This window comes from Pontibacterium granulatum, assembly GCF_029961155.1.
In the GTDB taxonomy this organism is placed as follows: domain Bacteria; phylum Pseudomonadota; class Gammaproteobacteria; order Pseudomonadales; family Balneatricaceae; genus Pontibacterium; species Pontibacterium granulatum.
In genome coordinates this window covers 173,015-228,969 of sequence record NZ_JASBRH010000008.1, presented here as the reverse complement: position 1 = coordinate 228,969, position 55,955 = coordinate 173,015, and the positions used below count along the sequence as shown (strand labels likewise).

The window sequence follows — 55,955 nt, the reverse complement described above, 5'->3', positions numbered from 1 at the left end:
CGGCATGCAAACCGGGAGTGCGTCAACCAGCTGACAGGTGTCAGTTGGCAGACCTATACACGGGATAGGGTGAGCTACCCCGTGCCCCAAGCCGTTCGCCCCTGTAACGGAAACGGCTTTGTGGGAACCTTTATTCATCGTCTGTTTCCTCACTTGAGATGTACTTAAGTGGGTTAACTGTGAAGTCGAGAATCACAATTGCGATAAACAGAGCGACGGCGTTCACGAAGTAAGGAAGCGATTCGGATTCGAGATCGAAGACAAGACCCGTTGCACCGAATGCGATTAGTGCGAAGACCAGGATGCGGTTGATCATCGCGCACCCCCTGCCAACTGCTGTTGCACCCATTCCTGACCCTGTTGAGAGAGCCATTCCTGAAGTGCCATGCAATTGATGAAGGTGCGCTTAGACGCCGTAGAGCCGTTGGAAAGCTTTACTACTGGGAGATAACCCTCTTTGACGTAGTGCCTTACCTGATCGGTGGTAACGCCTACACGGTCAGCAAATTCTTTCTGATCCATGAAAGGCGGGAGATTTGAGAGGTTGCCGTTTAATTCCATGCCGTTTTGCCTTTTGAGATATACTGATTGTGTCTGCAATCAACTAGTAAAATATTATCTAGCAACTATTTGCCTAGTCAATAATTTACTAGTAAATATTTGGCTAGTATATTTTTATGATCAACGAGCGTTTTATAGCTTTGGTCAATAGCTGCACTACTGAGCGAAGCAAACATAAGGACTTTGAAGAGCTGACCGGCATAAAGCGGTCAACGGTCAAAGCTGTAATGGAAGGAAGGCAGAGGATGAACTCCGAGCACCTCGACCTGATAGGCCAAAGGTTCCCGGAATACATTTATTGGCTAGTAACAGGGAAGACAATCCCTGAGGCTGGTCAAGTAAGTCCTGATTTGTCTGGTACTAGGACTAGCCTTAGAGATGCTGTTGTTAGTATCTTGGAGTCGGCAGAAGCAACAGGAACGCTTCTAACCCCAGAGCAAACAGCAGATTTGATTCTGGAACAACTGAACGCTCGACAGGACGATCGGTTAGAAAGCGAAGAAGCTATTTAGAAAGGAGTACAAGGATGTTAGTGCTAACGATTAAGGAAGGTCAGAAAATCCATGTCGGAGACGAGATCACCGTCTCCTTTTACCACCGCTATAACTACGAAAAGCGCGAATCCAAAGCAGTGAAGCTCAAGGTCAATGCACCCTCAGATGTAACGATCCTTCGGGAAGAATTCAATAACAAGACGTGAACAAAACAGCTTGTTTGAGCCACAACGAAAGCTACTGACGAAGATCGTGTGGCTCAAAGTTAATCGTAAAACGACGGAAGTACTTGTTAAAGTCCTCCACAGGCAGCCCAAGCAGAACAGGAAATGGTGCTGAGTTTCTTACCGCGTTTATCGCGCTTACGTCAAATTCATAACTACCGCTAGACTCCACTATGTATACATCTTCAAGTTGAGCCTCGGTTGTCAACCGGATCGCTAACTTGACCTTCATTCCATTCACAGCGCTTTGAGGCCTAACCCAGTTATGACTAATCGTTTGTTGCACCGAAGATGAACAGGACCAAAGCTCTGTACACCTTTGGTATTTCTTCTCATTCAAGGACGATGCGCCACTGAAGCCAGCAGTAACTAGAAGCAAAACACAGGTTAGTGAAAGTAGATAATTACGCTTAACTCCCTCTTGCATATAATTCCTGTAGCTTTGACTCAAAAATGGATACGATCGTGATTTTATACCGAGAACCTATAGATGGCCCTATACTTAGTCATACTTTTCCTTCATTTGCTTTTCAAACTCACCAAGAAATCCTTCAGTGTAAGAATTATTGAGTGCAATAAACTTCTTCAGACCAAAAAACAAAAAGCAATTAACATAAGCAATAGTAATCAGAATAATAACAACAACACTGTCGAATACAACTCCTTCATGCTGAAAATCAATATATCTAAACCCATCACTATCACGAAGATAGGTCAACACAAATAATATATGCTATAAAAGAAATAACATGCAAAAAAACATTTACAATTCTGTAAGCCAGCTCTTGATGTCGAGCGTAGCTTATTGTCGAGTTAGCGAACATATAAATCTCCATTCTCCTCTGATGATTTGTAGCCTTGCTCGCTAGAAAATTCACCTCTTCTTTTAAGTTTTCGCAAAGACGCTTATGCTCTTCCTGTTTGTCTATAATCTTATTACGCCACCCTCTAATCAATTGAAAAGCCATTACCACCAGAGCAATTAGAGAAGCAATACTACCAAGTAAACCTAAGGTATCCGCCTGTAAAACCATCAATAAAAATCCCACTCAATATTTCAAACAAATAGATTTAAAAACATACAGATAGCAATCTTCATCTCACCGCATAAAATTTAAGCGACAGAAGACACCGCAGCCTTTAGCATCTTAGCTTAAATCCTATTTATTTATGTATTTATTAATTTATCTGCTTTGGTATAAAAGTATCCACCTATAGCTATACCAATCACAAAGGCTATAGGTGCCAAAAACGATACTTTAGCCAGCATAAAAAGATAGCCAACAATCCCTGCGGCAACACCAAAACAAAAGGCATACGAAAAATATGCATGAACCTTTCCGGGAGCCTCTTCCCTTCCAATTAGGTCGTAAGCAATGATAATAGAAGTTATTAACAGGGGCACTGACAACGCGGTCAAAGCCAAGATAAAGGCGCTCCCCCCTGTTGTTGGCAGTTTTTCATCTGCTGCTAGTATCAATATCGTAGTTGAGATTGCCGCCATACCCCCTGCCATATTTTTCAACATTCCTATAAAAGGACGATTCACCCGAACAAGATCCACTTCCATCACACCACTTCCTTATGCTTAAGCTCAGCTATGGGGCAAAGCGTGCTGAGCCTTGTCCCGCTTGTACGCCTTGTTATGTGCTTTCTCTAACAGCACTCAACAACCCCCTCTATAAGGTACTCCCAAATAACACCAGAGCTATATTGTTTGCGCGTAAAATCATGCGATGGTAATTCAAGGATGATTTCATCAAACCCCGACCAGTAACCACCCCATAGCCTATCGATATCTTGCATCATTGATACTTTATAGGCATGACGAGCCAAGGACACATGCTCCATATTGACTTTAGCTATCCGGGTTAGAGGCCAGTCTTTTAATCGAAATTTGTGAACAGAATCCAGTTGCCAGCCATACCTTTGAGAAACAAGCTGACACATTTCCATGCTGCCGAATGCATATAGAGCAGAGAGCCTAGAGGGATAAAGTGGGTGGTGTTTCTCACGATATACCTCTGCATCATACTCTATACGATAGTCGTTTATAGCCGTTAGACAATATGGTGACACCGCCAAATTATCAAACTCACAGGGTTCATATGGTAGGTATCTTGCAGTACCGTCTACAAACTTTCTCGCAAAGTCCTCATTCATACATGAAGCGACGGCTCCAGATGAGAATGTTTTAGTGTGCTTGAAATTGTGCTCAGTTATAGGATTAAGCTGATTCACAAAAATGTAGAAGGTATCAGGGGCGTCTTCATCGATATTAATTAACTTCACACAATCTCCAGCGTATCGATAACACATAACATATTTATATTCCGTCCTAGCAAGGTTAATAGCCTTGCAAGGTACGTATTGGACGTGCCGGGAGGCTGTGGAGGGGGGGGTAACCAATAAACCATTCCATGGCCTAGCGAGAATCATCCATTAGCAACAAAATGCCGCCAAAGCACAACTTATCAGCAATGCTATGAACAGACAATAACCAGTGATAGCAGTGGCACAGTTGCACCGAAAGCACACTATTTCATCTGCTTTCTGCACTTAGTACCCATAGGTTTGGGCGAATTCGAACAAACCTTTTCTCAACTCTGTGAACTGGCGTACTCGTTCTACAGGATCAGGCAGATTCTGGATTGCACACCACCGCCTTACAATCTTGTCTGCTTCGCGCATACGGGCGATGTCGGAAGGGATTGAAACTACCATGTTCATATCAAAGTCCTTTTCTTGTGTGGTACAACAGGGCGAACTTTGTAGAGACGATTCGATCAAATTTCCAGCAAGTACCCAGCAAAAGGGTACTCTACACAGAGTCACTACCCATTTGCTGGGTAGTTTGCTGAATTCCTGTGACATTTCCATATAGTGGCTCAGTGACACCCAAACAATGCCAGCGACTTAAGCAGGGACGTTTAGCCGCTCGATACAGCCAAAGGGACGCTGCTGATGCGTTGGCGGTCTCACTTCGTACGTATCAGAAGTGGGAGCAAGGCCTAAGCAACCCAGAGCATATTGAAACCCTCATTAGAATCGCTACCCTGTTTAATATCAGTTTGGATTGGTGGCTTATGGGCACACACCCACCCGGCCACGAAGACAAACGGATTCTCAACGGCATAAAAAATCTGTGTCCCGAAGATCGGGAAACCATGAAACGTGTTCTCCAGGCGCTGAACCGCTAACGGTGTGTCTGGTACAGGGATGGTGACTTTATGCCGCGCAAAACTACAGACGGTCGTTGGTTAGTAGATATTCGCCCTTACGGTGCTAACGGCCCCCGCATCCGCAGAAAATTCGACAGGAAAGCCGAGGCAACCCGCTTCGAAGCTTACGAGATCAACAAAGCAAAGGATTCTCCCTGGGAACCCCAATCCAAAGATACCCGCAAACTGTCCGAGCTGATCGAGCTATGGAGAACTCACCACGGTAAACACATTGCCAGTGGCCGGCAGCGGGTGTACGTAATGAAAGAGTTCGCAGCCTTCACCAGAGATAAGCAGGGTCGCTTAGTCCAGGGCACTGACTTTCTTAATTTCCGAGCACTCCTGTTAGATCAAGAGAAGGCAATCAGTACCGTAAACGCTTATCTACGCATCACAAAGGGGCTATTTAACCGTTTGGCCAAGCTGGACCTGATTCGTTACGAAAACCCGTTACGAAACGTTGAGCCACTCAAGGACCATGACAACGAGCGGGACTTCCTGGACAAGACAGAGATTGAGATCCTGTTAGCAAAGCTAAAGGCGGATAACTACGATCTGTATATGAATGCGAAAATCTGCCTCTCGGTCGGCGCCCGATGGTCAGAGGCCAGAAACCTGAAGCCTAATGACATCAACCACAGCCGTATCCGTTTCATCAACACCAAGAGTAGGAAAAGTCGCTCTATTCCGATCACCCAGGAACTCGAAGCCGAAATTATGAAATGGCTGCCGAATCGCCAGTTAACCGACTGGAGCCGCGTTACGTTTTCTGAGTTGCTAGAGGAGTACGGATTTAAGAAAGCGTTCTACCAGAGCACACACATTCTCAGGCATACGTTCGCTTCTCATTTCATAATGAACGGTGGCGGCCTGGTCACTCTGCAAAAGACACTTGGTCACTCCAACATAAAAACTACAATGATCTATGCCCATCTATCACCGGAGCATCTTTCGGACGTTGTAGAGCTAAATCCAGTCAATATGGACACATAATGGACACTTTGCATCAACCTTGACCTAAAGCACCTTAAAAATCAGTCCTTTACAGAAATTCACCAATTACGTAAAAGAAACATAGTTTCCTCCTGCTTTCCTTGCATCCTGCAGCTCTATATAATCGCGCGCTATGGCAAAGAAGAAGAAAGCAAAAAGCAGCAGCAACGTAATCTGTCAGAACAAAAAAGCCCGCCACGAATACACGATCAGTGACAAATTCGAAGCAGGCCTTTCGCTGGCAGGGTGGGAAGTTAAGAGTCTACGCGAAGGGCGCGCTCAACTGGTCGACTCCTACATCATTTTTAAGAATGGTGAAGCCTGGTTGGTTGGGGCACACTTTACGCCGCTCAAAACGGCCTGCACCCATGTGGTAGCAGACCCAACCCGTGACCGTAAGTTACTGCTACACAAACGCGAGATTGCAAACCTGATTGGCGCAGTGCAGGCCAAGGGTTACACCTGCGTGGCGCTTTCCCTTTACTGGAAAAATGAACGCGTAAAATGCGAGATCGCTCTGGTGAAAGGTAAGAAACAGCACGACAAGCGCGCTGACGAGAAGGAAAAAGACTGGAACCGCCAGAAACAACGCCTCATGGTTGCGAAGTAATTCTTACAATTCTGTTGTCATAGGCTATAATGGCCGCACATAAGGGGCTGACTTGGCTTCGACGGGGATTACGAACCCTTTAATGCATGTCGTGAGTGTAGTGAATCACGTAAATCCATTACTACACAGTTATAGTTGCTAACGACGATAACTACGCACTAGCAGCATAAGTCTGCTACGCCACACTCTTAGGTGTCTGTAACTAGGAGGTTTGTGGTGTCATCCGAGACAGAATCGCCCGGAAGCCTTGTCTCAGGCTGAACGGTTAAAACTTAAAGAGGCTCGCCCATAGCACCCTGGCTCTCGGGTCGCGACGGGTTAACTCAATAGAGAAGCCTAAACATGTAGATTTAGAGGCAGAGGATTCGCGGACGCGGGTTCGAAACCCGCCAGCTCCACCAAATACCCGCAAAAAAGGCTGCCCTGAGGCAGCCTTTTTTCTTTCCACTTTCGCTCAACCTTACAGCTTCGAATGCGCCGTCGGCGTTGCGACGTGGAACTTCGGATTGTCGAATTCGTTTCGCTTCATCGCATAGTAGTCCTGGTAGTAATTACCATCCACCGCCGCGTTGAAGGTGAAGAACATTGCTCGACGGGTCTTGTCTGAATTGTTCTTCTCGGAGTAGTGTGGCACGTAGGAATCAAACAAAACCACGTCACCGCGCTTGGCAGGCACCAGGTTCCAGCGGATCTTATCGCAGATCTCCCGACGGATATTGCCGTTGTCCGGACCGCCATCGTAGCTCGCCAACACAGGCAGTTTACCCACCGGGGTATCGGTCAGCGGAGAATCCAGCTCTGCCACATCTTCCAGGTAGTTTTCCGGGAAGTGCAGACAACCGTTTTCAACCGTAGCATCGTCCAGGAAGATTGCTGCGGTCACATGGTACGCCGGTTTGAACTGGTCATACGCAATCACGTCCTGGTGGGGGTCAAACGCACCACCACCCGGATTCTTCGCGTTGCATTTATCCTTGAACAACAGAAATTCGCTGCCGGTCAGCTCTTCGATGTACTGCTTCAGCTTAGGCACGATCTGGGTGTTGATCGTTTCACTGTAACCGTCGATGTATTCGTAACGGCACACTTTCAGCGGATCATCGATCTCCGGCACCACGATCAGCTCATCATCGTGGCGCTTGTAGAAGTCACTGAGGCTTTCACCGCTTTCAGCCAATTCTGCCAGTAGTTCCCCTGCACGCTGAGACAGCGCCTGACTGCTGGATTCCAGTGTTACCATATCATCCCGATTCAGGCCCTGAGATAGGACGATGTAGCCCTGTTTTTTGAAGATTTCGCTATTATTCGCCATCGTTTTCTCCGAATCTGAGAGGTTATGCCGTTGCTTCTGCAGTAATCGCAGCGTTCATGCTATCCAGGTAGTGAGCCACGGTTTTGTTGCTCAGCTCTTCTACCTTGCCTTCGTCATCCCAACGACGCAGCTTGATTGCATCTGCCGCATATTCTTCCTGCAGGAACGCCTGCTGCTCTTCCTCGTTCATCAGCCCCCCCTGATGGTGGAGAGAGTCCAGGGACGCTGCTGACAAGCCTTCCAGATAGCCCTTTTCTACGGCACAGAGGTACCGCTTGGCTTCAGCGTGCAGACGAATTGGTTCGGTTACCGAAGGCGGGAAGTATGGTGCCAGATATTCTGCGCCGATTGAGTCGTGCTTGTAGTTGCCAAAGGCGATATCGGTGGTAGCCATCAGGTGGCCCACGTCGTGCAGCAAGGCAGCAGTTACCAGTTCAGCAGATTCACCTGCGCGCAGCGCTAACTCCGCACACTGAACGCCGTGCTCCGTCTGGTTAATGCCTTCACCGTAGGTGTGGTGACCTTCAGCTTCGTACAGATCAATGATCTGCTGGATAAATGGATGCATGTTCGCTCTCGTCAAACTGTCGTTGATCAAACCAATCTGGTGTATACCAGTTTATACGCACACGATAAGAGATAATTGTTACAAAACAAAGTCGAAACTAGACGTTAGAGTGAGTTTTTATCCGCAAGTGCTTTGAAAACCGTGGACACGACGCTGCCGCGAAGAGATCAGACGAGAGAGGGGAAAGGAAAGCAGGGCACGACAAGATAAGGCCTGCCGCGCCTTGTAAGAAAGATCATTACATCTCGTCGATTTGCCGACGGATATCCTCAATCTTTCGGGCCACCACTTTTTCCAAGTGCTCCAGCTCATCAAGTAACTGTTCTTTCTTGTTCTGAGTGGACACTTCCTCTTGCACAAGGGCATCCAGCTCAGCCACTGCACGAAGAAAGAAAGGTGAAGGCTCTGTTGTAGAGCGATAAGGCACCAAGCCATCGTTCACCAACACGTTTTTATACACGCGCTTAAATTTGAACTTTTTGCTTTTGGCAAACCATTCACCCTGGTGGCGACGGAAGTAGATTTTGAGGATATCCATGTCACCTTCGATACGCGAGGTGTACTTCTCGATATCATGTACATCGTCTATCCCCATTTCCTTCAGGGTTTCGAACTGCTCAATTGCCATGTCCGACAAGTCTCCGAACTTCAGAATTAATAAAGTTGTTCAGTTCGGAGTATAGACCCAGTAAGGGCAGGATGATGCGACCTAAGTCTTAAAAGTGTAAAAACGGGTCTCTTTTTTAATAGATCTATCGCCCATCAATCAAGCGCGTGAGTTGCAGGCCTGAGTGAGGGCTCGATTTTCACTCGAGAAAGGCCCGCGACAACATTAGACATGTGTGAACCTTGGAGCGACCACAATGAGCAACACTACGCCTTCCATCCTCTATACTCGTTACACCGCATCCTCCAGCCGCTTAATCCACTCATCCAGTGAACGCCCGCCCTGCAGCCGGCGGGGTATTTAGTTGAGCCTGCAACAAAAGAAAGCTCTTGCGACTAAATCCCCATGCGTCCACTCACCCTACTCACCACAGAGCCGCATCACCTGCGGTTTGCGCCGAACTAAACAGCATGATTGTCGAAATTTAACCGACCACCAAAAGCCGACTAATGTCTAAAAAACAGGCACAAAGAGATAGATCACCTATAATTTTCAAGGTTAAGTCCCTATAAATCCTATTGAGGAAGCACCCATGAAACCTCAAGTTATTCCTTTGATACTCGCAGCATTACTGGCAGGCTGTGCCAGCACCAATTCAGCGGATATGGAATCTATGCGAGAGATGGCCCAACAAGCACTTGATCGCGCCCAAGCTGCAGAGTCTATGGCTCAGCAAGCGTCCAGAAAAGCTGATGCTGCTTCCAACGATGCAGCTGCTGCAATGGAAGCGGCACGGGATGCGCAGGCATGTTGTCAGGCCAATACGCGTCGTATCAATCGCGCATTTGAGCAATCCATGCAAAAGTAAGCTTTACCTTCAGGTTCGTCAGCCCACGCTTCAGGGCTGACGTGCCAGGCGTGTACCAATATGAACCGGCACACCACTCGCCTCATCCAGAGCCTCTTGGATAGCGAAGCTATTTAGCCCTACTGACTCCATGTTGCGCAACGCGGCCAGCAACTGAGCGAGACTGCTTTTCCCCGCGTCACTGGACGTATACGCCGCAGGATGCACCTCCAAATAAAGTTGGTCGTTCAACCAGCCCAATTTAAACGGCTCATCGATTATTCGCAGCTTTGTGCCTACCTCCACCTGTGCAAACAAAGCCACTATATCTTCCGGATACAAGCGTATGCAGCCATGACTCACCCGCATCCCGACACCTGCGGGTCGATTGGTACCATGCAACAGGTAACCACTTAATCCCAACCGAAGGGCGTGACTACCCAAAGGGTTTTCCGGGCCTGCCGGCACCAAGTCCGGCAGAGCCGTACCAGTCGCCAACGCTTCCTCGCGGATGGATTGAGGTGGATACCAGTTGGGATCAGTGACTTTACTGACAATCCGGGTGGTAGTGACCGGCGTCTGCCAACCCTCGCGGCCAATACCCACTGGGTAGCTGTACACCCTGACGGGCTCCTCGCGTGGATAGTAGTAAAGACGCATTTCAGCCAGGTTGAGTACTAACCCCTGACGGGACCCTGAGGGCAGGATAAACTGCAATGGTAGTTGCAGATCCCGCTGTGCTTCGGGCAACCAGATATCCAACATAGGATTGGCACGTATAATCTCGTCATAGCCCACACCGAAACGCCGCGCGATAGAGACCAGCGTATCGGCCTCGGATACACGGTGCCATTCCACACCGCCCACAACGTCTTGCCCTTCCTGCAGTATCCAGCTCGCTGCCACGGCTACTCTACCGGGCCAGAATGCACTCCCCACGACCGACATCAACAACGCCAATCTGGCCAATCCAATCGTAAACGTTCGCGTTTCTAACATGGCATCAATACGTTGCTTTAACGTATCCAGTATAGTCAGTCGCATAAAAGGTCACATTGCCCTCCTCCCTGTATCTGGCTACCCTGAAGGCTTCAGTAGTACAGGATGTTCATAGCGATGCAGAAGCCAAGCAAGATCGTAATCGAAAACAAACCACCTCATCTGTCCGACGTGGATCTGGACAACAGCTACATCTCCGACCGTGACAGTTACGAAAGCAAGCTGAAAAAGCAGCAGAAACGCATTCTTGCGATCCAACAGGCCTACCATCACCAAAATCGGCGCGCGATCATTGTATTTGAGGGCTGGGATGCCAGCGGTAAGGGCGGTGCAATCCGCCGTCTCACCGAACGATTGGATCCGCGAGGTTTCAAGGTCCACCCAATTGGTGCTCCCACTGACAACGAGCAGGGAAGACACTACCTCTATCGCTTCCAAACCCGCCTGCCCAAACCTCAAAGCTGGGCCATCTTCGACCGCTCCTGGTATGGCCGTGTATTGGTCGAACGGATTGAGGACCTCTGCCCGGAACCCGCTTGGCAGCGCGCCTATCATGAGATCAACGAATTCGAGCGTATGCTCTGCGACGATGATGTAAGGATCGTAAAGCTGTTCCTGCATATCGACCAGGATGAACAGCTGCACCGCTTTGATGAGCGCCTCAACAATCCCTACAAGCGCTGGAAACTCACGGAAGAAGACATCCGCAATCGGGAAAAGTGGGACCAGTATGCAGACGCCATCAACGATATGCTGACATATACCTCCACCCAAGCTTCGCCCTGGCATCTGATTGCCGGCAACCACAAGTGGTTTGCCCGCATTCAGGTTTTGAAGACAATTGCGGATCAGCTGTCGGAAGGGGTCGATATTACACCACCCGAACTCGATCCGAAGATGATCAAGGCTGCAGAGAAGAGGCTAGGGCTGACGATAAAGGAGTAAAATCACCAAGCGCGCACTGCAACAAAAGATACGCCGATCTGCAACACCTCTGAAATATTCATCTACCAATATTAAAGGGTGAATTAAAGAGGATAAGATAATGGATAAAATGCATATTCAGGCTCAGCTGAAACAGCTTCTGAGCCGCGGCTACACCATCAATGATGTGCGTCAAATGCTGACTGCACCGAAAAACCTGCTGGAACAGGTGATTGCTGAGTATCAGCAGGAACGCAACTTCAACCAGCAGAACATGAACATTCAGCGCCAGCAGGCCGAATACGCGATGCACCTGGGTAGCGGACGTTAAGTCTCGTTACCCTCCCTCACTGCTCAACCTTTCTATTTACTCCCTAAGACCAGATTCCCACCATACGATTGTTCAGCGTCAGTTAACGTACAATTGTGTATTTACAGTACTAAGGTGATATGACTACACTGCGCCCTTAACATTTTTTGGGTCAGTAGAAGATTTACTACTAAATCCACTCTGTGAGCACTGAGGAATAAAGATAATGAAAAAGGCGATTGTTTTTGCAGCTGCGGCTGTACTGATGTCCACTAACGCGATGGCCGAGCGTAGCGGCGAAGAAGTTTACAACACCAAGTGTTCAGTATGCCACGCAAGCGGTGCAGCTAACGCGCCTAAGCTGGGTGATGCAGCTGCTTGGGGCCCACGTGCCGCTCAGGGCGTAGACGCGCTGCTGGCAACAGCCAAGTCCGGCAAAGGTGCTATGCCTCCTAAAGGCCTGTGCATGGACTGCAGCGACGCTGAGCTGAAAGGAGCTATCCAGTACATGGTAGACAACTCCAAGTAACGGGTTAACAGCGCATAAAAAACCCGGCATACGCCGGGTTTTTTTGTATAACGTAACGAAAACTCAGAACACCTCGCCCGGAGCCTCATTCTCTCGTCGGATATCATCCGGGTCACCCGCCTGCAGGCGCTTAAGCAGTTCCTTATCGTCACCTTTTTGCACCACAATCTCAACACGACGGTTGCGGGAGCGCTGGGCACGGGTTTCGTTTGGTGTCAGCGGTTTGGTATCAGCGTACCCCAGGATACGGAAACGTTTCTGCTCAATGCGAGGATCGCCAAACAGCTCGTGCGCAACTGCCAATGCCCGGGCGGTGGACAGATCCCAGTTGGATTCAAAACGCTGCCCATTGTATGGAATATTGTCCGTGTGACCTTCAATTGCCACCTTACCCTTGACGGTCAGCAGCATGTCACGAATCTTCGCCAGTACCGGGATTGCTTCAAACTTCAGCTCAGCCTGACCGGAATCGAACGAACCCTGCTCTTTCAGACGAATAATGATCTTACGCCCTTCAGATTCGACCTCGATACTGCCCTGCCCGATCTCCTTCGCCAGTGCAGCAGCAAACTCCACAGCTTCCTCTTCAGCCTGCTGCTCCATCTCCTTCTGCATCTCTTCGAAGGCATCGCTCGCCTGCTGATCCTGAATCTCCTGCTCACCCTCTTTCGAGCGTATATCCAGGGTATTCATGTCATTGTTCACCGTCATCTGGCGAACTTCGTTCAGAGGCGTCGGCTCTGGTCGACCCGGACTAAATTCCTGCGCAATGATGGACGTGCCCTTAGGTACATCCTCAACCTTGATCTGGTTCTGCACACCAAAGGCCTCGCGCATGGAACCCGCCAGTTGCTTAAACTTCAGTACATCCATCTCGGAGAACGAGAGCAGAAGTACGAAGAAGCACATTAGCAGGGACATCAGATCAGCAAAGGTCGCCAACCAACCCGGTAACCCCGCGGGGCAGGGGGGGCATTCGTGTTCTTCGTCACTCATGACATATCCACCCTGTGTTAGCCGTCAGTCGCACGCTTGCCTTCTGGCAGGTAGTTCTTCAACATCTGCTCGATAACACGCGGGTTCTGTCCCGCCTGAATTGCCAGCAGACCGTCGGTAATCAGCGCCTGGTTCAGTGCTTCTTCATCCTTGCGCTGGCCCAGCTTATCGGCCACCGGCAACGCAAACATGGTAGCCAGCATCGCACCATAAAGTGTGGTCAACAGGGCGACTGCCATCGCCGGTCCGATCGATTTCGGGTCGGACATATTGGACAGCATCTGTACCAGCCCCACCAACGTACCGATCATCCCCATCGCCGGCCCCACATCACCCATCGCACCAAGAATGGAGATACTGTTATCATGACGGTCAGTTGTCAGCTTGGCTTCTTTATTGAGGAGTGTCTTAACAACTTCCGGATCGTGACCATCCACCAGCAGCTGAATGCCACGCTGCATGAAGTCACTGCTAACCGTTTTGTCCTCCAGCGACAGCAGACCACCTTTACGGGCCGCGTCAGCCAGCTCTACCGTTTCCGCGATGATCACATCCGGGCTGATAGATTTGAACATAAATGCTTTGCCGATGACTTTTCCGACCCCCAGGAATGTCCCCAGGGTGTACTTCATCATCACTACGAAGAGGGTACCGACAATTACGATCAGCAGGGACGGCACATTGACGAATACGCCAACATCCCCACCCATGACCATCGCAGCGACAACCAGGCCAAAGGAGCCGATTAACCCGACGAGCGTTGCTATATCCACTCTATAGTCTCCAGATCACAACCACAGCATTCTCAAGGTTTTATGAGCGACCCATCATAGCAAAAAAAGTCGCCCATTCCCCCCCTAAACGAACGTATGAATTTGATTAATCTATGCTAATTGATAAATACCTGCGGCTTCGGTAACGTGTACGCCTTCTATACACACAGGTAAGCCCCATGCCCCGCGCCAAGAAAACCACCGATTTCGAGACATCCCTGAACGAACTGGAAACTCTGGTTAACCAGATCGAGCAAGGTGATCTATCGCTGGAAGACGCGCTGGGTGCGTTCGAGCAGGGCGTCAAACTGACCCGTGAATGCCAGTCAATTCTGGATCAGGCAGAACAGAAGGTTCAGGTACTGATCGAGAAGAACGGCGAGTTGCAGAGTCAGCCTTTTAATAGCGGCGAGGATAGCTGAATCTTGACCATCAAAAACACACTCAAACAGTATCAGCAGCGTGTTGATGCCTATCTCGACCAGACTGTCCTAAAGGACAGTATCGAGCCGCGCCTGCAGGAAACAATGCGTTACGCCCTCTTCAACGGCGGTAAGCGTGTCCGTCCGATACTGGTGTATATGGTCAACCAGATGCTGGGCGGCAAACTTGAAGACGCCGATGCTCCTGCTGCTGCCATTGAGTGTGTTCACAGCTACTCCCTGGTCCACGATGACCTGCCCGCGATGGACGACGATGATCTGCGTCGCGGCAAGCCCACCTGCCACATCGCCTTTGATGAAGCCACAGCCATTCTCGCCGGCGATGCCCTGCAGTGTTTCGGCTTTGAACTGCTGACCCAGGATGAAAGTCAGCCCGCCCGCAACCTGAAGATGGTGAAAGTACTGGCACACGCTTCGGGCGATAGCGGTATGGTGGTCGGCCAGGCCTTTGACCTCGCAAATGTGGGCAAAAGCCTGACATTGGAACAGCTGCAAGCGATGCACGCCCACAAAACCGGTGCTCTGCTGAACGCGGCAGTCGATCTGGGTGCACTTTCCAGCGGCTGTAACGACAGCGACACCTTTTCCCAACTGCGTCGCTACGGGGATGCTATTGGACTCGCCTTCCAGGTCAAAGATGACATCCTGGATATCGAGGGCGATACTGAAACCATCGGCAAGCCACAAGGATCTGACGTCGAACAGGATAAACCGACCTATCCTGCCCTGCTCGGCATGGACGGCGCTAAAGAAAAGCTGCGCCAACTGCACCAGGAAGCCGTCGCTGCCGTACAACCCTTTGGTGATACAGCCCAACCGCTGGTTGAGCTGGCCGATTTTATCGTCAACCGCGACCACTGATGTTCCAGACCATTCCCGAACAGCGTCCGGCAACCCCTTTGCTGGACCGCATAGACAGTCCGTCCGCCCTGCGCGGCATTTCCGCTGACCGCCTCGAACAGCTGGCAGAGGAGCTGCGCGCGTATCTGTTGTATAGCGTAGGCCAAACCGGCGGTCACTTTGGTGCCGGCCTGGGCGTCGTGGAACTGACCATCGCCCTGCACTACCTGCTGCAAACCCCGGACGACCACTTGGTCTGGGATGTAGGTCACCAGTGTTATCCACACAAGATTCTGACCGAACGCCGTGACGCAATGCAGACCATTCGTAAAAAGGATGGTCTGGCACCGTTCCCGAAGCGCGCTGAGAGCCGTTACGACGACTTCGGCGTGGGTCACTCCAGCACCTCTATCAGTGCCGCACTCGGTATGGCGGTAGCCGATCAACTGCAGGGGCTGGACCACAAAACCGTCGCGGTGATCGGCGACGGTGCGATGACCGCCGGTATGGCCTTCGAAGCACTCAACCATGCGGCACATACCAACGCCAATCTGCTGGTGATACTGAACGACAACGAGATGTCGATCTCCCACAACATCGGTGGCCTGGCGACCTATCTGGCTAAAAACCTCACCAAGCGTACGGATGGCGAGACAACCGCAGCGCTGTTTGAGGCATTGGACTTTGAATATGCAGGCCCCGTTGATGGGCACAACTTTCACGCCCTGCTACCGGAACTGACCGCCGCCCTGAACCGGCCAGGACCTCAGTTCCTGCATGTGGTTACCCGCAAGGGCAAAGATTTTGCGCCAGCAGAAGCGGACCCGGTGGGGTATCACGCTCTGACCAAAATAGAACCGCAGGGGCAAAAAGCACCGGCGGTGAAAAAGCCCAAGTACTGCAACATCTTTGGGCGTTGGTTGTGCGATACCGCTGAAGAAGACAGCAAACTGATCGGCATCACCCCGGCCATGCGCGAAGGCTCCGACCTGATCGAGTTTTCCGAGCGTTTTTCCGAGCGTTACTTTGATGTCGCCATCGCCGAACAGCATGCCGTTACCCTCGCAGCGGGTATGGCGTGCCGCAATATGAAACCGGTGGTGGCAATCTACTCCACCTTCCTGCAGCGGGCTTACGATCAGTTGGTGCATGACGTGGCGATTCAGGATCTGGATATCTTGCTGGCGATCGATCGCGCCGGCCTCGTGGGTGAAGACGGATCTACCCATGCAGGCATCTTTGACATCAGCTACCTGCGTTGTGTACCCGGCATGCTGATGATGACCCCGTCTGACGAGCAGGAGCTATACGACATGCTGTCACTCGGTTATCACTACCGGGGGCCTGCTGCTGTGCGTTACCCCCGTGGCAGCGGCAGTGGTATCACAATCAGCCGTGATACTGCGCCACTGGAGCTGGGCAAGAGCAACACCCTGCGCAGCGGACAGCGCGTGGCCCTACTGAACTTCGGCCCTCTTATGCCCGCCGCTCAGGAAGCCGCTGAGGCGCTAGACCTGACGCTGGTCGATATGCGCTTTGTGAAACCACTGGATCAGAACGCTATCAACCAGCTAGCTACTGAACACGAGCTCCTTGTAACCCTTGAGGACCATGCTTTGCAGGGCGGTGCCGGTTCGGCAGTGGGTGAGTATCTGCACCAACAGGGCATTACCACACCGTTGCTGCAGCTGGGAATCCCTGACCAGTGGATTGAGCATGCCAAACGTAACGAGCAGTTGAGCGAATGTGGACTGGATGCCAACGGGATTATCAATGCGATTCGGCAACGACTTGGCGAGTAAACCTGCCTGCAAGATATAAAACAACCAAGACACAAAAAAGCCGCTGACTCAGCGGCTTTTTCTTATCTATGCAGACAAATACGCAAATGACTTATTCGTCATCCTTGAAATGGTGCTCGGTCATCATGTGACCCAGCTTGCCCATCTTAGTCGCCAGGTACTCTTCGTTGTGGCGGTTTTTACCAACCTGCAGTGGTACACGCTCTGCCACCGTTACACCGTATTTTTCCAAGGCTTTCACTTTACGCGGGTTGTTGGTCATCAAACGCACCTGTTTGATACCAATATGATCCAGCATCGGTTGACACATGGTGTAATCACGCATATCCGCCTCAAAGCCCAACTGCTCGTTGGCTTCAACTGTGTCCGCACCACCGTCCTGAAGGTGGTAGGCCTTGATCTTGTTCAGCAAGCCGATACCACGCCCTTCCTGGCGCAGGTAAAGCAACACACCTTCGCCGGCTTCAGAAATGCGCTTCAACGCTTCCTGCAACTGGAATCCGCAGTCACAGCGAAGACTGAACAGAGAATCGCCTGTCAGACATTCCGAATGCACACGAGCGAGAACCGGCGCATCTCCGCTAGGTTCTCCGTATACCAGAGCCACATGCTCTTTACCGGTTTCCAGGTCCTCAAAGCCCACCATCTGGAACACCCCCCAAGGGGTCGGCAGCTTGGAGGAAGCCACATACTCAACAGTCACTCAACTTACCTCAAGAATCGAAGCCCGATATTCTACAGACTTGTGCAATCAGGCGCATCCTGCATTAATGGTGGCACAAATGGGAAATACAACCACCTGCGGTGCGATAAGAAGGGTATTTTGGCAAAAAGAACCGTAACCAGGTCGATTACAGGCCTTTTTCCGCGGGAATCAGGCCACTTCTTCCGATTGTTGCGAAATCGGAAACTCTGCTTTCGTATGAAGCGGCAGCATGATGGTGACACGTAAGCCCTGCAAACGCTCAGATCGATCCAGGGCCAATTGCCCGCCGTACTGACGCACAATATCGGTCACGATACTCATTCCCAAGCCGTGACCATCGGTAGACTCGTCCAACCGCTCACCACGGGTCAACAAGCGTTCAATCTGATCTTCCGCGATCCCCGGCCCATCATCTTCGATGACCATGGTAATGCAGTTTTCATCTGCATCAGCTGCTACAGACACCCTGGAATGCGCCCACTTGCTGGCGTTATCCATCAGATTGCCCAACAGCTCCATCAGGTCATCACGCTCACCGGGAAAGTAAATTTTGTCACTGACGCGCTGTCGATAACTCAGGCCTTTGTCCCGGTAGATCGCTTTCAGCGTGCGCAGCAATTTATCCATTTCCGGCAGCAGATAGATACGTTGCCCAGGCAGTGCTGCTCCGGCAATACGGGCACGGGTCAACTCTCGCTGCATCAGATCACGTAAACGTACTGACTGCTCACGCATATCCTCAGCCAAACCTGGCTCTCTCGGTTTCAGCGCCTCAATCTGACGGTCCAGCACGGTAAGCGGGGTTTTTGCCGCGTGGGCCAGGTTGCCGACGGCATTGCGCGAACGCTGCAAACGCAATTCCATCGCCTGCACCAGGTAATTGATCTCGGTAATCAGCGGATCCACTTCCCTAGTATTCACATGGGACAGTTGTCGCACCTCCCCCTGCTTCAGACGGGCAATATCACTGCGCACCCCCATCAGAGAACGCAGACCACTGCGAATGATCATCGCCTGTACGACCAGCAGTACAACAAGGAAAATCATACCGGTGCCGGCAACCGCCCATCCCTGCTTCTGCAACGATTGATCGATACGCTCAACGTCCTCTGCCAGCACCAGTTGCACTTTCAACCCTGCCTTCATGAACGCCTGATTAAGGACCAGCCAGGGGTGTCCCGCTTTTATCACGCGGCGCACATACTCCTGCCCGATATCCTCTCCTTCAACGGTCGGGATCATCTCGTCCCAGAGCGAACGCGAATAGAGCCATTGATCGTTCACCTTCACTTGGAAGTAGTGCCCGGACATCGGCTGCAGATACACCGGGTCGATCAACTCACTGTTTACCCGCCAGCCGCCTTTACCATCCATCTCAACAGCACGCAGGATCGTATAGGCATCACTGGACAGACGCGCACTGATGAAGTCATAGGCGGTTTGGCGCAGGTACCAGCTGTTGGCCAACCAGAGCACCACGATCGCCACGATCGATACCAGTAAGAATCCACTGTTGAGGCGCGTCTGGATGGAGTTCAGCATAAACAGACTCAGAGATTCGGCACGAATACATACCCCTGACCACGCTTGGTCTGGATACGCTCTTTGCCAATCTTCTTGCGCAGCATCTTGATGTACGCCTCGATGACATTGCTGTCATTTTCAGCACCGTCATCGTAGAGGTGTTCAACCAGCTGCAGCTTTGAAAGTACACGGGAAGGGTTGTGCATAAAGTAACGCAACAGACGGTACTCGGTCCCCGTCAACGCAACCTCTTCGACCCCATTAAGGGTTACCGATTGGGTTTTCTCGTTCAGCGCCAACCCTTCGACTTCAAGGGTACTGCTGATCTGCTGATTGGCACGACGCAACAGTGCGGTCATCCGCACCAGAAGCTCTTCGGTATGGAAAGGTTTGCCCAGGTAATCGTCGGCACCGGCTTCAAAGCCATCCACACGTTCTTGCCAGGCAGACCGTGCAGTCAGAATTAACACAGGGATATTGTTACGACGCTTACGCCAGTTGCGCAGCACCTCAAGACCAGAGCGCAGGGGGAGACCCAGATCGAGCACAACGAGATCGTAGATATCTTCGTATCCCATCGCTTCTCCGTCGATGCCGTTGTCGGCAAGATCAACAGCGTAACCTGAGCGCAACAGCTCTTCCCGCAAATCAGGCCCCAACTGGGGATCATCCTCTACCAGTAGTACCCTCATAGCGAGTTACTTCTCCTTGATCATGTCTCCTGTACGGGCGTCTACCAACAGCATGCGCACCACACCGTCTTTACCCGCAACTTCCATTTCATAGATGTACATATCACCCTGCTTGATCAGGGCTGTATCCAGCATATGTCCATCTGTGAGCATTTTCACCCGGTCCATCAACTCCATCATGGACAGAATGACACCAGATTCTGCCAACACGCGACACTGTTCAGCGTCCAGGCGCTCCATACTTGTAATCGGCATTGAGGAATCGACACCGGTGCCGGGTATACTGCTCACCCCCTGGGCCGACAACGCAGAGAATCCACCCAATGTGATCAGGGCTGCCAGCATCATGCGTCTAAAGTGGCTCATAAATAAACCTCCCCAATTTGACTAGGTGGGTCCTTGAAATACATCAGCTATAAATGCAGTAGGCCCTTACAACAGGGCCCACCAGTATACTACTGTAGCAGTTTTCTCACGGAGTTTAGTTGGAGTGGATATCCACACCCCATGGATCTTCAACATTACCGCCGCCGGCACTGTTAAGCGAATCCAACTTGATATCAGAATCGGCAGCCATGTGACCTTCCTGACCATGTTCCCATGCATCCAGACCATACAGTGAGCCTGATGCTGCAAATGCCTGAGAGGTCAACAGAACAGCACCCACAAAGGCGGCTGACACAATTTTCAAAGCAGTTTTCATGATCGCTCTCCAATCTCAGTTAACTTACTGACCTTTATCCATGTCGTCCATGGTTTCGTCGAAATCAGCAGACATATGACCTTCCTGTGAGTGATCCCAACCATCCAGTGGATACAAAGAACCAGCAGCAAATACCTGAGAGGTCAGCATTACAACACTAACAAATGCAGCAGCGAACAGTTTAGCGATAGTTTTCATGACGGCTCTCCAAGATTGTTTAGAAGTCTCGAAGATAAAGTTAGAGGAGCAACCTGAAACCAACCTGAAAGGTCAGGTACTACTTAGAACTATTTCACCTAACGCTATACCGGAACCCCAAAACGTGGCCTGCAGCGCAATCCATGCGTAGATCCCCGCCAGAATATCGTCCAGCATAATGCCCAAGCCGCCTGACACTTGTTTGTCCGCCCAGCGTATGGGCCAAGGCTTGAGGATATCGAACAAACGAAACCAGAGAAAACCCACCAGGATCCAGATCAGCCCGGAGGGTGCTGCAAACATAGTGATCCAGAAACCCACAAACTCATCCCAGACGATGCCACCATGGTCGTGAACGCCAATATCAGAGGAGGTGCGCTCACACAGCCAGATTCCCACCAAGGTGGTCACCAGCAGCATCAGGGCATAGGCAGGCAGGGAGAGGGTCTGAAACCAGAAATAGGGGATGATGGCGGCCAGCGTACCAAAGGTACCCGGCGCGAAGGGGGCTGCACCACTACCAAGACCAAAGGCGAGAAAGTGGACAGGATTACGCCAGACCGACGGTGGTACTACATTCATGATTAATCCTTGGCAAAATGGTCATATCCGCCGCTACCGCTCGCCATCTGGCCATCGATACGAATACCCGGTTCGGCACTGATCTGACCGATGATCGTCACCGGTTCGGGCAGATCCCGGATTACATCCCGTTCAGTGGCGGGCAGCGTAAAGCACAACTCGAAATCCTCACCGCCGCTTAAGGCCCAATGACGCGCCTGCTCTATCCCTGCGTACGCTTCCAGTTGCTCGGAAACAGGCAGAGCACTCAGCTCTATATCCGCGCCAAAAGAAGAATTTTCCAGCAGGTGCCCCAGATCAGCCTGCACACCGTCTGAGATATCCACACAGCTGGTTGCCAGCCCCCGCAGTGCCATCCCGGTTTTCAGTCGCGGGGTTGGCGCATAGAAACGTTTCTGGAGGTGGCGGACCAAATTACTCTCAGCATCATGCTTGAGCAGCGTTTCCAGACCACCACGACTGTCGCCTAATGTACCGGTTACACAGATCAGATCACCAACCTGGGCCCCCTGTCGCTTTAAGGCCTTATCCACAGGCACAAAACCGTGCACCTGGGCAGAGAGGCTCAGGGGTCCACGGGTGGTGTCACCACCCACCAGACGAATATTCAGCAGCCTCGCAGTATTAATCAGGCTTTCCGCGAACGGCTCCAGCCATTCTTCCGTGGCATCAGGCAATGTCAGCGCCAGGGTAAACCAGGCGGGACGTGCGCCCATTGCGGCCAAGTCGCTTACAGACGCACCCAGCAATCGAGTGGCAAGATGCGCGGGCGGTGTGCCCGGCAAAAAGTGGGTACCCTCGACCAGGGTATCGATCGATACGGCCATTGCCTCGCCGGATTCCGGAATCAGCAATGCACAGTCGTCGCCGATCCCAAGCGCAACAGAGGCATCGGTAGATGCCTCTGCAAAGTAGCGCCGAATCAGCTCGAACTCGCCGAGGGAGGAGTTGCTCATCGCGAACCCTTACTTATCGGGAAGACCGGGCTTTCACCTCAGCCATACGTACACGCTGTGCCAGCTTGTCCAGCACACCGTTGACGTATCGGTGACTTTCGGTTGCGCCAAAGATCTTCGCCAGCTCAACACTCTCGTTGATTGCTACGCGGTAAGGCACTTCCAATCGATGGATCAGCTCGTACGCACCGATGCGCAGCACAGCCAGCTCAACCGGATCCAGGTCGTCCAGTTCACGGTCCAGGAACGGCTTGAACTGCTCGTCCAGCTCGCTCTTGCGGCTGGCAACACCGGTCAGCAGTTCAGAGAACAGGCGCTTGTCGGTGTTGCGCATCTCCGCTTCGTTGTCCACGCGGAACTGAGCATCGATCTCGTTAACCGGCTGTCCGGCGATCTGCCACTGGTACAGTGCCTGCAGGGCAAAACTGCGTGCCGCGCGACGCTGTTCGGTCAGGGATACTTTTTTCTTTGGTTTCGGCGCAGTGTTGTCGCTCATCTGCACTCAGACCTCAAGTTTACGCAGCAGGCTAACCATCTCCAGCGCAGACAGGGCAGCTTCTTCGCCTTTGTTGCCCATCTTGGTACCGGAACGCTCAACCGCCTGTTCGATGCTGTTTACAGTCAGGATGCCATTTGCAACCGGCAGGCTGTATTCGAGAGATACCTGCGCTACACCTTTTGATGCTTCACCAGACACATATTCAAAGTGAGGTGTGCCACCACGGATAACCGCACCCAGCGCGATGATCGCGTCTGCATCGCCCTGCTCAGCAACTTTCTTCACTGCCAGAGGGATCTCAAATGCACCCGGTACACGGATTACACGGATGTTATCTTCGTCGACTCCGTGACGCTTCAGAGTGTCCATCGCGCCTTCCAGCAGGCTCTCAACTACGAATGCGTTGAAACGGCCAACTACGATCGCGTATTTGCCGTTGCCGCTGATAAAATCGCCTTCAAACGTTTTCACTGCCATGATTCTTATCCAGCTTACTCTTCACAAGGAATATATTCTTCAATCTCCAGATCAAAACCGGAGATCGCATTAAACTTCATCGGGGAGCTGAGCAGGCGCATCTTGCGCACACCCAGATCACGCAGGATCTGAGAACCCGTACCCACTGTCAGGTAGGCACCGGAAGAGCTCACATCCACTTTCGATTTCTTCTTACCGACCAACACGCCTTCCAGCGCTTCGCCCAGGTCGATACGGTTACCGGTATCCAGCAGCAGAACAACGCCGTTACCTTCTTCGGCAACACGTTGCAGCGCCTTACGCACAGTCCATTTGCGCTCGTCACCCTGCGCAGCACCCACCACATCACGCATCACTTCGTTGCGGATATGAACACGGACCATGGTTGGATTCTCCGGTTCCACCTCACCCAGTGTCAGCGCCAGATGCGTGCAATTCTGAATCTCATCACGGTAAGTGATGTAGTTGAAATTGCCAAATTCCGTTGGCAATACACCTTCACTTTCACGCGTAACGGTGTGTTCGTTAGTGGTGCGGTAGTGAATCAGGTCCGCGATGGTACCAATCTTCAGGTTGTGCTTTTCAGCAAACTTCTCCAGGTCCGGACGGCGCGCCATGGTGCCGTCTTCATTCATGATCTCAACGATCACAGACGCTGGGGTCAGGCCTGCCAGACGGGACAGGTCACAGCCTGCTTCTGTGTGACCGGCACGGCTCAGCACACCACCTGGCTGTGCCATCAGCGGGAAGATGTGACCCGGCTGAACTATGTCTTCCGGCTGCACACTTTCTTTCACCGCCACACGCACGGTGTGCGCACGGTCAGCCGCGGAGATACCCGTAGTCACACCCGTTGCCGCTTCGATAGACAGGGTGAAATTAGTAGAGAACTGTGCGCCGTTGCTCTGCACCATCAAAGGCAGCTTCAGCTTTTCACAGTGCTCACGGGTCAGAGTCAGACAGATCAGACCACGCGCGTGGGTTGCCATGAAGTTGATATCATCCGGGCGCACCATCTCGGCCGCGATCACCAGATCACCTTCATTCTCACGATCTTCGTCGTCCATCAGGATAACCATTTTGCCCTGACGGATATCGTCGATAATTTCCTGAGTTGTATTCAGTTTCATTGCTCTAGTCTCATCCGCTTCTGCGGTTTGTAAATCCGAATTCTGCCAACTTATCCAGTGTCAGGCCGCCACTGCTTTCCTGAGACTCTTCCTCAGGTTCTGCGCTACGGTAGCCCAGCATTCGCTCTAGGTAGCGAGCGATAATATCCACTTCCAGATGTACCTGTCGGCCCGGCACGTAATGATCGATAATCGTTTCCTGCACCGTGTGCGGTACTATATTCAGCTCGAACAGGTCGCCATTCACCGCGTTCACGGTCAGGCTGGTACCGTCCACGGTGATCGATCCCTTACCTGCGATGTAACGCCCCAATGATGACGGCGCCTTGATGGTAAAGCGCACCGAACGGGCATCGTCGCGGCGATCAACCACCTCACCCAGACCGTCCACGTGGCCGGTCACAATGTGTCCACCCAGTCGACTGGTTGGCATCAGCGCCTTTTCCAGGTTCACTTTCTCGCCCACTGCCAGCGATGGAAAACGGGTATGCGTCAGGGTTTCACGGGATACATCCGCCCAGAAACCATCGCCCGGCAGATCAATAGCCGTCAGGCAGACTCCGTTCACGGCGATACTGTCGCCCAGCTTCACATCCGCCAGATCCAGATCACCGGTGCGGATATAAAGCTGAAGGTCGCCCTGCTGCTCTTCCACAGCGGCGATTGTACCCACAGCTTCAACAATTCCAGTAAACATTAATTACTCTCGTTACTCTCAGCCAACACGGGGCGTAGCGTCAGTTTAAGATCATCGCCCAGCATCCGGCTGTCCAGCAGTTGCATGCGAATCTGCTGTGCCATCTGTGTATAAGGTAGTTCATACATCGGCCGCGCATCGGAGCCCAACAGGGTCATCGCCTGATAGACCACCAGCTCGTCGACCACACCGGCACGGATAAAGGCGCCAGCCAACGTTGCGCCGGTTTCCACCAACAGCTCGTTGCACTGTTCTGCACTTGCCAGATGTCGCAGCAGCGCGGCAATGGATATACGCCCATTATCAGCGTCAAAACGAACCACTTCAGCGCCTGCGGCTTCCAGCTCCGCAATCTTCTCTGCATCATCACTCAGGGTGGCAATCAGTGTACGTCCTGGTTGCGTCAGGATCTTAGCCTGTAGCGGCATACGCAGCTGACTGTCCATCACTACACGCAGAGGCTGTTTCTCCGCAGCCTGAGCGGCGTTTTCGATATGCAGCTCATGCTCACGGACGGTGAGCGATGAGTCATCGTGCAAAATAGAATCCACACCAGTCACGATGACAGAACTTTGCGCGCGCAGACGCTGTACGTCACTGCGTGCGGCCGCACCGGTAATCCATTGGGATTCACCACTCTGCATCGCTGTACGGCCATCCAGGCTGCTGGCGGTCTTCACACGCACATAAGGCAAGCCCTGCTCCATGCGCTTGATAAAGCCTGGATTAAGCAACTTGGCTTCGGCTTCCAGCAAACCATAGGAGGCGTCGATACCGGCATCCTGCAAAATACGGATACCACGCCCGGCCACCTGTGGATTCGGGTCAACCATCGCCGATACCACCCGTGCGACACCCGCGCTCTTCAGCGCTTCAGCACACGGAGGTGTTTTACCAAAGTGACTGCAGGGTTCGAGGGTGACATACGCCGTTGCACCGCAGGCCAGATCACCGGCCATACGCAGGGCATTCACCTCAGCGTGCCCTTCACCGGCACGCACATGGTATCCCTCACCCATCAGCTCTCCGTCACGCACGATAACGCAACCGACACGTGGATTCGGCTGGGTGGTGTAACGCCCCTGATCGGCAAGCTGAATTGCGCGCGCCATCCAGCGGCGGTCAGCCATGGAAAATGTGCTCACCCCTGATCCTCTGTCGTATCCTGATCAGCGGAAAGGCGATCGATCTCTTCTTTAAATTCATTGATGTCCTGAAAACTACGATACACGGAGGCAAAGCGCACATATGCCACTTCATCCAGCTTGCGCAGTTCAGACATCACCTCTTCACCTACCTGACGCGATGGCAGTTCACGCTCACCTGTCGCACGCAGGCGGTGTTTGATCCGGTTGATGGACGCCTCAAACTCTTCCATGGAGACGGGACGTTTTTCCAGCGCGCGGTGAATACCGGCACGAAGCTTGTCTTCATCAAATGGCTGGCGGGAGCCGTCGGCCTTGATCAGGCGCGGCATCAACAGTTCGGCGGCTTCGTAGGTGGTAAATCGCTCGTGACAGTGGGTGCATTCGCGACGACGGCGGACCTGCTGGCCTTCAGCAACCAGACGGGAGTCCACAACCTTGGTTTCGTTCGCAGCACAAAATGGACAATGCATGGCCGTTTCCTGTCAAAAAAGAGCGAAAGAGCAGACAACAAACAGCGATAAAACGGTTATCTACCCACAAATAAAAAGGGCGACCTATTGGCCGCCCCCGGATTGTACAGGCTTTCCGGTATTACTTGTAGACCGGGTAACGTGCACACAGGTCTTTCACCTGCTCTTTAACCTTGGCGATAGTCTCTTCGTTGTTGATGTCCTCCAGGACATCACAGATCCAGTTCGTCAACTGGATAGACTCTTCCTCTTTAAAACCACGACGAGTGATCGCAGGGGAGCCGATACGCAGACCGGAGGTAACGAACGGAGAACGCGGATCGTTTGGTACGGAGTTCTTGTTCACGGTGATGTTTGCACGGCCCAGGGCTGCGTCAGCATCTTTACCGGTGATGTCCTTGTCGATCAGGTCAACCAGGAACAGGTGATCGTCAGTTCCGCCGGAAACGATGTTGATACCACGTGCGATAAAGGTTTCAGCCATCGCCTGTGCGTTTTTAACAACCTGAGCCTGGTACGCTTTCCACTCATCTTCCAGCGCTTCTTTGAAGCATACTGCTTTAGCCGCGATGATGTGCATCAGCGGGCCACCCTGAGATTCAGGGAATACAGCGAAGTTCAGCTTCTTCTGCAGCTCTTCGTCAGCGTTAGCAGACACGATCAGACCACCACGTGGACCGCCCAGTGTTTTGTGGGTAGTCGTGGTTACAACATCTGCAAATGGCAGCGGGCTTGGGTATACGCCTGCAGCAACCAGACCTGCGATGTGCGCCATGTCTACAAACAGGTATGCGCCCACTTTGTCCGCGATGTCACGGAAACGCTGCCAGTCAACCACGCGGGAGTATGCAGAGAAACCCGCTACGATCATTTTCGGCTTGTGCTCTTCCGCCAGGCGCTCGACTTCTGCGTAATCGATCTCGCCGGTTTCCGGATTCAAACCGTACTGTACCGCGTTGTAAATACGACCGGAGAAAGACACGCTGGCACCGTGGGTCAGGTGACCACCGTGTGCCAGGCTCATGCCCAGAACCGTGTCGCCCGGCTGGCACAGCGCCATGTATACGGCGGCGTTTGCCTGAGAACCGGAGTGAGGCTGAACGTTTGCGTAAGTCGCACCGAACAGTTCACACGCGCGGTCGATAGCCAGCTGCTCAACCACGTCAACGTACTCACAACCACCGTAGTAACGCTTGTTCGGGTAGCCTTCAGCGTATTTGTTAGTCAGTACGGAACCCTGCGCTTCCATTACGCGCGGGCTGGTGTAGTTCTCAGAAGCGATAAGCTCGATGTGCTCTTCCTGACGTGTAGCCTCGGACTGCATTGCAGCGTACAGGTCAGCATCAAAATCAGCGATCGACATATCTTTGCTAAACATGGTGTGGCGGTCCCCTAAGGTAGGTATAGAAGTGTCCAGGTTGGGGCGACTGTGCAGTTGTCGGCTACCGGCTTGGCCGGGTCAACCTGATACAGCTTTTTGGAAAACGCGCATTATATCCGAATGCGACATTTTCATCACTTGAAACGACCTCAAAAATTCTTCAGTGAGATTCATATACAAAAAGCCCCGCAATGGCTGCAGGGCTTTGAGCGACACAACCGAATTAAGGTTATTCGATGCGGATATGAGTGCTTTCCGGTGGCTGCTGTTCCAGCTTAGGTAGATCCAACGACAACACACCGTTTTCGAAGCTTGCCTTGATGGCGGAAGGATCGATATCACGACCGACAGACATTGAACGACTGTAACGCCCGACATGGCGTTCACGTCGAATCACCTTGCCCTCCTTCTCTTCCGACTCCTCCTTGCGGGTTTCCGCTGTCACGCTTAACACACCGTTATCCAGGGTTACCTTGATGTCATCTTTCTCCACACCCGGCAGGTCCGCTTTGATGTGATAGCCCTCATCATCTTCCTTCACATCGATAGCAGGCATCGTCTCCCCACTGCCACGACGGTTACGGAAAAAGTCGCTGAAAAACGCATCATCAAACAGGCTGTTAAAAGGAGCCAGCTCTTTCATTTGGGGTTCCTCCGAACTATCTGGTTGTTTATTGACCACTCCTGCTATGAGCATAGCTCGCAAGAAAAATCATGCCACTGGCTTATTTGATCGGTATCAAGTTGGCGTTTAATAGCCCCAATCGTTTAAAATTCCCGCATCTTGATTCACTGACAGGTTCTGAGCGAATGGCACAGTACGTTTATTCCATGAATCGCGTTGGCAAAATTGTTCCGCCAAAACGCGAAATCCTTAAAGACATCTCCCTCTCTTTCTTCCCGGGCGCCAAGATCGGTGTTTTGGGCCTGAACGGCGCGGGTAAATCCACCCTGCTGCGCATCATGGCGGGTGTTGACCAGGAGTACATCGGTGAAGCTCGCCCGATGCCAGGCATCAACGTGGGTTACCTGGAACAGGAACCAAAGCTGGACGAATCCAAAACCGTACGCGAAGTTGTTGAAGAAGCCGTTGCCGATGTTAAAGAGGCGCTGGCAGGTCTGGACGCGGTGTACGCGGCCTACGCAGAACCGGACGCAGACTTCGACGAGCTGGCAAAGAAACAGGCACACTTCGAAAACCTGATTCAGGCGAAGGATGGCCACAACCTGGACACTGCACTGGAGCGTGCGGCTGATGCGATGCGTCTGCCGGCATGGGATGCAAAGATCGAACACCTCTCCGGTGGTGAGCGCCGCCGTGTAGCCCTGTGTCGTCTGCTGCTGGATAAGCCAGACATGCTGCTGCTGGACGAACCGACCAACCACCTGGATGCAGAGTCCGTTGCCTGGATCGAGCGTTTCCTGCAGGAATACCCGGGCACCGTGGTAGCGATTACCCACGACCGTTACTTCCTGGACAACGCAGCTGGCTGGATTCTGGAACTGGACCGCGGTCGCGGTATCCCGTACGAAGGCAACTACTCTTCCTGGCTGGAACAGAAAGAGAAACGTCTGGAGATGGAAGCGAAGCAGGAGGCGGCACACCGCAAGTCTGTTGCGTCCGAGCTGGAGTGGGTTAAGCAGGGCCAGAAAGGTCGTCAGTCCAAGTCCAAGGCGCGTCTGAAGCAGTTCGAAGAGATGCAGTCCAAGGAGTTCCAGACCCGTAACGAAACCCAGGAGATCTACATTCCACCGGGTCCACGTCTGGGTGAAAAAGTTATCGAAGCCAACGGTATTTCTAAAGCGTTCGGTGACAAGGTTCTGTTCGAAGACCTGAGCTTCTCCATCCCACAGGGTGCGATCGTCGGCATTATCGGTGGTAACGGTGCGGGTAAATCCACACTGTTCAAGATGATCACTGGCGAAGAGACCCCGGATACCGGTTCTATCGAGTTGGGCTCCACCGTAGAGCTGGCGTATGTAAACCAGAGCCGCGAATTGGACGGTAGTAAGACTGTCTTCGAAGAGATCTCCGACGGTCAGGACAACATCGTGGTGGGTAACTACACCACGTCTTCCCGTGCATACTGCGGCCGTTTCAACTTCAAAGGCGGCGACCAGCAGAAGTTCGTGAAAGACCTGTCCGGTGGTGAGCGCAACCGCCTGCACATGGCGAAGCTGCTGAAAGAAGGTGGCAACGTGCTGCTGCTTGACGAACCGACCAACGACCTGGACGTGGAAACCCTGCGTGCGCTTGAGGAAGCGCTGCTGGCCTTCCCGGGTTGCGCGGTAGTGATCTCGCACGACCGTTGGTTCCTGGACCGTATCTGTACCCACATGCTGGCGTACGAGGGCGAATCCAAGGTTGAGTTCTTCGAAGGTAACTACAGCGAGTACCAGGAAGACTACAAACGTCGTTACGGTAAAGAGCACCAGCCAGAGCGCATCAAATACAAGCGTATGGCAGACCGTTAATCGATCTGAAAACACGAAAGGGCGCACATCGATGCGCCCTTTTTTGTGTCTGCCCCTGATTATCTACTTCCGTTTTTCTAAACTAGCACACCTTGCAAGCTAAGCCCTGAACGCAAAACCACAATAAAAATCATCCGTATTCAGATACTGCCGGGGATACTAACGCCCCCGATACAGTTCCGGATCATATATATTTGGCTGTTTTGGCATCGCGTTGTCGTGATCGTCTTCATCCATTTCACGCATCTCTTCCCGCCCGAGAAAATAGACCTCCTTGCGGTCAAGGTAATGGGTCGCTAACAACAGCTCCCCAAACGGCTCAACGCTTGGCGGGTCTGGTGGCAATGGATAGGCCTGCACTGTCAAAGTGACTCCCAGGCACAAAAGGATCGAACAAAGAAGCTTCATAGGTAAGCCCTCAGCCAAAAGGCATCGTAAAAAGACGGGTCTTAGTCTCTACATAGATGCCGGATATGAAATCAGGCTGAAAGGACGGGATTCTTGCGGCATATTGCATGCAGGAAAATAGAAAAAGCCGTACTGCGTTGTACAGCCTTTTCCCTGTGGATAACTAAGACCAGGTGTTAGTTGCTGCCACGATACAGATCTGCGTCGTAAACAGTACTCTCGAGAGAATCGAATACCGCACCGTCCAGCTCGACAACTTCGTTATCCACATACTGAGTAGCACTCTGGAAGTTGGTGCCACCAGTTGTGAATTCCTGGTCACTCTGCACACCATAAGTGTTAGCAGCCACAGCGGTACCGGAAGCCAGAACCAAACCCAGTGCAATTGCAGACGTTAGCGCTTTCATGATGTTTTCCTCGGGTGTCGTTGAATGTGCTTGTCATGTTAGAAACGCTTCCTGAAACGAGCCTGAAACGACGAGGCAAGTCATATACCAATAAATTCTAAAATAACGTTCATGTGACATAAGCATGGGATGTTTGATCTTTGGAAGATTCCCACCACCCGGTTTCCTCACTGAGAAAATATGCTGCTAATATGATGACACTCGAGAACAAGAAGGAGCAGGTTGTGACTGCAAGCGATGTATCAGGCGACCGTCGACGCTTTACCCGTATCCACTTCGATGCACAGACGGAGATCTGCCATGCAGGTCAGCAGCAGTCAGTGCAGTTGATGGATATTTCATTCAATGGTTTGTTAGTCCAGAGCAATGTTTCTCTGGCGATTCAACAAGGCGCTGAAGTTGAAGCCCGTATTCATATCGGCGACAACATTTTGCATATTCCTGCGGTACTGACCCACCATCGCGATGATCTCTACGGTTTTCATATCGAGCGACTGGACATCGACTGTGCAACCCACCTGCACCGGTTGGTTGAGCTCAACCTGGGCGATGAGACGCTGCTGAAACGCGAGCTTGAACACCTCATGCCCAATCCATAACATGGTTGTTTAATCCTTGCCCGTCAGATGGCATCCAATGCCTCTGACAGGCAGGTCACACCCACAACTTCCATCCCGTCGATCCGCTCTTTAGGCATATTGGACTTCGGCACGATAGCCCGACGAAAGCCATGTTTCGCAGCTTCGCGGATGCGCTCCTGACCGTTGGGTACCGGGCGGATTTCACCCGACAATCCCACCTCTCCAAACGCCATCAGGTCCTGCGGCAACGCACTGTCTCGGAAGCTGGATACCACCGCCAGCAGCAACGCCAGGTCAGCCCCTGTCTCGAGGACCTTGACGCCACCCACTACGTTCACAAATACATCCTGATCGCCTGTCATCAAGCCGCCATGGCGATTCAGTACGGCCAGTAACATTGCCAGACGGTTCTGCTCCAGACCTACCGCAACACGACGGGGATTATTCATATGGGATTCGTCCACCAGCGCCTGAATCTCCACCAGCAACGGCCGGGTACCTTCCCAAACGACCATCACCACGCTGCCGGGACTTGGCGTTTCCGACTGCTGCAGGAAGATAGAGCTGGGATTACGTACCTCTTTCAGGCCGTTCTCCAGCATTGCAAACACCCCCAGTTCATTCACCGCACCGAAGCGGTTCTTATGGGAACGCAGGGTCCGGAAGCGGGAATCAGACGAGCCCTCCAGCTGCAGGGAACAGTCGATCATATGCTCCAGCACCTTCGGACCAGCGAGACTACCGTCTTTGGTCACATGGCCCACCAGGAACAAGACGGTGCCGGTTTGTTTGGCATAACGGGTCAGATAAGCCGCCCCCTCTCGCACCTGGGACACCGACCCCGGTGCGGAGCTGACATCTGCCACATGCATCACCTGAATGGAGTCGATCACCATAACCTTAGGCTTAACCTGGTCTGCGGTGGCGCAGATCTGCTCGACAGAGGTTTCCGACAACATCTTCAGTTGGTCCGTTGGCAGGCCCAGGCGATTGGCGCGCAACGCCACCTGCTGCAAAGATTCCTCACCGGTCACATAAAGTGCAGGCATCTTGGCCGCCAGGTGACACACCGTCTGCAGCAACAAGGTACTTTTACCGGCGCCCGGATGGCCACCAATCAGGATTGCCGAGCCCGGCACGAGGCCACCACCGAGCACGCGATCCAGCTCCACCGAAGCGGTGGAGAAACGCGGCATCTCCTCCAGATTTACTTCAGAGAGATTGACTACCCTCTTCTGCTGTCCTGCACCGCCCGCATAACCGTCAAAACGCGCATTGCGGGACGCACTGCCACTGGTGGCACTTGCCAAACGGACTTCCGTCAAGGTATTCCATGCCTGACAAGCGGTACACTGCCCCTGCCATTTGCTGTAATCCGCACCGCAATCGTTGCACACGTATGCCGTTTTTTGCCGGGCCATGCCGTTCTCCACTCAGGTGATCAAGTTGCCCATTCTACAAAATCGGATCGTTCGGCTGAAAGTCTTCTTTATTTCTGGATTGCAGTCACTACAATCGATAAACCGAATAAATATATAACGACAATCCGATCCTGAGATCGGGGCTGAGGATAGAAGTGATGAAATTGGAAACTATTGCCGTACACGGTGGTTACGAACCGGACCCAACCACCAAAGCCGTGGCCGTGCCTGTCTATCAGACCACCTCCTACGCATTCGACGATGCCCAGCACGGTGCAGACCTGTTTGACCTGAAAGTACAGGGCAACATCTACACCCGCATCATGAACCCAACCACGGACGTGCTGGAAAAGCGTGTTGCAGAGATGGAAGGCGGTGTTGCCGCACTGGCAGTAGCCTCTGGTATGGCAGCCATCACCTACACCATCCAGACCATTGCGGAGGTGGGTGACAACATCGTTTCCACTTCAGAGCTGTACGGCGGTACCTATAACCTGTTCGCACACACGCTGCCACGCCAAGGTATAGAAGTACGCTTTGCCAACAAGGACGACTTCACTGAGATCGAAAGCAAGATCAACGAAAAAACCAAGGCGCTGTACTGTGAATCCGTGGGTAACCCGTCCGGCGGCATCGCAGACATCGAGAAGCTGGCCGAGATCGCTCATCGCAACGGTATCCCGCTGGTTGTGGATAACACCGTACCAAGCCCGGCGATGTGGCGCCCGATCGAGCACGGTGCCGACATCGTTGTTCATGCGGCGACCAAATACATCGGCGGTCACGGTAACTCCATCGGTGGGGTGATCGTTGATTCCGGCAAGTTCCCATGGGCTGACAACGCTGAGCGTTTCCCGCTGTTGAACACCCCTGACGTGTCCTACCACGGCGTGGTGTACACCGAAGCCTTTGGTCCTGCTGCCTTTATCGGTCGCTGTCGTGTAGTACCATTGCGTAACATGGGTGCGGCATTGTCGCCGATGAACGCTTTCCTGCTGATTCAGGGTATCGAAACCCTGTCCCTGCGTATGGAGCGTATCAACGAGAACACACAAAAAATCGCGCAGTTCCTGGAACAGCACGACGCGGTGAGCTGGGTGAAATACGCAGGCCTGGAGACCCACAAGGATTACGCGCTCGCACAGAAATACATGAACGGCAATGCGTCAGGCATCCTGAGCTTCGGTCTGAAAGCGGGCCGTGAAGCGACCCGTCAGTTCTACGACGCGCTGCAGATATTCACCCGTCTGGTGAACATCGGTGACTGCAAGTCCCTGGCATCGATCCCGGCTGAAACCACCCACCGTCAGCTAAATGACGAAGAGCTGGCTTCTGCCGGTGTATCGCCTGAGATGGTGCGCCTGTCGATCGGCATTGAACATATCGATGATCTGATCGCCGACCTGGATCAGGCGCTGGCGGCGGTTAAGTAATCAGCGGAACAGCTGATTCAGCTTACCCCACAGGGAACGGGCGTTTTTAGCGTCCGTTTCTTCATCCGTACTTTTCTTCATCATATCGCCCAGTAACTCAATCTTGCGCAATGCAACACGATACTGCTCGTCCACCTCAATAGCACTGGCGGCGTTGAATTCCAGATCGTTCACCAGACCGTCGTTCAGGCCATACACCCAACCATGCACAGTCAGCTCCTGACCGCTGGCCCAGGCCTCCTGCACAATCGTGGTTTCACACACGTTTAATGCCTGCTCAATCACATTCAACTCACACAGGCGGTCCAGCTGCTCTTTTTCCGAATCCGACCAGGCAGACAGCAGATCCCTGTGTTTGCTATATACGCTTCGGATGTTACGCAACCAGTTATCGATCATGCCGTGCGGCGTGGAATCGATTGACGCCTGCACACCACCGCAGCCGTAGTGGCCCACTACCATGATGTGTTTAACTTTCAGGACCTGCACCGCATACTGGATTACCGACAGGCAGTTCATATCGGTGTGTACCACAACGTTGGCCACATTGCGGTGAACAAACAGTTCGCCCGGCAGCATGCCTACAATTTCGTTGGCAGGCACGCGGCTGTCGGAGCAACCGATCCAGAGGTATTCCGGTGCCTGTTGCTGCGCTAGCTTCTCAAAAAATTGCGGGTCGTCCTGGCTGATTTTCTCAGCCCATTCGCGGTTACTTTCAAGTAATGGCGTAAGGGGGTTCATATGTTTCTTTCGTTAACTCTATTCAGATTAAGGGGGGCTTGGCACGCCCGGGCGATATACTCCGCCCTCAAAAAAGGGACTAAATAAGTCCCTTTAATTTTTACTGTTATTTAATTTACGCCTGGTGATATTTGGCGCTTAGCTCGTGAACCGCATCCACGAACACTTTCGGCGCTGCCGGATCCACGAACTGGTGGATACCGTGGCCCAGGTTAAATACGTGGCCGCTGCCGCTGCCGTAGGAGGCCAGGATGGTCTCGACCTCTTCACGGATACGGGCTTCCGGTGCATACAGCACGCTTGGGTCCATATTGCCCTGCAGGGCCACGCGGTCGCCAACACGTGCACGTGCATTGCCGATGTCGGTGGTCCAGTCCAGACCCAGCGCATCAGCACCGGCATCTGCGATGTGCTCCAGCCACTGGCCACCGTTCTTGGTGAACAGGATCACCGGTACTTTACGACCATCGTGCTCACGGATCAGACCGGATACGATCTGCTCCATGTATTTCAGGGAGAACTCACGGTACATCGGACCGCTCAGCGCGCCACCCCAGGTATCGAAAATCTGCACCGCCTGCGCACCACAACGGATCTGCTCGTTCAGGTAGTCGGTGACGGACTGTGCCAGCTTGTTCAGCAGTTCATGCAGGATTTCAGGCGTCGCGTACATCATCTGCTTGATATGACGGAAATCCTTGCTGGAACCACCCTCAACCATGTAGGTCGCCAGCGTCCAGGGGCTGCCGGAGAAACCGATCAGCGGCACGCGGCCATTCAGTTCACGACGGATGGTTTTTACGGCACCCATCACGTAGTCCAGATCGCTAGCAGCGTTCGGTACCGGCAGATCAGCGACGTCCTGTTCGGTACGGATGATCTTCTTGAAGCGCGGACCTTCGCCGGTCTCGAAGTACAGGCCCAGGCCCATCGCATCAGGTATGGTCAAAATGTCGGAAAACAGAATCGCAGCGTCCAGCTCGTAACGCTCCAGCGGCTGAATGGTGACTTCGCACGCCAGTTCGTTGTTTTTACACAGACTCAGGAAGTCACCCGCCTGGGCGCGGGTTGCGCGGTACTCAGGTAGATAACGTCCGGCCTGACGCATCATCCAAACCGGGGTTACGTCTACCGGCTCACCCAGCAGCGCTCGCAGAAAACGATCGTTTTTCAATTCAGCCATTTTTTCAGCCATACCAACAGTTAAGTAATTCGAATGCGCCTATTCTACTCAGTTCGCGCAGGAATTGCGCTGCAACTTGCGCATTGGTTTCTGAAGCAGATCAAAGAACGTATACACAAATCGCAAACTACAAAAAAGGCCGCTCTAAGCGGCCCTTTTCAGTGTCGTTCCGGATCAGACTTCCAGGTAATCCATGATCCCTTCGGCCGCCTTACGGCCTTCAGCAATCGCGGTTACCACCAGATCGGAACCACGTACCATATCGCCACCGGCGAATACTTTCGGGTTGCTGGTCTGGAAAGCGAATTGGGACGCTTCCGGTGCTTTTACGCGACCGTCTTCGTGCAGATCGATACCGAAGTCAGCAAACCAAGGCGCCGGGCTTGGACGGAAACCAAACGCCACCAGGATTGCATCCGCAGGCAGGATCTCTTCAGAACCTGGCACCACTTCCGCACGGCGACGGCCGTTTTCATCCGGCTCACCCATCTTGGTGGATACCACCTTGATACCGGTCACTTTGCCGTTTTCACCGACAACCTCAACCGGCTGACGGTTAAACATGAACTGCACACCCTCTTCGCGTGCGTTTTCCACTTCACGCTTGGAGCCCGGCATGTTCGCTTCGTCACGACGGTAGGCACAGATTACGGATTCAGCCCCCTGACGGATCGAGGTACGGTTACAGTCCATTGCGGTGTCACCACCACCCAGAACCACAACCTTCTTCCCTTTCATATCCACGAAGCCGTTTTCGTCCTGTGGGTAACCCAGACAGTTGTTCACGTTGGAGATCAGGAATGGCAGCGCATCAAACACGCCGTCCAGATCTTCACCTGGGAAGCCGCCTTTCATGTAGGTGTAGGTACCCATCCCTAAGAACACTGCATCGTACTGGTCGATCAGGTCCTGCATGGTCACATCTTTGCCCACTTCAGTGCCCAGACGGAACTCGACGCCCATCTCTTCGAACACTTCGCGACGACGGGTCATCACGTTCTTTTCCAGTTTGAATTCTGGAATACCGAAGGTCAGCAGACCACCGATCTCAGGGTTACGATCGAAGACAACCGGTTTAACGCCGTTGCGTACCAGGATGTCAGCACAGCCCAGACCCGCAGGGCCTGCACCGATGATCGCGACTTTCTTGTCAGTCTCAGGTACGTGAGACATATCCGGACGCCAGCCCATCGCAAAGGCGGTGTCGGTGATGTACTTCTCGACCGAACCGATGGTTACGGCACCGAAGCCATCATTCAGAGTGCACGCGTCTTCACACAGACGGTCCTGTGGACAAACACGGCCACAGACTTCCGGCAGCGAGTTAGTCTGGTGGCTCAGGTTAGCCGCTTCAATGATGTTGCCTTCGGAAACCAGCTTCAGCCAGTTCGGAATATGGTTGTGAACCGGACACTTCCAGGAGCAATACGGGTTACCGCACTCCAAGCAGCGGTGCGACTGCTCAGCCGCATCTTCTTTTTTGAACGGTTCGTAGATCTCGGCAAATTCCTTTTTACGAACGTCCGCCTCAATCTTGCTCGGTCCTTCTCGGGACACATCGAGGAACTGGAAATCGTTCTGCAAACGTTGAGTCATGTTCCCACCTCATTTGGGCGCCTGCCGCGGCAGGCGCTCGTTGCTCTTTCACCTGTTAATTAAAACGCCCGAATCTGTTTATTCAGGACGGCTGCGCATGTTGTCCAGCAGGTCACCCAGGCTTGCCGCCTTTGGTTTAACCAGCCAGAAACGACCGATAAAGTCGTCGAAGTTATCCAGGATCTCCTGACCCCAGGCGCTGCCCGTCTCTCTGACAAACTCGATGATCACAGAGCGCAGGTGGTTCTTGTACGCTTCCATCTGTTCGGTATGGACGCGGTGGATCTCAACCAGCTCGTGGTTGTAGTTATCCACAAAGGTATTTTCCTGATCCAGTACGTAGGCGAAACCACCGGTCATACCTGCACCGAAGTTGTAGCCTGTTGGACCCAGTACGGTGACCAGACCGCCGGTCATGTATTCACAGCAGTGGTCGCCGGCACCTTCGATGACCGCGTGGACACCGGAGTTACGTACTGCAAATCGCTCACCGGCACAGCCCGCCGCAAACAGCTTACCGCCGGTTGCACCGTACAGACAGGTATTACCCATAATTGAGGTTTCGTTGGACTTGTAAGTCACCTCGTCAAATGGACGCAGGACAATCTTACCGCCCGCCATGCCTTTACCAACGTAGTCGTTGGCGTCACCTTCCAGGTACAGGCTTTGACCACCGGCGTTCCACACACCGAAGGACTGACCTGCATGCCCTTTGAACTTGAAGGTGATCGGCTGGTCCGCCATCCCCTGGTTACCGTGTGCTTTCGCAATGGCACCGGAGGTACGCGCACCTACAGAACGGTCACAGTTTGTGATGGTCAGAGACCACTCGCCGCCCTGTTTGCCTTCGATCGCCACCTGAGTCAGCTCCAGCATCTGCTGGTTCAGGGTTGCCGGATCGTATGGTTCGTTACGCTCAACCTGACAGGTCTGCGGGTATTCCGCAGGCACACCACCGTCGGAAACGATCGGGGTCAGGTCCAGGTTCTTCTGTTTATTGGTTTCGCCATCCAGGATCTCCAGCAGGTCAACACGGCCCACCAGCTCTTCCATGGAGCGAACACCCAGCTGCGCCATCCACTGACGCGCCTCTTCTGCCACAAAGCGGAAGAAGTTCTTAACCATCTCAACGGTACCGCGGAAGTAGTCTTCACGCAGTTTCTCGTTCTGGGTTGCAACACCGGTCGCGCAGTTGTTCAGGTGACAGATACGCAGGTATTTACAACCCAGCGCCACCATCGGCATGGTACCGAAGCCAAAGCTTTCCGCACCCAGAATCGCGCCCTTCACCACATCCAGACCGGTCTTAAGACCGCCGTCTGTCTGCAGACGGACACTGCCACGCAGATGGTTACCACGCAGGGACTGGTGTGCATCGGACAGACCCAGCTCCCATGGGGAACCGGCATAGTGGATAGAGGTCAGCGGGGATGCCGCAGTACCGCCGTCGTAACCGGAGATGGTGATCAGGTCCGCATAGGCTTTAGCCACACCACACGCGATGGTGCCAACACCCGGACGGGATACCAGTTTCACGGATACCAGACCTTCAGGGTTAACCTGTTTCAGGTCGAAGATCAGCTGCGCCAGGTCCTCGATAGAGTAGATATCGTGGTGCGGCGGCGGCGAGATCAGGGTCACGCCCGGTACGGAGTAACGCAGGCGTGCGATCAGGTTGTTGACCTTACCACCCGGCAGCTGACCACCTTCACCCGGCTTCGCGCCCTGGGCGACTTTGATCTGCATAACTTCGGCGTTAACCAGATACTCAGGGGTTACACCGAAACGACCGGATGCTACCTGCTTGATCTTGGAACGCTTCATGGTGCCGTGACGGGCTTCGTCTTCACCACCTTCACCGGAGTTGGAGCGGCCACCCAGTTCGTTCATCGCTACCGCCAGCGCTTCGTGCGCTTCCGGCGACAGTGCGCCCAGAGACATCGCAGCAGAATCGAAGCGCTTGAAGATGTTCTCAACAGGTTCTACGTCATCGACGGAGATGGACTTAACGTTTTTACGCAGAGACAGCAGGTCACGGATAGTGGCAACACCACGCTTGTTCACCAGATCAGCATACTTCTGGTAGACCGCGTAGTTACCGGACTCAACCGCTTCGTGGATGGTACGTACCACGTCCGGGTTGTAGGCGTGGTATTCACCGTCGTGCTTGTACTTCAGCAGACCGCCGGCCTGAATCGGCTTACGCGCAGTCCAGGCTTCTTGCGCCAGCAGACCCTGCTCGTACTGGAAGTCTTCAAAGCGCGCGCCTTCGATGCGGCTGGTTACGCCCTTGAAGCAGAGATCAACGATCTCGCTGCTCAGACCAATCGCTTCGAACAACTGTGCACCACGGTAAGAGGCGATAGTGGAGATACCCATCTTGGACAGGATCTTCATCAGGCCTTTGTTGATACCTTTACGGTAGTTCTCGTGGGAATCCAGCGGTTCCATCGGCAGTTCGCCGCTTGCGCACAGGTCGTTCAGAACGCGGTACGCCAGGTACGGATACACCGCGGTCGCACCGAAACCGAACAGGACAGCGAAGTGGTGAGGGTCACGCACAGTGCCGGACTCAACAACGATGTTGGAATCACAACGCAGACCTTTCTCTACCAGACGGTGGTGTACCGCACCGGTTGCCATCGCAGCGTGTACTGGTAGGCAGTCACGGGCGATTGCGGAGTCGGACAGCACCAGGATAACTTTGCCGTTGCGGACAGCCTGCTCGGCTTTATCCGCGATCGCAACGATCGCGTCTTCCAGAGTAGTGTCGTTCGGATTGTAGTTCAGATCGATGATCTCAACGTCGAACCCTTCAACATCGTTGTCACGCAGACGACGGAACTTGCTTGCAGACAGCACTGGCGTGGTCAGAATCACACGACGAGCATGCTGCGGCGTCTCTTCGAAGACGTTCTGCTCGGCACCGATACAGGTTTCCAGAGACATTACGATCGCTTCACGCAGCGGGTCGATCGGCGGGTTGGTTACCTGCGCGAACTGCTGACGGAAGTAGTCGTAAACGGAACGCACACGGCTGGACAGAACCGCCATCGGCTTGTCGTCACCCATGGAACCTACCGCTTCCATACCGGTTTCACCCAGTGGACGCAGGACCTGGTCGCGCTCTTCGAAAGTCACCTGGAACATCTTCATGTGGGTCTTCACTTCTTCCGGAGACATATCACGGAAGGAGCGGGACTCCTCAGTCAGGTTCATGGTCTGTTCCAGACGCATGGCATTTTCTTTCAGCCATTTCTTGTATGGCTGTGCCTTCTTCAGGCGGTTGTCCACATCTTCGGTGTGCAGTACTTCACCGCTGGACGTATCGATTGCCAGGATCTGGCCTGGACCTACACGGCCCTGTGCCACAATATCTTCTGGCTGGTAATCGAACACACCGATCTCAGATGCGGTACAGATGTAACCCTGCTTGGTCATCACCCAGCGGGATGGACGCAGCCCGTTGCGGTCAAGCATACATACGGCGTATCGACCGTCGGTCATTACCATACCGGCAGGGCCGTCCCACGGCTCCATGTGCATGGAGTTGTAGTCGTAGAATGCACGCAGTTCGGAATCCATGGTATCTACGTTCTGCCATGCCGGTGGCACGATCATACGTACCGCACGGTAGATATCCACGCCACCGACCAGCAGGAACTCCAGCATGTTGTCCATGGAGGAGGAGTCGGAACCGGTGGTGTTTACGATCGGCTGCAGTTCATCCAGATTTGGCAGCAGCTCGGTCTTGAACTTGCTCGCACGCGCTTTCGCCCAGTTACGGTTACCTTCAACCGTGTTGATCTCACCGTTGTGCGCCAGGAAGCGGAACGGCTGAGCCAGCGGCCAGCGCGGTGCCGTGTTGGTAGAGAAACGCTGGTGATACGTACACACCGCGGTTTCCAGGCGTGGGTCTGCCAGATCTTTGAAGAACACTGGCAGGTCAACCGGCATGGTCAGGCCTTTGTAGGAGATGACCTTGTCGGAAAGACTGGCAATGTAGAAATCTTCGTCGGCAGACATTGCGATCTCGGCCTTACGACGAGCGACATACAGGCTAATACCAAATTCGCGCTCGGTTTTGCCACCGTCTGCGATAAATACCTGCTCAATCTGAGGCAAGGTGTCTTTGGCGATAGGCCCCAGACAACTATCATCAGTTGGAACCACACGCCAACCTGTTACTCCCAGACCTTCAGCTTCCAGCGCTGCATTTACAGCATCGCGAGCTGCCTGAGCGGACGCGGCGTCTCGTGGCAGGAAAACCATGCCTACAGCGTACTGCTCACCCAGTTCGGTATTCAGCTCTTCTTTTGCTACGGTGCGCAGGAAACCGTCAGGTTTCTGCATCAACAGGCCACAACCGTCACCTGTCTTACCGTCAGCAGCGATACCGCCTCGGTGAGTCATGCAGGCCAGTGCTTCAATCGCTTTTTCCAGCAGATCGTGGCTAGGCTGGCCCTGCATATGTGCCATAAGGCCAAAGCCACAGTTATCCTTAAACTCGCCGGGGCGATAAAGACCCTTGCTCATAAGCCCTCACTCAAAATTCTTTATAATCAATATCTTACGTAATGCCCCTTATGCTGCAGTTGCGCAGTGCAGACAAAAAGGGGAAGCCATTTTACACACGAAGCTCTAGAAGAACAAATTTTAGACAAGCAGGAGGGCTCGAAATGGCCCTGAAAACCATCCCGAAAAAGAGGCAAGTGATTGTTTATAAAGGACTAACGTTTGCGGATGTCGCTATGGATACCTTTCATGCTTCGTGCCCATGGACGCAGCTTTTTAAGACCCTGAGGGAGACCTGAAACCGCATTTGTCGCCTGTTTTCGATCAGCATAAGAGCCGTACACAACTACGTACCACGGCTTACCTTTAAAAAGGGTGGCAAAGACCCGCAAACCGTCCTGATCTGCGTATGTTCTCACAAAACGCTCAGTGCTGGATTTCTCACGCGCACCCAGTAACTGCAGAGTATAATTGCCCGCCGGTTCGGCCAGCAGCAACTTCTCATCGGCAAGAATTCGGGCACTGCGCGGCACCTGACCTTCGGACAACGCAACGTCGGCCTGTTTTTCAGGCTTTACCGGCGCTTTCTCTAGCGGCTTTTGTACTGGCTCGGAGCGATCCACAACCTTCGGCATTGTTGCCGCAGCCGGTTTTGGGGCGGTAATCGCAACCGATTCCGGTCCAGGTGTCTTCTCTTCTATAGCGGCTGACACTATCACTGTCTGCGCTGCTGGTTTCTCCTGGGTAACACCCTTCGGTGTTACGACAATCGGCTTACCAGGTTTTGGCTCTCTTGGTCGTTCCGCCTTCGCGCTGGCGGGTTCAACCGGAGTGTCAGCAACCACTCCGCCCTTCACGTTGAGAGACGCTGGCGTGTCTATTTCCGACTGAGCCATAACTGATACAAACTCTGGTTCAGGCTGTTGTGGTGGCGTTGCAACCTTGCTTTCCGCCCGCACCTCGGCCTGAGGCTCCGCTTCCTGAACGGTGAGCACCGGCTCCGGATTCAGTGTCGGCGCAACCGCAACCGGTGCGACGGGCTCCTGCGTCAGACGCACCTCCTGCTCAGCCAGACGCTTATCCAGCTCAGACACCTCAAGCGTTTTAGACTGCCCGGGAACAGAGAGATGAAGCGGTACTTTAACCCGTTTGCTGCCCGCATCAACTGTTACGATTGGCGCCTCATCCGGGGCGAAGGTCCAGGCTGCAGCAATGGTGATCATAATCAACAGAAGCGCTATGCCGCCCATATGCAATGGCGGGAGTGGAAACGCCCGACGTCCGCCAGGCGCCTCCTGTGCCGCGGGCGGCAACGTCTTTGGAGCCTTGTCGGTTTTTTGCGCTTTTGGTTTCTTTGTCGGTTTAGCCTTCGCGGGAGCACCGCCGCTCAAATGCCCCGGAAAGCCCCCGGAACGCTTAACCATCGCATTGATATCTTTTTCGGACATCATGCGCGCACCCGGCACCGCCTGCAGGACAAACTCCTTCATCTCTTCATCGGCAAAAGGTTCCAGCGGCAACTGATGGTAACGCCCCGCCAGTGCGTCCAGCCAGCGGCTGTTTTCCAGACGTTCAGCCAGCTCCGGCTGCCCCACCAGCAACAACTGAGGGGCGGTGCCATCGTTGTTATCATGCGCCAGCTGCAGGTTGATCAGCAGGTCCAAGGCTTCGTCGGACAAGCGATCCGCATCGTCCACCATGATCAGCAGGCGTTGGCCATGATCACGGGTCACCTTGATCTGTTCGTTCAGCGCTTCAAGCTTACCCTGATCGTTGTCGATAAAATTACCGTGGCTCGGCAACTGGGCCAACAAGCCAGACAACAAGGTGCCCAATGACAGGCCATCCAGCACCGATATCAGACAGGCATGAACACTGTTATCAGCGGTTGAGGGAGAGATCTGCTTCAGCAGGGTGGTTTTACCCACACCGTTTTCGCCAGTCAGCAGCAGAAGGAAATCGGAAAAGCGGATCAGGTGACGGACTTTATCGACCAGTTGCAGGCGCGACTCCGGCTCATAATACGCGGTGTTGCTTAGCGTGGTCATTACGGATTGTCCGTCACTCACTAAATTGATCCTCAGGCGTTGTCAGAGCGACCCAACTGTTCACCAGCGGCCAGCGTTTCTTCCAACAGCGCCGCCGGGAAGTCAGCCGTAACCACTGCTTCGCCCAGTTGCTTGAGCAACACCAGGCGCAACTGGCCATCAATCACCTTTTTATCCACAGCCATCAGGTTTTTGAAGTCGTCTTCGCTCATGTTGTCCGGAGCAATCACCGGCAACTTGGCCGCTTCCAAAATCATACGCACGCGGTCGACATCCGCTTGAGGGATCCACCCCAGGCGGTGTGACAGGTCGGTCGCCATCATAGTACCGGCCCCCACCGCTTCGCCGTGTAACCACTGGCCGTAGCCTTGGTGTGCTTCAATCGCGTGCCCAAAGGTGTGTCCCAGATTAAGAAGCGCACGGATACCAGACTCTTTCTCATCCTGTGCCACCACTTCTGCCTTCACCTCACATGAACGGAAGATCGCCTGGATCAACTCCTGCGGTGCACGGCTATTCAGCGCATCCATGTTGGCTTCCAGCCAGCTCAGGAATTCCGCGTCATAGATCAGGCCATACTTGATCACCTCAGCCAGGCCCGCTGCCAGCTCACGTTCAGGCAGGGTATTCAGCACCGTGGTATCAATCACCACACAGCGCGGCTGATGAAAAGCGCCAATCATGTTTTTGCCCTGCGGATGGTTCACACCGGTCTTACCGCCCACGGAGGAGTCCACCTGGGACAGCAGCGTTGTCGGCACCTGCACAAAATCCACGCCACGCTGGTAACACGCCGCCGCAAAACCGGTCATGTCGCCAATTACACCGCCGCCCAGCGCAATCAGAGTTGTTGTGCGGTTATGGCGGCAGGTTAACAGTTGATCAAAGATGGTATTGATCTGATCCAGATTTTTGTACTGTTCACCGTCGGGCAGAATAACCGTATCCACCTGATATCCGTCGCCCAGGCTCGCCTGCAGACGTTCCAGATAAAGCGGAGCCACCGTTTCGTTGGAGACGATCATCACCTGCTTGCCGCGGATATGCTCGCGCATCAGGCCCTGGTCCAGCAAGCCTTCGCCGATAAAGATCGGGTAGCTTCGATCACCAAGATCAACGTTCAGTGTTTTCATAGCTTCGCTCATAGGTGGGATTGGCTCGATAGGGCAGCGCTTATACGCGCTGCTGGTAATTTCGGATAATTTCGGTCACAACGGAACGGGGATGGCGCTTGTCGGTACGCACCAGCAGGTCACATACGTCGCGATACAACGGATCGCGTCGCGCCAGCAGATCGGTGAGCACCTGCTTAGGGTTCTCTGTTTGCAGCAGCGGACGGTTTTTGTCCCGCGCGGTGCGCTCCAGCTGCTGCTCAACCGAGGTATAAAGATAAACCACATACCCCCCGCCCTGCAGGTGGGCACGGTTTGCATCACGCTGCACGGCACCACCACCAGTGGCCAACACGATATTATCGCGCTGACACAGTTCGCCGATCACGGCTTCTTCACGATCCCGGAAACCGTCTTCACCCTCAACATCGAAGATCCACGGGATATCAGCGCCTGCGCGCTCCTCAATCTCGCGATCGGAATCGATATAGGTCATTTTCAGTTCCTGGGAAAGCAAACGGCCTATGGTGCTTTTACCTGCACCCATAGGCCCCACTAGAAAGATATTCAATTCGGTCAGCCCGTTAGTTGATGGTCAGGGACTCCCGAATCAATTTTGGCGTAATAAAGATCAGGAGTTCCGTTTTTACCCCTGTATTCTCTTTGTTCTTGAAAAGATTGCCAAGTACCGGCAGGTCACCCAACAACGGAGTTTTATTTACAACCTCGGAGGTGGTGTTCTGGAACACGCCTCCCAAGACAATAGTTTGACCGTCCGGGACCACCACGGCCGTCTCCAGTTCGTTGTTATCAATAGTGATCTGGCCATTGAAGGTGGTCTCACCCAGAGAGTCCTGCTTGATCAACAAATCCATGGCGATTCGGTCACCAGGATTGATGCGCGGAGTCACTTCCAAACGCAGCACGACATCCTTGAATTCAATTTTGACCTCCCCATCTTCTACGGTCTGATAAGCAATCTCGCGACCGGATTCGATGCTTGCCGTTTTACCGTTCATGGTCACAATCTTCGGCTGGGAGATGATCTCTGCCTGACCGTCACTCTGCAGCGCCGACAGCTCCAGAGCCAGCAGCGAGCTACTGCCGGGCTTAATACCAATTGCGATAGAAGACGGATTGGTCACGGTAGCCCCCAGGTCAACCATCAGGTTACCTGCTGTGGGCCCTACCGCGCCGCCACTCACCACGTTGCCGATATCACTACTCAACTTAAAGCCGTTGTCATCGTTGTTGTCGTAACCGAAGCCCCATTTCACCCCTAAGTCCTTAGTGACGGAAGAGCGAGCGGTCACCAGACGCGCCTCGATCAACACCTGCTCCACTTCGACGTCAAACTTACGCAGGGTCTTACGAATCTCCTGCAAAGCCTTCTCGGTATCACGCACCATCAGGACGTTGGTCTCATCGTCCGCCATTACAAAGCCACGCTCAGGCGTGATCAACTTGGCATCTTCCAAGTGGGTTTTCATGTCCGATGCTTTTCGGAAATCCACCTGAATGTACTGGGTCTGCAGTGGCGCCAGCTCTTCGATTTTCTTGCTGTTTTCAAGCTCCTGCTCTTCACGTTTGGCGATTTCTTCCGCCTTGGCAACCAGCAGCACATTACCGAGGATACGCTTATCCAGACCTTCGGTGCGCAGCACAATGTCCAGTGCCTGATCCCATGGAACATTCTTCAGGCGCAAAGTGATATTGCCATCCACCTCGTCGCTGACCACCAGGTTCAGCTCAGCCACTTCAGCTATGATCTGTAACACTGAGCGCAGTTCAACATCCTGGAAGTTCAGGTCTATCGGCTCTCCACTGTATGGAAACAGTTCTTTCTTACGCTCTTCCGCCTCCTCACTGGTCTCCGGTTTGAAATCCAGTACCAATTGAGTCCCGGTCTGATACGCCAGGTAGTTGTAGGGTTCTGCCCCTGGCTTCACCAGCACCGTAGTGTTTTCACCGGCCCCCATGGAGTCTATAAACATCACCGGCGTGGCAAAGTCCTGCACGTCCACGCGCTGCTCCAGGGCACGGGACAGGCTGGCACCCAAGAGGTTCACCACAACGTTGTTGCCCTCTTCCTGGATATCCACACCGGCCTTATCATCGGACAGGCTGATTACCACACGCCCCATCCCCTCTTCAACACGCTTGAAGTCTATACCGGTAATACGGGTGGATTCAGGCTCCAGCGGCTGATTCGGCTTTGCGGCCAGTTTCGCCTGCTCCAGCTTGCTTGGTTTGCGCTTTTCGGTGACCGTCGCATCCCCTTCACCAATCACAACAAACAGGCTGTTCTGGTCGGTAAAAGCACGGTAGCCCGTCGACTCGTAAAGACTGGCCACGATACGCAGGCGGCCTTCAACCTGAGCGAAGCTGACACTGTCTAAAACACCGGTAGCAACCGTCAGATTCTTGTTTTCCAGATCGCTGGTCACACCAAACAGGTCCATCACGATACGTGCCGGTTGATCGATCTGGTAACTTTTCGGCAGCGGTGGCGGGGCATCAAAATCGAAGCGCAACTCCACCTTTTTTCCCGGTAATGCAACAAACTTGGCGTCTTTCAGCAGCATCTCCGCCGAAGCGAGCGGTGCGATGCAGAGCATCAGCAGCGACAGCAAGAACCCAGCCAGCAGGCTGTAACCGCTTTTCAGCATCCGATTTTCAACAATTAACCTAGCCACAACCTGATCCTTTATCTCTTCTTCGCTACTGATCCACGCTCATCCAAAGCAACTACGCGAGGGCGTTTCATCCATCCGCCACGCCCGTTGGAGACAATCTCCACTAACTCAATTTTTCGTTCATCTATCGATACAATTTGACCGTGATCCAAGCCCATGTAGTCCCCTACGCTCACTCGGTGCACCGCCCTCTCGGTATCTCTTACCAGTGCCCAGAGCGTAGTTTTACCGCGGCGACTGATCGTACCCACCATGACCAGATCATCCAGAGAAAACTCTTCGAGATACCCCTTCACACGGTCACTGTCCGGTTTCAAGGAATTTTTCTCTTCTGTTTTCTCTTCCGTCAATGTGCCCACCGCCTGCATAGGCTGCAGGGCTACAAATGGCTCTCGCAGGCTGGCCCCTTCATAAACGAAGCTTTCGTAGGGTTTATATTCCGGTAGCGGCTCTATGCGACCCGCCGGACGGGCGCGCTCTTTATTAACAAAGCGCTCCAGATCGCTCTTATCTTCCACCCAGACCATACAGCCGGAGGCCAGCATACTCAAAATCGCGACAGTGAATATCCTAATCAACATACTGCATCCACCTATTGAGTATCATCGTAGCGGTAGGTGCGTGCGCTGATGTTCATCGTCAGCCGCCCGTTCTCCGCTGGGACAATCTTATAGTCGTGCAGGGTTACGATACGAGGAATCGCGGCCACCCCACTCACAAACTGCCCCATCTGGTGGTAGGTTCCCCCCACCGTAATCTTGATCGGCAGTTCGATATAGAACTTATTCTTTTTCTCAGGCTGCAATTCGATCAGATCGATATCCAACCCGCTTTCACGACCTATCCGGGTAATATCATCCAGCAACCCCGGCACCTCGTTCTGAGTCGGCAACTGACGCAACATTTCAGCAAAGCGTTCTTCCACGTCCGCCATCTGCTTACGCAGCGCATCAAGGTTCGCAACGTCACGCGCCTTCATGGCGTACATCTGTTTCAGTTCCGACTCTTTGCGCTGAGCACGCTCAAGCTGGTTGTTTTTGTCGGTTACATAAAAGTGGAACCCAGCAGCGGTGATCGCTGCAAACACAATCAGGTAGGTAATGATTTTGACACCGATCGGCCAACTGCCCGCGGTTGCCAGGTCCAGATTGTTTGGATCAAAGCCTTTAAAGGCGTTTTTCAGGCTGTCCCGATTCACTGTTCAGCCTCCTCAGCCCCTGGCTTCTCAAGATGTACGGTAAGACGAAAGTTTTTCATGCCATCCTGACTGTCTACCTGGCTCAGGTTCGGCTCACCAAACCAGTCGGACTGATCCAGTTTACGCATCAGAGTAGATACTTCGGTGTTGTCCTCCGCCAGCCCGGTTACGCTCACCATGCTCTCTCGACGCGTCAGCGAGGTGTAGTGGATACCGTCCGGCAGGACCCTGACCAGTTCATCAAAGTTGCGCACGATTACCGGGCGATTGCCCTGCAATTCATGGATCGCCTGCAGTCGGTCTAGCAGGCGGGCTCGTTTGGTGTCCAGCTCCTGGATCTCCTTGCGCAGAATATCCAGCTTGGCAATCTCGGACTGCAGATACTTATTACGCACATTCTGGCGTTCAGTCTGCATATCCACGTAATATCCGATACCCAAAACCACCACGGCCGCAAAAATTGCCGCGCCCGCGACGTTGGTTACAAACTGTTTCTGTTGCGCCGCTTTGCGCGCTTCACGCCAGGGCCTAAGGTTAATCAGTGCCATTACTTAACCCTCAACCGGTCGCATTGCCAGACCGCAGGCTTTGACCAGCGATGAAGCATCTGCGGACAAACGCTCGCGACTGATCTTGCTGTTAATCTTCATCTGTTGAAATGGATCGGCCGTCAGCGTCGTGACTCCAATCTCCTGCTCAATCTGCTGCGCCAATTCCTTGATGGCCGCAGTGCCTCCGGTCAGGTATAGACGGCTCAATTCGCTGTGTACACCGGAGGAGTAGAAGAACTGCAGCGCGCGGGATACCTGCAGCGCGATGGTGCCGCGAAACGGCAGTACAAACAGCTGCTGGATTTCAGCGTTCAACTCGCCCTGACGCAGTTTCTGCTCCACCTCACCCAACGGGATACCGAAGTGCTGGTGAATACCGTTGGTGAGTTCGTTACCGCCAAACGCCTGCTCGCGGTTGTAAACGATCTGGCCGTTTCGGAACACATTCAACGTCAGGGTTGCCGCACCGATATCAACGATCCCAACCAACTCGTCGCTTTCGGGCGGTTCTGCACCGGCTTCCAGTTGGGCAAACGCACGCTCCACCGCGTAGGTATCCACATCCACCACTTCACACGTCAAGCCGGCACCGGTGACCGCATCTTCGCGCAGCTCCACATCACTGCGCCGACAGGCGACCACCAGAATATCGTTAAAGTCGGGGTTGTGTTGAGAGGCACCTTTTACCTCGAAGTCAATCGCCACTTCATCCAGCGGGTAAGGGATAAACTGATCGGCTTCGAGCTTAACCTGCTCTTCAAGTTCGATCTCCGAAAAGGAGTCGCTAATGGCGAGGTTTTTGGTAATAACGGCGGAAGAAGGAACCGCTACAACCACGCTTTTCAATGATGTACCTGCCACCTTGGCAGCACGCTCTACTGCATCGGAGACCTGCCCCACGTCCTGCACGTTCCCGTCAATGACCGCCGCCGGTGGGACCGGTACTATGGCATAACCGTCCAGTGTAAACTGACCGGAATGATTTGTAAGGGCGACCAGCTTGACGGAGGAGGACCCGATATCCACCCCGATCAGACCGGAATCTTTTTTTCCAAAAAGAGCAAACACTAGGTCAATCCTTATCCTTGCCAGAATTTATTGAACTGAACGATTCGTTTCGGATCACAATGATGCCAACAGTTACTGCCTGTGGCGCCGCCGCAGGCAAACAAGCGTATGAAAGCGTAGCATAACTTCTGAAATACGAAAGATCAGCGAACCTTCCATTTCAATCGCAGTTAAATGCAATTTGACTGAAATAAATCAAAATGTCGGTAGAGTGATCAACCTGTACCAGTATAATAAGCGGCAGACAACGCAATTTCTTGAAACCACAGTAGCATGCGCGTGATAAAAAAACTGTTTAAGTACCTGGCAATCCTCGGCTTTGTAGGCGTCATCATCGGCGCTGCAGCGGGCTTTCTTGCCTATAAGCATTTCTCTGCCGACCTGCCAGAGGTTAGCACTCTGCGCGATGTTAAATTTCAGACTCCCTTGCGTATTTACAGTGCTGATGAAAAGCTGATCGCCGAATACGGCGAGAAGAAGCGCACACCCGTCACCTACGACCAGATTCCGCCTCAGTTTGTAAACGCCCTACTGGCAGCCGAAGACAGCCGCTTTTTCGAGCATATGGGGATTGATATCAAGGGTCTCGCTCGCGCCGCTGTACAACTGGCAACAACCGGCAGCATCAAAAGTGGTGGCTCTACCATCACCATGCAGCTGGCTAAGAACTTCTTTCTGACCCGTGAACGTACCTTTACCCGTAAATTCCGCGAAATTCTGTTGGCCCTGCGCATCGAGCAGGAATTGAGCAAAGAAGATATTTTCGAGCTTTACGTCAACAAGATTTACCTGGGGCACCGCTCCTACGGCATTCAGGCGGCAGCCAACACTTATTACGGTGAGAATCTGGACCAACTGTCCATTGCCCAGCTGGCAATGATTGCAGGTTTGCCCAAAGCTCCATCTGCCAACAACCCGATCTCCAACCCGGATCGAGCCCTCACCCGTCGCAACTGGATCCTCGGTCGTATGCACAGCCTGAGCCTGATTAACGACCAGGAATATGAGGAAGCACGTGCCGAAGAGCTGACTGCAAAGCGTCACGGCGCGGATATTGAAGTGGATGCGCAGTACATCGCCGAGATGGTGCGCAGCGACCTGTATGAGAAATACGGCGACGACCTGTATACCGAAGGCTATCGCGTTTTCACCACGGTCAAGTCCGACCTACAGGCTACCGCCAACGCGGCATTGCAGACGGGACTGCTGTCCTACACTGAACGTCACGGCTACCGTGGCCCGGAAAAACAGTTCACCGACGCTGAGCTTCAGGACGAAGAACAACTGCTGAAAACCCTGGTCAAGATCGGCAATGTCAGTGACATCGAACCGGCCGTTGTCGTTGCTCTGCAGGAGAAAAGCATCGAAGTGCTGCGCAAGAGCGGCGAACGCGCAACCTTAAACTGGGACCAGATCAACTGGGCGCGCGAATACAAGTCGGCCAACCGCATGGGCAGCACACTAAAAAAAGCTGCCGACGCATTTAATGTGGGTGATGTGGTACGCATTCAGCTTCGCACCGCCGAAGCCGAAAAGGACAAGAAAAAACCCACCGACACGGAACAGCCGCAACAGGTGTGGCACCTGACCCAGATCCCAGAAGTACAGGGTGGCCTGATCTCGGTAAATCCAAACGATGGCGCCATTGTGTCACTGGTGGGTGGGTTTAACTTCCACCACAACAAGTTCAACCGTGTGACCCAGGCGATCCGCCAGCCGGGCTCCAACATCAAACCGTTTATCTACACCGCCGCGCTTGCCAACGGCTTTACACCGGCCACACTGATCAACGACGCCCCGGTGGTCTTCCATGATGACCAGCTGGAAGCCAACTGGCGGCCGGAAAACTACAGCAAAAAGTTCTATGGCCCAACCCGCCTGCGCGAAGCCCTGTATAAGTCCCGTAACCTGGTATCGATTCGAATACTGCGCCAGATCGGCGTAAGTAACACAGTACAGTACCTGGAAAACTTCGGCTTCGCTAAAGACAAACTGCCACACAACCTGTCTCTGTCACTGGGCAGTGCAGACATGACCCCTCTACAGGTTGTACGGGGCTATGCCACCCTCGCAAACGGCGGTTATGGCATCGAACCTTACTTTATCCAGCGCATTGAAGACAGCGAAGGTAATGTAATCTTCGAAGCCAAACCGGCTACTATCTGTAAAAACTGTCAGTACGTCGATCCGGAGCAGCCACCTGCGGTGATTCCACAGGGCCTGCAGGTGACTAACTTACCTCTGGCTGAGCGCAAGGTGGATGAGCAATCCGCCTACCTGATCTACAACATGATGCAGGATGTGATTAAACGCGGTACCGGCCGCCGCGCACTGGTGCTCCAGCGTAACGATTTGGCAGGTAAGACAGGGACAACGAACGACCAGAAGGACGCGTGGTTCTCCGGCTTCAACCGCAACCTGACGACCACGGTATGGGTGGGTTTCGACCAACCGGAAACCCTCGGACGCCGGGAATTTGGCGGCACTGCTGCGCTACCGATCTGGATCGACTACATGCGCGTCGCGCTGAAAGACCAACCGGAGAGCGCCCCTCTGCCACCGGAAGGAATCGTCAGCGTGAAGATCGATCCGAAAACCGGCTTGCTGGCCAATCCTGGCCAGAAGGGCGCGTTGTTTGAGTACTTCCGCGAAGACGATGCGCCAACCGAGATGGCTGCACAAGCCGGCAGCTCACAAAGCGGCAACGGCGGCGCTACTGAAGATATCTTCTGATATTCAGGCCAACACAAATACAGAAAGGCCAGCGCTGCGCTGGCTTTTTTATATCCGTTTTTCAGGCACAAAAAAGCCCGGCCTAGGCCGGGCTTTCTCTTATCCGATCCTGAATTATTTCAGGTCAGCTGCAGTACCCAGTGGGTAGTGGTCTGGCAGAGGCAGACGTGCTACACCGCTGTCGATTGCAGCCTGAGCAACCGCACCGGAAACTGCGCCCAGCAGGCGAGAATCGGTTGGCTTAGGAATAATGTACTCACGACCGAATTCCAGGGAATCCAGCTCGTACGCATCCAGCACTTCCTGAGGAACAGGTTGTTTAGCCAGTTCGGCAATCGCACGTACTGCTGCCGCTTTCATCTCTTCGTTGATCGCAGACGCACGAACGTCCATCGCGCCACGGAAGATGAATGGGAAGCCCAGTACGTTGTTTACCTGGTTCGGGAAGTCAGAACGGCCGGTCGCCATGATGACATCATCACGGGTCTCGTGAGCCAGCTCAGGACGGATCTCTGGATCCGGGTTCGCACACGCGAATACAACCGGGTTTGCAGCCATCTTAGCCAGCTGTTCAGCAGACAGCAGGTTAGGGCCAGACAGACCAACGAATACGTCAGCACCGTCGATTGCATCATCCAGAGTACGCTTCTCAGTTTCAGTAGCAAATGCTGCTTTTTCTGGTGTCAGATCGTCACGACCAGAGTGGATCACACCCTTACGGTCCAGCATGTAGATGTTTTCTACTTTCGCACCCATGTTTACCAGCAGCTTCATGCATGCGTTAGCCGCAGCACCAGCGCCCAGGCAAACAATGTTTGCTTCAGACAGTTCTTTACCTGCGATTTCCAGCGCGTTGATCATGCCAGCTGCGGTTACAATAGCAGTACCGTGCTGGTCGTCGTGGAATACAGGGATGTTGCAACGCTCGATCAGAGCGCGCTCAATTTCAAAACACTCAGGTGCTTTGATGTCTTCCAGGTTGATACCACCGAAAGTTTCAGCGATACGTGCAACCGTATCGATGAAAGCCTGTGGGCTTTCTGCGTCAACTTCGATATCGATGGAATCCAGACCGGCAAACTTCTTGAACAGCAAAGACTTACCTTCCATAACTGGCTTGGAAGCCAGAGGGCCCAGGTCACCCAGACCCAGAATCGCGGAACCGTTGGAAATGACGGCTACCAGGTTACCCTTAGCGGTGTAACGGTAGGCATTTTCAGGGTCCTTAGCGATTTCACGCACCGGCTCAGCCACACCAGGGCTGTATGCCAGCGCCAAATCACGTGCAGATTCAGCGGAAGTGGACAACTCCACGCTGATCTTTCCCGGACGCGGGAACTCGTGATAATCAAGTGCGGCTTGTTTCATATCTTGAGACATGGCTGCTGTTCCAAATAGTTAACAAAAGACGAACCAAGAATCATATAGAAAAGGCCACAGCCCCACAACTAGTGGGCCTACACCTGTCGTCAATAAATAAACAATTGGACTTTTTGATTAGTCGGCCAAAAACCGCAGGTGATCCGGGTGGGATATATTGAGAATCAAAGGCTTGTAGCCCTTTTTAAGCACA

62 protein-coding genes, 1 other RNA gene and 1 pseudogene (2 of these 64 running past the window's edge) are annotated in these 55,955 nt (G+C 53.2%); 17 read left to right on the top strand and 47 right to left on the bottom strand.

The window, feature by feature from the left end; genetic code table 11:
- The 3 genes in view from QKW35_RS10205 to QKW35_RS10195 are tightly spaced (each overlapping or abutting the next) and all read right to left on the bottom strand, a layout consistent with a single transcriptional unit that may run on beyond the window.
- A protein-coding gene (locus QKW35_RS10205) for a hypothetical protein (RefSeq protein ID WP_282352808.1) crosses the window boundary here: on the bottom strand, positions 1–138 show its 5' portion. 24 nt of this gene lie to the left of the window's left edge; 138 of the gene's 162 nt are visible here — the first part of the coding sequence; its start codon is at positions 136–138; its stop codon lies off the left edge, out of view.
- Positions 131–316 carry a hypothetical protein gene (locus tag QKW35_RS10200; RefSeq protein WP_282352807.1) on the bottom strand — a complete coding sequence of 62 codons (186 nt, stop codon included), beginning with the start codon at positions 314–316 and terminating at the stop codon, positions 131–133. The genes QKW35_RS10205 and QKW35_RS10200 overlap by 8 nt, the downstream gene beginning before the upstream one ends.
- Positions 313–561: a MerR family transcriptional regulator gene (locus tag QKW35_RS10195; protein WP_282352805.1), complete on the bottom strand. Its 249-nt coding sequence runs from the start codon at positions 559–561 to the stop codon at positions 313–315. Before QKW35_RS10195 ends, QKW35_RS10200 begins: the two co-directional genes overlap by 4 nt.
- A 116-nt stretch (positions 562–677) precedes the next feature.
- On the opposite strand from QKW35_RS10195, the gene QKW35_RS10190 reads away from it, so the two are divergent.
- Together QKW35_RS10190 and QKW35_RS10185 are read left to right on the top strand one after the other, a co-directional pair.
- Positions 678–1,073 (top strand): hypothetical protein, encoded by a 396-nt coding sequence (locus QKW35_RS10190; RefSeq protein ID WP_282352804.1) that lies wholly within the window; start codon positions 678–680, stop codon positions 1,071–1,073.
- A gap of 14 nt (positions 1,074–1,087) precedes the next feature.
- Complete coding sequence (locus QKW35_RS10185) at positions 1,088–1,261, top strand: carbon storage regulator (RefSeq protein WP_282352803.1); 174 nt, start codon at positions 1,088–1,090, stop codon at positions 1,259–1,261.
- 31 nt (positions 1,262–1,292) lie between these two features.
- Here QKW35_RS10185 and QKW35_RS21330 read toward each other — a convergent pair whose 3' ends face one another.
- The 5 genes from QKW35_RS21330 to QKW35_RS10165 form a co-directional block, all read right to left on the bottom strand.
- Positions 1,293–1,706, bottom strand: coding sequence for a cell envelope integrity TolA family protein (locus tag QKW35_RS21330; RefSeq protein ID WP_425607998.1), 414 nt, complete (start codon positions 1,704–1,706; stop codon positions 1,293–1,295).
- A gap of 274 nt (positions 1,707–1,980) precedes the next feature.
- Positions 1,981–2,313: a hypothetical protein gene (locus QKW35_RS10180; RefSeq protein ID WP_282352802.1), complete on the bottom strand. Its 333-nt coding sequence runs from the start codon at positions 2,311–2,313 to the stop codon at positions 1,981–1,983.
- A gap of 134 nt (positions 2,314–2,447) precedes the next feature.
- Positions 2,448–2,849 (bottom strand): hypothetical protein, encoded by a 402-nt coding sequence (locus QKW35_RS10175; RefSeq protein WP_282352801.1) that lies wholly within the window; start codon positions 2,847–2,849, stop codon positions 2,448–2,450.
- Between the two features lie 86 nt (positions 2,850–2,935).
- Positions 2,936–3,571 (bottom strand): hypothetical protein, encoded by a 636-nt coding sequence (locus QKW35_RS10170; RefSeq protein WP_282352800.1) that lies wholly within the window; start codon positions 3,569–3,571, stop codon positions 2,936–2,938.
- A 267-nt stretch (positions 3,572–3,838) separates the two neighbouring features.
- Positions 3,839–4,009, bottom strand: a complete 171-nt coding sequence (locus tag QKW35_RS10165) for a hypothetical protein (RefSeq protein WP_282352799.1) — start codon at positions 4,007–4,009, stop codon at positions 3,839–3,841.
- A 137-nt stretch (positions 4,010–4,146) separates the two neighbouring features.
- On the opposite strand from QKW35_RS10165, the pseudogene QKW35_RS21325 reads away from it, so the two are divergent.
- The 4 genes and pseudogenes from QKW35_RS21325 to ssrA all read left to right on the top strand — a co-directional run.
- Positions 4,147–4,350, top strand: a pseudogene (locus QKW35_RS21325) (helix-turn-helix domain-containing protein); the annotation flags it as partial.
- Between the two features lie 159 nt (positions 4,351–4,509).
- Positions 4,510–5,493, top strand: coding sequence for a phage integrase (locus tag QKW35_RS10160; RefSeq protein ID WP_282352798.1), 984 nt, complete (start codon positions 4,510–4,512; stop codon positions 5,491–5,493).
- 133 nt (positions 5,494–5,626) lie between these two features.
- Positions 5,627–6,103, top strand: a complete 477-nt coding sequence (gene smpB, locus QKW35_RS10155) for an SsrA-binding protein SmpB (protein WP_282352797.1) — start codon at positions 5,627–5,629, stop codon at positions 6,101–6,103.
- Positions 6,104–6,146: 43 nt separating this feature from the next.
- Positions 6,147–6,504, top strand: a transfer-messenger RNA (tmRNA) gene (gene ssrA, locus QKW35_RS10150).
- A gap of 59 nt (positions 6,505–6,563) precedes the next feature.
- On the opposite strand, the gene QKW35_RS10145 is transcribed toward ssrA, so the two are convergent.
- From QKW35_RS10145 to QKW35_RS10135, 3 genes are all read right to left on the bottom strand, one after another.
- Positions 6,564–7,415, bottom strand: coding sequence for a phytanoyl-CoA dioxygenase family protein (locus tag QKW35_RS10145; protein WP_282352796.1), 852 nt, complete (start codon positions 7,413–7,415; stop codon positions 6,564–6,566).
- A gap of 22 nt (positions 7,416–7,437) precedes the next feature.
- Positions 7,438–7,983, bottom strand: a complete 546-nt coding sequence (locus tag QKW35_RS10140) for an HD domain-containing protein (protein ID WP_282352795.1) — start codon at positions 7,981–7,983, stop codon at positions 7,438–7,440.
- Between the two features lie 238 nt (positions 7,984–8,221).
- The gene (locus QKW35_RS10135; protein WP_282352794.1) at positions 8,222–8,611 is read right to left on the bottom strand and encodes a DUF3461 family protein; all 390 of its coding nucleotides are present in this window, start codon (positions 8,609–8,611) and stop codon (positions 8,222–8,224) included.
- A 571-nt stretch (positions 8,612–9,182) separates the two neighbouring features.
- Between QKW35_RS10135 and QKW35_RS10130 the strand changes: the two genes are divergently transcribed.
- Positions 9,183–9,458 (top strand): Lpp/OprI family alanine-zipper lipoprotein, encoded by a 276-nt coding sequence (locus tag QKW35_RS10130; RefSeq protein WP_282352792.1) that lies wholly within the window; start codon positions 9,183–9,185, stop codon positions 9,456–9,458.
- Positions 9,459–9,488: 30 nt separating this feature from the next.
- On the opposite strand, the gene QKW35_RS10125 is transcribed toward QKW35_RS10130, so the two are convergent.
- Complete coding sequence (locus QKW35_RS10125; protein WP_282352790.1) at positions 9,489–10,481, bottom strand: L,D-transpeptidase family protein; 993 nt, start codon at positions 10,479–10,481, stop codon at positions 9,489–9,491.
- 72 nt (positions 10,482–10,553) lie between these two features.
- Between QKW35_RS10125 and QKW35_RS10120 the strand changes: the two genes are divergently transcribed.
- The 3 genes from QKW35_RS10120 (at position 10,554) to QKW35_RS10110 (ending at position 12,199) form a co-directional block, all read left to right on the top strand.
- A complete protein-coding gene (locus QKW35_RS10120) occupies positions 10,554–11,381 on the top strand; it encodes a polyphosphate kinase 2 family protein (protein WP_282352789.1) in 828 nt (275 codons plus the stop codon).
- A gap of 100 nt (positions 11,382–11,481) precedes the next feature.
- Complete coding sequence (locus QKW35_RS10115) at positions 11,482–11,691, top strand: hypothetical protein (RefSeq protein ID WP_282352788.1); 210 nt, start codon at positions 11,482–11,484, stop codon at positions 11,689–11,691.
- A 205-nt stretch (positions 11,692–11,896) separates the two neighbouring features.
- Entirely contained in the window at positions 11,897–12,199 is a 303-nt protein-coding gene (locus QKW35_RS10110) for a c-type cytochrome (protein ID WP_282352787.1), read from the top strand.
- Positions 12,200–12,262: 63 nt separating this feature from the next.
- Here the strand turns inward: QKW35_RS10110 and QKW35_RS10105 are convergent, their stop codons facing one another.
- Both QKW35_RS10105 and pomA read right to left on the bottom strand, forming a co-directional pair.
- Positions 12,263–13,195, bottom strand: a complete 933-nt coding sequence (locus QKW35_RS10105; protein WP_282352786.1) for a flagellar motor protein MotB — start codon at positions 13,193–13,195, stop codon at positions 12,263–12,265.
- Between the two features lie 17 nt (positions 13,196–13,212).
- Entirely contained in the window at positions 13,213–13,968 is a 756-nt protein-coding gene (pomA, locus tag QKW35_RS10100; RefSeq protein ID WP_282352785.1) for a flagellar motor protein PomA, read from the bottom strand.
- Between the two features lie 179 nt (positions 13,969–14,147).
- Between pomA and QKW35_RS10095 the strand changes: the two genes are divergently transcribed.
- Genes QKW35_RS10095 through dxs form a run of 3 tightly spaced genes read left to right on the top strand, consistent with a single transcriptional unit; the run spans position 14,148 to position 17,053 of the window.
- Positions 14,148–14,390: an exodeoxyribonuclease VII small subunit gene (locus tag QKW35_RS10095; RefSeq protein WP_282352784.1), complete on the top strand. Its 243-nt coding sequence runs from the start codon at positions 14,148–14,150 to the stop codon at positions 14,388–14,390.
- Between the two features lie 3 nt (positions 14,391–14,393).
- Positions 14,394–15,272, top strand: a complete 879-nt coding sequence (ispA, locus tag QKW35_RS10090; RefSeq protein ID WP_282352783.1) for a (2E,6E)-farnesyl diphosphate synthase — start codon at positions 14,394–14,396, stop codon at positions 15,270–15,272.
- Positions 15,272–17,053: a 1-deoxy-D-xylulose-5-phosphate synthase gene (gene dxs, locus QKW35_RS10085; protein WP_282352781.1), complete on the top strand. Its 1,782-nt coding sequence runs from the start codon at positions 15,272–15,274 to the stop codon at positions 17,051–17,053. Before ispA ends, dxs begins: the two co-directional genes overlap by 1 nt.
- A gap of 91 nt (positions 17,054–17,144) precedes the next feature.
- On the opposite strand, the gene ribA is transcribed toward dxs, so the two are convergent.
- The 16 genes from ribA to QKW35_RS10005 all read right to left on the bottom strand — a co-directional run bounded on the left by ribA (position 17,145) and on the right by QKW35_RS10005 (position 28,859).
- A complete protein-coding gene (gene ribA, locus QKW35_RS10080) occupies positions 17,145–17,756 on the bottom strand; it encodes a GTP cyclohydrolase II (RefSeq protein WP_282352779.1) in 612 nt (203 codons plus the stop codon).
- Positions 17,757–17,927: 171 nt separating this feature from the next.
- Positions 17,928–19,301 (bottom strand): ATP-binding protein, encoded by a 1,374-nt coding sequence (locus tag QKW35_RS10075; RefSeq protein WP_282352778.1) that lies wholly within the window; start codon positions 19,299–19,301, stop codon positions 17,928–17,930.
- Between the two features lie 8 nt (positions 19,302–19,309).
- Positions 19,310–19,975, bottom strand: coding sequence for a response regulator transcription factor (locus QKW35_RS10070; RefSeq protein WP_282352777.1), 666 nt, complete (start codon positions 19,973–19,975; stop codon positions 19,310–19,312).
- 6 nt (positions 19,976–19,981) lie between these two features.
- Positions 19,982–20,341 (bottom strand): PepSY domain-containing protein, encoded by a 360-nt coding sequence (locus tag QKW35_RS10065; protein WP_282352775.1) that lies wholly within the window; start codon positions 20,339–20,341, stop codon positions 19,982–19,984.
- Positions 20,342–20,456: 115 nt separating this feature from the next.
- Positions 20,457–20,678 (bottom strand): hypothetical protein, encoded by a 222-nt coding sequence (locus tag QKW35_RS10060; RefSeq protein ID WP_282352774.1) that lies wholly within the window; start codon positions 20,676–20,678, stop codon positions 20,457–20,459.
- 24 nt (positions 20,679–20,702) lie between these two features.
- Positions 20,703–20,876 carry a hypothetical protein gene (locus QKW35_RS10055; RefSeq protein WP_282352772.1) on the bottom strand — a complete coding sequence of 58 codons (174 nt, stop codon included), beginning with the start codon at positions 20,874–20,876 and terminating at the stop codon, positions 20,703–20,705.
- Positions 20,877–20,948: 72 nt separating this feature from the next.
- The gene (locus tag QKW35_RS10050) at positions 20,949–21,458 is read right to left on the bottom strand and encodes a phosphatidylglycerophosphatase A family protein (protein ID WP_282352771.1); all 510 of its coding nucleotides are present in this window, start codon (positions 21,456–21,458) and stop codon (positions 20,949–20,951) included.
- A 2-nt stretch (positions 21,459–21,460) separates the two neighbouring features.
- Positions 21,461–22,414 (bottom strand): thiamine-phosphate kinase, encoded by a 954-nt coding sequence (gene thiL, locus QKW35_RS10045; RefSeq protein ID WP_282352763.1) that lies wholly within the window; start codon positions 22,412–22,414, stop codon positions 21,461–21,463.
- 13 nt (positions 22,415–22,427) lie between these two features.
- Positions 22,428–22,910, bottom strand: a complete 483-nt coding sequence (gene nusB, locus QKW35_RS10040; RefSeq protein WP_282352761.1) for a transcription antitermination factor NusB — start codon at positions 22,908–22,910, stop codon at positions 22,428–22,430.
- 6 nt (positions 22,911–22,916) lie between these two features.
- Entirely contained in the window at positions 22,917–23,390 is a 474-nt protein-coding gene (ribH, locus tag QKW35_RS10035) for a 6,7-dimethyl-8-ribityllumazine synthase (protein ID WP_282352760.1), read from the bottom strand.
- A 14-nt stretch (positions 23,391–23,404) separates the two neighbouring features.
- A complete protein-coding gene (gene ribBA, locus QKW35_RS10030; protein ID WP_282352759.1) occupies positions 23,405–24,520 on the bottom strand; it encodes a bifunctional 3,4-dihydroxy-2-butanone-4-phosphate synthase/GTP cyclohydrolase II in 1,116 nt (371 codons plus the stop codon).
- A gap of 10 nt (positions 24,521–24,530) precedes the next feature.
- Positions 24,531–25,217 carry a riboflavin synthase gene (locus QKW35_RS10025; protein WP_282352758.1) on the bottom strand — a complete coding sequence of 229 codons (687 nt, stop codon included), beginning with the start codon at positions 25,215–25,217 and terminating at the stop codon, positions 24,531–24,533.
- Entirely contained in the window at positions 25,217–26,362 is a 1,146-nt protein-coding gene (gene ribD / locus QKW35_RS10020; RefSeq protein WP_282352756.1) for a bifunctional diaminohydroxyphosphoribosylaminopyrimidine deaminase/5-amino-6-(5-phosphoribosylamino)uracil reductase RibD, read from the bottom strand. Before ribD ends, QKW35_RS10025 begins: the two co-directional genes overlap by 1 nt.
- Entirely contained in the window at positions 26,359–26,835 is a 477-nt protein-coding gene (gene nrdR / locus QKW35_RS10015) for a transcriptional regulator NrdR (protein ID WP_282352755.1), read from the bottom strand. The genes ribD and nrdR overlap by 4 nt, the downstream gene beginning before the upstream one ends.
- A gap of 121 nt (positions 26,836–26,956) precedes the next feature.
- A complete protein-coding gene (glyA, locus tag QKW35_RS10010) occupies positions 26,957–28,213 on the bottom strand; it encodes a serine hydroxymethyltransferase (protein ID WP_282352754.1) in 1,257 nt (418 codons plus the stop codon).
- Positions 28,214–28,445: 232 nt separating this feature from the next.
- The gene (locus QKW35_RS10005) at positions 28,446–28,859 is read right to left on the bottom strand and encodes an Hsp20/alpha crystallin family protein (RefSeq protein WP_282352753.1); all 414 of its coding nucleotides are present in this window, start codon (positions 28,857–28,859) and stop codon (positions 28,446–28,448) included.
- A gap of 167 nt (positions 28,860–29,026) precedes the next feature.
- Between QKW35_RS10005 and ettA the strand changes: the two genes are divergently transcribed.
- Positions 29,027–30,691: an energy-dependent translational throttle protein EttA gene (gene ettA, locus QKW35_RS10000; protein WP_282352752.1), complete on the top strand. Its 1,665-nt coding sequence runs from the start codon at positions 29,027–29,029 to the stop codon at positions 30,689–30,691.
- 159 nt (positions 30,692–30,850) lie between these two features.
- Here the strand turns inward: ettA and QKW35_RS09995 are convergent, their stop codons facing one another.
- Both QKW35_RS09995 and QKW35_RS09990 read right to left on the bottom strand, forming a co-directional pair.
- Positions 30,851–31,057: a hypothetical protein gene (locus QKW35_RS09995; RefSeq protein ID WP_282352751.1), complete on the bottom strand. Its 207-nt coding sequence runs from the start codon at positions 31,055–31,057 to the stop codon at positions 30,851–30,853.
- Positions 31,058–31,275: 218 nt separating this feature from the next.
- Complete coding sequence (locus QKW35_RS09990) at positions 31,276–31,506, bottom strand: hypothetical protein (RefSeq protein WP_282352750.1); 231 nt, start codon at positions 31,504–31,506, stop codon at positions 31,276–31,278.
- Positions 31,507–31,697: 191 nt separating this feature from the next.
- Here QKW35_RS09990 and QKW35_RS09985 point away from each other — a divergent pair, with 191 nt between their 5' ends.
- Positions 31,698–32,105, top strand: coding sequence for a PilZ domain-containing protein (locus QKW35_RS09985; RefSeq protein ID WP_282352749.1), 408 nt, complete (start codon positions 31,698–31,700; stop codon positions 32,103–32,105).
- A 23-nt stretch (positions 32,106–32,128) separates the two neighbouring features.
- Here QKW35_RS09985 and radA read toward each other — a convergent pair whose 3' ends face one another.
- A complete protein-coding gene (radA, locus tag QKW35_RS09980) occupies positions 32,129–33,508 on the bottom strand; it encodes a DNA repair protein RadA (protein ID WP_282352748.1) in 1,380 nt (459 codons plus the stop codon).
- Positions 33,509–33,666: 158 nt separating this feature from the next.
- On the opposite strand from radA, the gene QKW35_RS09975 reads away from it, so the two are divergent.
- Positions 33,667–34,941, top strand: coding sequence for an O-acetylhomoserine aminocarboxypropyltransferase/cysteine synthase family protein (locus tag QKW35_RS09975; protein WP_282352747.1), 1,275 nt, complete (start codon positions 33,667–33,669; stop codon positions 34,939–34,941).
- On the opposite strand, the gene can is transcribed toward QKW35_RS09975, so the two are convergent.
- The 12 genes from can to pilM form a co-directional block, all read right to left on the bottom strand.
- Entirely contained in the window at positions 34,942–35,682 is a 741-nt protein-coding gene (gene can, locus QKW35_RS09970; RefSeq protein WP_282352746.1) for a carbonate dehydratase, read from the bottom strand.
- 115 nt (positions 35,683–35,797) lie between these two features.
- On the bottom strand, positions 35,798–36,865 hold the full coding sequence (gene hemE / locus QKW35_RS09965) for a uroporphyrinogen decarboxylase (RefSeq protein ID WP_282352745.1): 1,068 nt from the start codon (positions 36,863–36,865) through the stop codon (positions 35,798–35,800).
- 174 nt (positions 36,866–37,039) lie between these two features.
- Complete coding sequence (locus tag QKW35_RS09960; protein WP_282352744.1) at positions 37,040–38,461, bottom strand: FAD-dependent oxidoreductase; 1,422 nt, start codon at positions 38,459–38,461, stop codon at positions 37,040–37,042.
- Positions 38,462–38,539: 78 nt separating this feature from the next.
- The gene (gltB, locus tag QKW35_RS09955) at positions 38,540–42,997 is read right to left on the bottom strand and encodes a glutamate synthase large subunit (protein WP_282352743.1); all 4,458 of its coding nucleotides are present in this window, start codon (positions 42,995–42,997) and stop codon (positions 38,540–38,542) included.
- 194 nt (positions 42,998–43,191) lie between these two features.
- The gene (locus tag QKW35_RS09950; protein WP_282352742.1) at positions 43,192–45,045 is read right to left on the bottom strand and encodes an AAA family ATPase; all 1,854 of its coding nucleotides are present in this window, start codon (positions 45,043–45,045) and stop codon (positions 43,192–43,194) included.
- Positions 45,046–45,056: 11 nt separating this feature from the next.
- Complete coding sequence (gene aroB, locus QKW35_RS09945; RefSeq protein WP_282352741.1) at positions 45,057–46,157, bottom strand: 3-dehydroquinate synthase; 1,101 nt, start codon at positions 46,155–46,157, stop codon at positions 45,057–45,059.
- 40 nt (positions 46,158–46,197) lie between these two features.
- A complete protein-coding gene (gene aroK, locus QKW35_RS09940) occupies positions 46,198–46,716 on the bottom strand; it encodes a shikimate kinase AroK (protein WP_282352835.1) in 519 nt (172 codons plus the stop codon).
- A gap of 4 nt (positions 46,717–46,720) precedes the next feature.
- A complete protein-coding gene (locus QKW35_RS09935) occupies positions 46,721–48,832 on the bottom strand; it encodes a type IV pilus secretin PilQ (protein ID WP_282352740.1) in 2,112 nt (703 codons plus the stop codon).
- Between the two features lie 11 nt (positions 48,833–48,843).
- Entirely contained in the window at positions 48,844–49,413 is a 570-nt protein-coding gene (locus QKW35_RS09930) for a pilus assembly protein PilP (RefSeq protein ID WP_282352739.1), read from the bottom strand.
- An 11-nt stretch (positions 49,414–49,424) separates the two neighbouring features.
- On the bottom strand, positions 49,425–50,030 hold the full coding sequence (locus tag QKW35_RS09925; protein WP_282352737.1) for a type IV pilus inner membrane component PilO: 606 nt from the start codon (positions 50,028–50,030) through the stop codon (positions 49,425–49,427).
- Positions 50,027–50,578, bottom strand: a complete 552-nt coding sequence (locus QKW35_RS09920; protein WP_282352736.1) for a PilN domain-containing protein — start codon at positions 50,576–50,578, stop codon at positions 50,027–50,029. The genes QKW35_RS09925 and QKW35_RS09920 overlap by 4 nt, the downstream gene beginning before the upstream one ends.
- Before the next feature lie 3 nt (positions 50,579–50,581).
- A complete protein-coding gene (gene pilM, locus QKW35_RS09915; RefSeq protein ID WP_282352735.1) occupies positions 50,582–51,649 on the bottom strand; it encodes a type IV pilus assembly protein PilM in 1,068 nt (355 codons plus the stop codon).
- A gap of 273 nt (positions 51,650–51,922) precedes the next feature.
- On the opposite strand from pilM, the gene QKW35_RS09910 reads away from it, so the two are divergent.
- Positions 51,923–54,382, top strand: coding sequence for a penicillin-binding protein 1A (locus QKW35_RS09910; protein WP_282352734.1), 2,460 nt, complete (start codon positions 51,923–51,925; stop codon positions 54,380–54,382).
- A gap of 114 nt (positions 54,383–54,496) precedes the next feature.
- On the opposite strand, the gene QKW35_RS09905 is transcribed toward QKW35_RS09910, so the two are convergent.
- Both QKW35_RS09905 and QKW35_RS09900 read right to left on the bottom strand, forming a co-directional pair.
- Positions 54,497–55,762 (bottom strand): malic enzyme-like NAD(P)-binding protein, encoded by a 1,266-nt coding sequence (locus QKW35_RS09905; RefSeq protein ID WP_282352732.1) that lies wholly within the window; start codon positions 55,760–55,762, stop codon positions 54,497–54,499.
- Positions 55,763–55,879: 117 nt separating this feature from the next.
- Positions 55,880–55,955, bottom strand: partial view of a thermonuclease family protein gene (locus tag QKW35_RS09900; RefSeq protein WP_282352731.1) — the 3' end only. Its footprint extends 725 nt past the window's final position; only the last 76 of its 801 coding nucleotides appear in the window; the start codon falls outside the window, past its right edge; its stop codon occupies positions 55,880–55,882.

Bases quoted from the DNA above. Each gene is read 5' to 3' on its own strand.
- QKW35_RS10120 (WP_282352789.1), top strand. From the start codon at position 10,554: ATGCAGAAGCCAAGCAAGATCGTAATCGAAAACAAACCACCTCATCTG.
- QKW35_RS10140 (WP_282352795.1), bottom strand. From the start codon at position 7,983: ATGCATCCATTTATCCAGCAGATCATTGATCTGTACGAAGCTGAAGGT.
- QKW35_RS10050 (WP_282352771.1), bottom strand. From the start codon at position 21,458: ATGAATGTAGTACCACCGTCGGTCTGGCGTAATCCTGTCCACTTTCTC.
- QKW35_RS10025 (WP_282352758.1), bottom strand. From the start codon at position 25,217: ATGTTTACTGGAATTGTTGAAGCTGTGGGTACAATCGCCGCTGTGGAA.
- QKW35_RS10115 (WP_282352788.1), top strand. From the start codon at position 11,482: ATGGATAAAATGCATATTCAGGCTCAGCTGAAACAGCTTCTGAGCCGC.
- QKW35_RS10195 (WP_282352805.1), bottom strand. From the start codon at position 561: ATGGAATTAAACGGCAACCTCTCAAATCTCCCGCCTTTCATGGATCAG.
- QKW35_RS10105 (WP_282352786.1), bottom strand. From the start codon at position 13,195: ATGAGTGACGAAGAACACGAATGCCCCCCCTGCCCCGCGGGGTTACCG.
- QKW35_RS10180 (WP_282352802.1), bottom strand. From the start codon at position 2,313: ATGGTTTTACAGGCGGATACCTTAGGTTTACTTGGTAGTATTGCTTCT.
- QKW35_RS10070 (WP_282352777.1), bottom strand. From the start codon at position 19,975: ATGAGGGTACTACTGGTAGAGGATGATCCCCAGTTGGGGCCTGATTTG.
- QKW35_RS10075 (WP_282352778.1), bottom strand. From the start codon at position 19,301: ATGCTGAACTCCATCCAGACGCGCCTCAACAGTGGATTCTTACTGGTA.
- QKW35_RS10190 (WP_282352804.1), top strand. From the start codon at position 678: ATGATCAACGAGCGTTTTATAGCTTTGGTCAATAGCTGCACTACTGAG.
- glyA (WP_282352754.1), bottom strand. From the start codon at position 28,213: ATGTTTAGCAAAGATATGTCGATCGCTGATTTTGATGCTGACCTGTAC.
- aroB (WP_282352741.1), bottom strand. From the start codon at position 46,157: ATGAAAACACTGAACGTTGATCTTGGTGATCGAAGCTACCCGATCTTT.
- QKW35_RS10055 (WP_282352772.1), bottom strand. From the start codon at position 20,876: ATGAAAACTATCGCTAAACTGTTCGCTGCTGCATTTGTTAGTGTTGTA.
- nrdR (WP_282352755.1), bottom strand. From the start codon at position 26,835: ATGCATTGTCCATTTTGTGCTGCGAACGAAACCAAGGTTGTGGACTCC.
- QKW35_RS10165 (WP_282352799.1), bottom strand. From the start codon at position 4,009: ATGAACATGGTAGTTTCAATCCCTTCCGACATCGCCCGTATGCGCGAA.
- QKW35_RS09930 (WP_282352739.1), bottom strand. From the start codon at position 49,413: ATGTTGATTAGGATATTCACTGTCGCGATTTTGAGTATGCTGGCCTCC.
- QKW35_RS10185 (WP_282352803.1), top strand. From the start codon at position 1,088: ATGTTAGTGCTAACGATTAAGGAAGGTCAGAAAATCCATGTCGGAGAC.
- QKW35_RS09920 (WP_282352736.1), bottom strand. From the start codon at position 50,578: ATGGCACTGATTAACCTTAGGCCCTGGCGTGAAGCGCGCAAAGCGGCG.
- QKW35_RS10175 (WP_282352801.1), bottom strand. From the start codon at position 2,849: ATGGAAGTGGATCTTGTTCGGGTGAATCGTCCTTTTATAGGAATGTTG.
- QKW35_RS10130 (WP_282352792.1), top strand. From the start codon at position 9,183: ATGAAACCTCAAGTTATTCCTTTGATACTCGCAGCATTACTGGCAGGC.
- QKW35_RS10095 (WP_282352784.1), top strand. From the start codon at position 14,148: ATGCCCCGCGCCAAGAAAACCACCGATTTCGAGACATCCCTGAACGAA.
- thiL (WP_282352763.1), bottom strand. From the start codon at position 22,414: ATGAGCAACTCCTCCCTCGGCGAGTTCGAGCTGATTCGGCGCTACTTT.
- ettA (WP_282352752.1), top strand. From the start codon at position 29,027: ATGGCACAGTACGTTTATTCCATGAATCGCGTTGGCAAAATTGTTCCG.
- smpB (WP_282352797.1), top strand. From the start codon at position 5,627: ATGGCAAAGAAGAAGAAAGCAAAAAGCAGCAGCAACGTAATCTGTCAG.
- QKW35_RS10110 (WP_282352787.1), top strand. From the start codon at position 11,897: ATGAAAAAGGCGATTGTTTTTGCAGCTGCGGCTGTACTGATGTCCACT.
- QKW35_RS10200 (WP_282352807.1), bottom strand. From the start codon at position 316: ATGATCAACCGCATCCTGGTCTTCGCACTAATCGCATTCGGTGCAACG.
- QKW35_RS21330 (WP_425607998.1), bottom strand. From the start codon at position 1,706: ATGCAAGAGGGAGTTAAGCGTAATTATCTACTTTCACTAACCTGTGTT.
- ribH (WP_282352760.1), bottom strand. From the start codon at position 23,390: ATGGCAGTGAAAACGTTTGAAGGCGATTTTATCAGCGGCAACGGCAAA.
- gltB (WP_282352743.1), bottom strand. From the start codon at position 42,997: ATGAGCAAGGGTCTTTATCGCCCCGGCGAGTTTAAGGATAACTGTGGC.
- QKW35_RS10160 (WP_282352798.1), top strand. From the start codon at position 4,510: ATGCCGCGCAAAACTACAGACGGTCGTTGGTTAGTAGATATTCGCCCT.
- QKW35_RS10145 (WP_282352796.1), bottom strand. From the start codon at position 7,415: ATGGCGAATAATAGCGAAATCTTCAAAAAACAGGGCTACATCGTCCTA.
- QKW35_RS10135 (WP_282352794.1), bottom strand. From the start codon at position 8,611: ATGGCAATTGAGCAGTTCGAAACCCTGAAGGAAATGGGGATAGACGAT.
- radA (WP_282352748.1), bottom strand. From the start codon at position 33,508: ATGGCCCGGCAAAAAACGGCATACGTGTGCAACGATTGCGGTGCGGAT.
- nusB (WP_282352761.1), bottom strand. From the start codon at position 22,910: ATGAGCGACAACACTGCGCCGAAACCAAAGAAAAAAGTATCCCTGACC.
- QKW35_RS10005 (WP_282352753.1), bottom strand. From the start codon at position 28,859: ATGAAAGAGCTGGCTCCTTTTAACAGCCTGTTTGATGATGCGTTTTTC.
- ribBA (WP_282352759.1), bottom strand. From the start codon at position 24,520: ATGAAACTGAATACAACTCAGGAAATTATCGACGATATCCGTCAGGGC.
- QKW35_RS09985 (WP_282352749.1), top strand. From the start codon at position 31,698: ATGATGACACTCGAGAACAAGAAGGAGCAGGTTGTGACTGCAAGCGAT.
- can (WP_282352746.1), bottom strand. From the start codon at position 35,682: ATGAACCCCCTTACGCCATTACTTGAAAGTAACCGCGAATGGGCTGAG.
- QKW35_RS09905 (WP_282352732.1), bottom strand. From the start codon at position 55,762: ATGTCTCAAGATATGAAACAAGCCGCACTTGATTATCACGAGTTCCCG.
- dxs (WP_282352781.1), top strand. From the start codon at position 15,272: ATGTTCCAGACCATTCCCGAACAGCGTCCGGCAACCCCTTTGCTGGAC.
- QKW35_RS09990 (WP_282352750.1), bottom strand. From the start codon at position 31,506: ATGAAAGCGCTAACGTCTGCAATTGCACTGGGTTTGGTTCTGGCTTCC.
- QKW35_RS09960 (WP_282352744.1), bottom strand. From the start codon at position 38,461: ATGACTCAACGTTTGCAGAACGATTTCCAGTTCCTCGATGTGTCCCGA.
- QKW35_RS09910 (WP_282352734.1), top strand. From the start codon at position 51,923: ATGCGCGTGATAAAAAAACTGTTTAAGTACCTGGCAATCCTCGGCTTT.
- QKW35_RS10125 (WP_282352790.1), bottom strand. From the start codon at position 10,481: ATGCGACTGACTATACTGGATACGTTAAAGCAACGTATTGATGCCATG.
- hemE (WP_282352745.1), bottom strand. From the start codon at position 36,865: ATGGCTGAATTGAAAAACGATCGTTTTCTGCGAGCGCTGCTGGGTGAG.
- QKW35_RS10060 (WP_282352774.1), bottom strand. From the start codon at position 20,678: ATGAAAACTGCTTTGAAAATTGTGTCAGCCGCCTTTGTGGGTGCTGTT.
- QKW35_RS09975 (WP_282352747.1), top strand. From the start codon at position 33,667: ATGAAATTGGAAACTATTGCCGTACACGGTGGTTACGAACCGGACCCA.
- QKW35_RS10065 (WP_282352775.1), bottom strand. From the start codon at position 20,341: ATGAGCCACTTTAGACGCATGATGCTGGCAGCCCTGATCACATTGGGT.